We start from the raw sequence: 57,671 nt of genomic DNA on the forward strand, positions 1-57,671 counted from the left end.
CGGCTCCATCTGCCATGACCATCCCATCGCGATTGAGATCAAACGGTCTGCTGGCTTGCGAAGGGTTTTCATTATTGGTCGACATGACTCTAAGCTTACACCAGGCAGCCATAACCGACTCCCAGACTAAAGATTCTGTTCCACCGCAAAGGGCTGTAGTCAAATTACCATGGGCAATTTGTTGGTAAGCCATGCCTATGGCTTCTCCGGATGAAACACAGGCATTGGAAATGGTTGAGTTTGGTCCGCCAATGCCAAAAGCAATTGCAATATGGTTAGCTATTGAATTGGGCATCCCTCTAATCACACTAAGAGGAGGGATTTTTTTCCAACTGTCTGTAAAGAATAATTTATAACCTGCTTCCAATTCAGGTTGACCGCCAATGCTTGTGCCTATAAAGGTGCCTGCTGTGCTGAGCTCAGTTTGCTCAAGCCCTGCTTGCTCGATGGCATGATGTGCGCAAAATAATGCGTACTGAGCAGCGCGAGGATAACGTTTGCTTTTGTTGAATTCGGGGAGATGATCAAGAGATAAGTCCGTAATCTCTCCTGCTATTTGGGTCGAATAAGGTGATGGATCATAGGATTGGATGCGTTTAATTCCGCATTGACCTTGAGATGCAGCAAGCCAAAATTTATCAATGCCCGATCCTATGGATGACGTTATTTCCATACCAGTAATAACAACCCTTTTTTTCATTAATTATCCTTATTTTTGATAAAACAAGCCTTCCTCTATCGCCATCCGCAATACTAATAGTGAGATTTTAATTATGTCAAGCCATATTTATAATATGTGATTTGTAACTAAAGAGTAAACGGTTTATTTTGCAAGTTGATTCACATTAATTGACCAGTAGTCACAAGCATTTTGAATATGGAATCCAAGCTGAATATACAGATTTAATGCTTTTTTATTATGGGTTTCAACATCAAGATCCACTCGAGATTTGCCTTCGCTTAAAATCATATTGATACAATGAGCAATCAGGGCAGAACCAAATCCTTTCCCTTGTTCTTTAGGCAATATGGCAATATCAGACAGGGTAGCCCTTTTGGTTTGCCAGCGAATATGGGCTTTTCCTATAGGATGATTATTTAGCATAGCTATTACAATTTCATATTCTCTTTCGTTAAGTATTTGTTGGAATCGGTTAACCAAGTCTTGATTTTTGTCAGGAAAACATACTTCATCAAGGCCACATAATATGGGAATGTCCTCTAAAGTCGCCATACGGAAGGATAATGAACGCTTGTAATCAAGTATGGGATTTAAATCATCACGCTCCATGAAATATTCACTGTGCAGATAGGTAAATCCTTTTTGAACTAGCCAGTTATCGTTGAGGCGTGAGGGGCATGAAAAAATCAAGTTAAAGTAGTTTTGAGACTTAATTAAGGTTAATGCTTCCTTTATTAATTGTTTGGCAATTCCTTGTCTGCGATATTGGGGACTAACCAGAACAGCGACTTCAACGGCATCATCATAAAAGAAATAAACGCTCAAAAACCCAATCAAGGCACCGTTTTGATAATAAAGGAAGCTTGTAGGAAGAGAGCGGTGTTGCTTCAATATATGGATATATAGATTAGGGATGCTGCCATCGTTTTTTTTACACTCCGCTCTTAATGCTTTTAAGTCTTTTAATTGAAGTTCATCTAATTGGTTAACTTGAGTAATCATAATTGTATAGTAAAAAATTAAAAATTATTATTTATTAGATTAGCGTGTTTTCTCATGATTTGCTTATTCTTTTTTGATAAGCGATAAAACTATGGATCATGATCATGCGTTATTCTTGTATTTTTTATTATCCCAAATCTCTTGAACTCGGGCATCCCGGCCACAGCGATACCGATAATACTTATAACGTATAGGATTTTTTTTGTAATAATTTTGATGATATTCTTCTGCTGGATAAAAAGATGTCGATGGGACAATTTCTGTATAAACTATGGGGAATTTTTGTTCTAACTCTTTTTTATATTCCATGGCAATTTTCTTTTGTTGATTATTCAGATAAAAAATTGCACTGCGATATTGACTGCCATGATCGCAAAATTGCGCATTTTTGACGGTAGGATCAATGTGCATAAAGAAATACTCAACCAGTTTTTTATAACTTAATTTATTGGAATCAAACTCCACCATTACCGATTCGGCGTAATGAGTATTACCGGCAGAAACTTGTTCATAAGTTGGATCTTTAAGAGTGTCTCCATCAAATCCTGATGTGGTCGATAGGACTCCAGGAAGATGGTCAAAGTCTGCTTCCATGCACCAAAAACATCCACCTGCAAAAATAGCTTTTTCGGTCTTTGCCAGGCAAAATGTTGTATTAACGAGTAAGAGAAAATACAAAAAAATACGTAACATTGTAAGCCTTTTTTATGAATTGTTATAAATTATACAAGATTTTGTATTGGAGTCAGCATTAAAATCAGAGAAAGTTTTAAACCAGGTTTCAAATGATTTATTATTTTTCTAAGCTGGGGTTTGTACGCTCTTTTTGAATTCAAAAAGCCTTATCAAGGCAGTTAAACAGACTAAAAAACAAAAGATAGCGGCAAGAAAATTAAAATAGCTGGAAAATAATGTCATAAAAATAAAGAATAGAAATGCTTCAGCGCGTTCCATTATCCCGGGACTGTAATAAAAACTTTTTTGAGTAGTATTATTTGAAAAAATTCCCACAACCAGAAAGCTTGTAATACAGAGCAAAATACTGCCTAACATTAAAATGGTTAAAGTGGCACGGTGTTGTGGATCAAAAAGATACAAAGCAAGAACAGCAGAAAATTCAACAATTCTATCCATGACGATATCCATTGCTGAGCCAAAATCAGAAGCTCTGTTTTGAAAGCGGGCCAGCGAACCATCAAGAGTATCCAAATATCCCGAAAGCAAGAGAAAGCTAATCGCAATATAAGGTTTGTCTAATAAGACAAAAGGAATAAACAGCACACCCAATATCCCCGAAAACCAGGTAATGGACAATGGCGTTATCCTGTCACGTAAAGCAGGTAGTATGGGATCCACCAGGACAAGCTGATAATAATGTCGTAAAGATTGTTCAAGCATAATATTTCATCGCTATTAGGCTAACTATGGGCTTATGGCAGTTATTTGGCTATTTAACGTGAGTTATGGATAAGTCTTATATAAGAAGTAGTCGATATCCGGTGTCCGTTTGGGCTGAGGAGATGCCTAAGCATCGTCTCGAAGCCTTGGTACGAAACATTAAACGAACGATTCAAGATGACGTCCTATCCTATATATAACTCACCTTATTTAAATACTACTAAATTCAATAAATTAAAGAAACTTATGTTTGCAGTTTTTGAGAGTAGACCTGTTTTTTATCGAAAAAATGATTTTTGGTTTATCCAGAATTTAAAAAATACACTCGCTCAGCTAATCAAAAAGAAAACCATAAAAACAAGGCATAAAATAATAATTAAAGGATTTGGTTTTTGACGGGTAAATAATTTAAGAAGGGTATAAAGTATAATTCCCAAACCAATTCCATCGGCAATCGAAGCGGTGAATGGCACCATCATGATGATGACCATGCAGGGTGCTGTTTCTGTGATATCCTGCAATTTCATACTAGTAATATGTTTTATCATGCAACAGGCGACATAGAGTAAAGCCGGGCCTACTGCAAAGCTTGGAATCATTTTGGCAAGTGGAAAAAGGAACAGCATCAGAATAAATCCTGTTGCAATCACCAGCGCAGTGAGTCCGGTTCTTCCACCAGCTTCAATTCCGGTTGCTGATTCAATATAAGGTGAAGTACTGGCAGAACCCATTAGACCTGCGAGGGAAGATGCGGCTGCATCGGCAGTTAAACTGCGAGTCAGGCGTGTATAATAATTTTTTTCGTGTTTAAAAATGGTTGGACTAAGTAAGCCAATTAATGATCCTGTCGCATCAAATACTGTGATTAGAAAAAAGGTAAAAATGGTTTTTAAAGCCACGATACTGGAAAGACCAGCGAAATCCAATTGCAAAAAGGTAGGTTCGAGCGATGGTGGCACAGCAATCAAGCCTTGCCAACTGGTCAAACCCAGCATCAAGCTTAAGACACTGATACTCAGTATCCCGATGATGATGGCACCGGGAATCTTATGATAATCCAGAGTAAGAATAAGAAGAAACCCCAGGAAAAAGAGTCCTGTTTGTGGTCTAATGATCTGTCCTAACTGCATTAAATTATGCTGGTCACCAATAATAATTTGATTATTTTCTAAAGCAATTAAGGCAATTAGCAAACTGATGCCTATAACAATGGCTATTTGTAGATTATGAGGGATTGCTTCAATCAAGAGGCGTCTTAATTTGGTGAGGGTAAGAAACAGAAAGAGCAAGCCGGAAATGAATACCATGGCCAGGGCGTGTTGCCAGTCAATTCCCATTCCTTGGACTACGCTGTAAGAAAAGTAAATATTTAAAGCCACACTTGGCGCTATACCTATCGGTGTATTGGCTATGAAACCTGTTAATGCGCATGCGAAAGCGGTTATCAAACAAGTGGCTGTAAATACAGCGCCTTGATCCATTCCTGCGTCGTGCAGGACTTTTGGATTGACAAAAACGATATAAACCATGGTAAGGAAGGTCGTTGCCCCAGCAAGTATTTCTGTGCGCAAAGTGGTGTTTTTGAGAAAATAGGATTTTAGAGTGGTCATAAATTCAGGGAAAAACCCTAAAAATGGAAATTCATAACCGCAATTATAATTTCTACTGTAATTAATACAATAATAATTATTTCCAAGTGATGGCTGTGGCGATTTTCCAAATAACCATTGAACATATCGAAAATTTCATTAAGCGTATCAAGACGATGGTTAATGGCATTGACGCGTCTTTGTATATGTAAATAACGCTCAAGCATGGAAAAATGCTCTTCTAAAGTGGGGTGCTGCCAAAAATATTTTGGGTGGTATAAGAAATTACTAATTAAATTCAATTCACTTTTGGCACCTAAAATTTCACCAATAACTTGTTGAATTTGTTTTCTGCTTATAGGCATTTCTCCTTTATGAGATAAGGCCTGAATCAGTGGATTATATTTTTCAATCAAGGCGTCAATAATGGTTTCGAAATACTGTAATTTTACCGATTGAGAAAAACCATAAGATAAACTCAGCTTTAGCTCATCACTGTCTTCTTCAATGGTTAAGCAATCCACATCATAAAAACCATGCGGTTCTATGGCTGTTTTATCACCAATTTGGTAATGAAATTCATCATGTACCAATAGTGCTACAGGTTTGTCTACAAGCAGTTTAATAATATCCAGGTAGTCGTGGATTTGGTACCTTTTTACCCCCCAGGATACAACTGTTCCATTTTTAAAAATAAACACGGTGTGATCTTTGTTTCTATGAGAATTTAACCTTATTACATCTCGGGTTTTTACAGCGCTAAATTCCTTAGAGACGTTTTTTAGATGAAGATCAAGACGAGTCAAATCTATGGTTTTGGCCACACAGAAACTTAAGCATTCCATGATTTTAATAACCTAATAATGAAAAAAGCGTTTGCAAAGTAAATAATTTTAGCAAACGCTGACTATTAGCTTACAGTATACATGAAATTCGAGGTTTATTACACACTATCAGCCGTTTCACGACCTGAGTAGGCTTTTTTCCTATCCGTTGCCCCACTTAGCCATTGAGGACAAACTTCCAGAATTTCTGAGATTTTATCCAGTTGCTCTTTATCGGGAAGAATGTGACCAAATATCATTGCATTAGCCAAATGGCGTGTGACGCCAAATACTTTTGACACGGCTTTCGTTTTTTCTGTTAAATCTTCGGGGAAACCCAGAGTTGCCAATTCGCGATTAAAACGTTGCGAAAATACTTTACTGTTCATTTTTCACTCCATGAAAATTATATAGTTAATTCAACATGAATTTACTGAAATGTTGACCCAACATTTGCACTTATCAATCCTTGATATAGTTAAGAGTGTTATAACTTATTTTTTTTTAATAGCAAAGGGATTTTTGCTATTAAAATCAATTATTTTTCATTGAGATAATAGATCTTCTCCATAATCTTCCCTTTCTGTTTTATTGCTGCATTGCAAATAGTTCTGTGGCGCTTATTTTACTATAGGGATTTGATTGTTAAATGACTCGTCAATCAGCTGACGTACCTTAGTTGGCATGAGGTATCAGATCGCACTTTGTCGATCCCGTCGAGAAGTTGGGTTTAGCTAAAAATCAGTCTTCTTAGATTCTTGAGACTGGTGAAATACTCATCGAGAAGGTAATTTTAAGGAGTCTTTTTTATCTGAGTGGTATCGCAATTTTTTGTCCATGGTGATTTTTCAGGCTGGAATCCAGTAGCAATTACACTCAGTATATGACAATATCCACAAAAAACGCTTTTACAGTACACTTCCCACTAAGTATGTCATTAGTATATGCCACGGAAGAGTGTAGGCGTTTACAATATAACAAATGGATTGGGGTTAATTTATGATTCAGTTAAGCGATTTGCTAAAACCAACTTGGGTTGCCGAGAAGTCTTTAAAGAATGCTTGGTCTGTATTAAATGACGAGGAAAAGGAATCCATCAAAAGTCGAATTGATAAGCTATTTTACAACGAAATCCCTTTTCAACTTGAGCATGACAAGCTTATCTATATTCATTTATTTTCCTTGTTTGCTCAATTAGAAACAATTGGCTTAAGAGGGCTTATAAAATCACTAGAGAAACTCCGTGGAACGGATTTGTATCAACAAATGCGTCAACAAATTACCGACGAGATTTTCCATGCCACTGTTTTTGCAAAAATTGCGTTTCAACTGTCTGCTCCTTACGCATTACCACTTGGTCATCAAAAGAGTATCAATCATTTTATTTCTTCTCTTGAAGGCGAAGAGGATTTGGCAACTTCTATTACCTTGGTCAATTTGGTTGGAGAAGGATGGGTAGAAGAATTATGTATCGCAATGAAAGAGAAAAACATCGCAGTAACTATTTTTGAAACAGTTCTTGAAGATGAAAGCCGGCATATGAATGAGTACGATTTATACCGTCAGATTGGGTTGCCAAATAAAGATTATTTAAGGAAAAAATTAGCAATTTTTGAAGATGAGTTGATAAATACCGTATTTGCTCATGAGCAATATGTAACTACCCTTGGCATTCTATTAGGTAAGGAAGGGGCGCTGAAACTGCTCAACAATATCAATAATAAACACCATTGGATGCTTAAAAAAATTGGCGTAACACCCTCAGCCCATTGGCAGTTGTTTATGGATACCATGCCTTTATTGATGAAGAATTTATCGCATGATTTTGAAAAAGACAAAGCAATTGAATCGACCAATATTCGTAAATTACTTTCAGCGATATGGAATGACCCCGAATTACCTACTGAATCTGCAATTTTTAATATAAATGTTACTCCTGTTTGTTTTTTTGAAAAGAAATTTAAACCGGAAACAATAACTTGCCTCATGTTACAAGCATTGAGTAAAGCTTGCTTTGATAACCCGCAGACGAGAAATTATATTTTCAATCATAAACTGTACCACTCGCACAATAGTTACGTAGCACTTGCGGTAAAGATTCCAGGTAGTGATCAATTAGGTGCGATTGAGTTTAAAAACTGCCATGAGATGACTATGACTGAATTAGCGCAACACATTCAGCATGACATTCGCATCATGAAGTACTGTTATGAAAAAACACAATCATTACAAAAAGAGCATCCCTATTTAATCGAGGTAGTCAATCGCCTGCTAACTCCACGGCACGAGCGAGTGTACCGTGATTTCTTATTTGCCAGACCCGCTATTTCTTTGAGTAATATTGGTCATTGGGGATATCAAGCAGCGGTTTCACCCTTATTTCCAAATGAAACGTTTAAAATAACCTTGACAGAAATTGAAAGAAAACAAGTCTGGAATAAAACAAATAACAAATTTGAGGTGCAAGATGTTTTGCCCGTAGGCATGAGTGTTGATCACCGAGTTTTTGATGGCAATATCCCGTTCCCGCGTTATATGCAGGAGGCTTTTGATCAAATGTTTCAAGACATGGAGCAATCCAGGATAAAGCCACTGTCAAAACCCTTTTCAAATTTAGATAACTTTATCAAGTACAGTAATACATTATTGGAAAACGATCTGGAGTTTGGGTTTATGTATTTATTTTCTTTGATGCACGTATGGAAAAATTATATTTCCTATGATGAGTTGTCAAAAACAGTGGAAGAAAATTACCAGAGAATCAAAGAGGCATTAGCGAAAAGCGAACATCAACTTGGCTGATGGTTATGCGATTGTTTTCTTTTTATTACCAACATCTAGAAAATGTAAGCAGAAGTTTTAGTTTTTGTATAAGCCAGTTAACTTCTCCAGCAAAAGAATGGGTTGCGTTGAGTTATTTGCTTTTGCGTGTTGCAGACAGTATTGAAGATGCCAAATGGCAAGATCTTCAAACACAAAGTGATTCATTTGCTGCTTTTAAATCATTTTTAGTGCAAACACCGGCAAACGATCAATTCACAAAATGGCTTTCCAGCTTTCCTTCCCAGCTTCCATTAGGGGAGAAACAACTTCTATGTGCCGTCCCTCTTTTGTTGGAAGAAAAAAATAATTTACCTGAATCCATCAAGCAATCTGTGATAAAAACAATTTTGCAAGTAGTGGATGGAATGCATTATTTCCTTAATCATTATAATATGGAAGGCAAAATCGTATTTCCTTCATTAGTTACCACTAATCAATATTGTTTTTTTGTTGCGGGATTAGTTGGCAAATTATTGTCACACATATTCACTGATTTACTATCTAATTTTAAGTGGACAGCTGGTCTGTTAAATCAAGCCTTTCATTTTGGTTTCTTTTTACAAAAAATCAATCTCTTGAAAGATAAAATGGATGATGAAGCAAATGGGCGTTATTATATTTCTTCAGAAAATAGTTTGCGTGAGAGTTTAGTCATTCATGCGCACCATTCACTAGTCTATATAAAGAGCATCCCAATTATTGAAGGACGCCCGTATCGCTTATTTTGTGCCTGGTCTTTATTTATTGGTTTGGCTTCATTGAAATGGCTTGATAAATATGGTCACCGACAAAAAATTAAACCTCGAGAAACGTATTATCTGGTTAACCAAATTAATCTCTTAATAGATGATAACCGCGCTTTAGAAAAATTATTTAACAGTTATCTTCCTGAACAGTACAAGGCAGATTCGCGATCTATTTCTGAATCAACAAAACAAATACCAGCTTGGTTTAAGAAAATTTATGATAATGAGATGGATTCTCTGGCTTTGTTTGAGCTGGATGTCCAAGTATGATGATTAAAGAGAATTCTCCTCTACTGACCAATAGTTTTAAATACTAGGATGCAAAAGCAGTGAAGGCTCCTTGTCCTCTTTTCTTTTATACTTAAATAGCCCATTAGTCGCTAATTGTTTACCAATTTCTCGGGGGGGATCCATCTCATCAACGGTAGTATCTGTGGGCTTTAATTTGCCACTGGCTCGGCTTCGCAAGTAGTCAGCCAATTCAGTTTGGTCACTGGAAACGGCTTTACTAACAGCAATTCTAAGTGCTTTTCGACTGGGTGTCATTTCCAGAGATTCACAGAGATAGCTAACAATTTCGTGTTGTTTGGATTTGACTGCTGAAATCAAAGCTTGATCAATCTTGCTCTGATTAAGACCATACATTTCATGACGGCATAGATAGTCTAAAATCGGTAATTTCCCGGTAGTAATAGCAAGTTGAAAGGATTGCTCAATAGCATGCTTTCCCGGGGTAGTCTGGCGGTTTGAATGAATAGCCATAAAAATGGCTGTTTGTCCGTTTTTAGCTGCCATAACTAATGTCTGATCAATTAAGCGGGGAGTCGGTTTATTGCTCCCTGTCATCGAGCAGAAATAATTAACTAAGGATAATTTGCCTGCTTGGACAGCAATTTTCATTCCTGAGTTGATCATTGGCGGTCTCAGCGTTGTGGTGCCTGGCTCACAGAGACAGGATACAATGTCCAAATGTCCTTGCGATGCTGCTTGTTCTAAAGCGTCTTCAATAGCTCGCTTGGTTAATAACTCGGAAGGCAGGCTACAAATAGATTGAACGACGTTTGTATGCCCCAGTTTACTGGCTTTCAGTAATGCTCGTTCAATAACTATTGCGCGCACGGGTATTTTTTCCACATTACCAAGAATTTCTACTGCCTCATGCTGCATAGCCAGCGCAGTTTGTTGAAAGGCCTTTTCAAGAGTGGTTTGGGATGGAGAATAATGCTTTGAATTAGCGAGATACTTAACAATATCCCAATGCTGTAATTGAATTGCCAATTTAAATAGTCGATCAAGCGTTGGTTGTTTGGGTGGTTCCACCGGAAGCTTACAAAAATACATGACGACCTGTAAGTTATCATTGGTTATCGCTTTTTTAAGAGTGGTACTAATTAATTCTGTGGATGGCTTATAATCGTATAATTTTAGGAGTTTTTTTACATTTTCTACTCGTCCATGTTCCGCCAGATAGGCCACAAGATCGTCCATTTCGTCTTGACTTAGCTCAACTTCAGGAAGACTCAAAAGATGATCCAATGTTTCCCATTGATAGTTTTTGGCTGCAACTCGTAATGCTTTGTTAAGCACAGAAGGCTTCATCTTGTCTTCAAGCAAATTGATTAAGCCTAAATTGCCCTTTTTTACGGCTTTAATGAAAATGGTTTGATTTCCATATTCTTTTTCAGGCCAATCAAGTCTATTGAAAGGCATTGTTTCCAGCTTAGGAATGATTTGTTTTCTGATGCGCTCATTATCTATCGTTGCAAGAATTTCGATAAGTGCTCGCTCGTAAAGACTGATTTCTTCTGATGAGGTAACGGGAGGCAAATCCAACGCATCGATAAAGGCATCTAAATCAAACAAGTCTCCCTGATTGATAAAGACAAGCTCGGCAATTCTTGCTTGAAGGGCATATTTATGCCCAAGGCTAAACTTCATTTGTGGATGGATTTGATTGAGCACTGCAAATTTTCTTAAGGCTCCAAGCCAAGCATCTTCTATGGTGTAGTAGTTATGTTTGCCAAAGAGTGGTTCTGATGTTTGTTCGGCAATGCAAAAATTAAGCTGCTTTTGGATATTTTCACAATGTTCCTCTAAAAGGAGCTCACAATCTGGATATTTTTTTAACTGTGTTAAAAGATCTTCGTCCTCAAGCAGTTGAGGATGATTCGCAAGATTATCAATAATTGCTTCAAATACTGCTTTGGTTGCCGGATTCCTTTTCTTCAATAATACCCTAAACAAAGCCATTAACTGATAAATGATTTCCGGATCATGAGTATCTGGTCGAACGAGATGATCGATATACTCAATAACATTTTTTTCTGTAATATCATGAAGTAACCTTGGTTTATGTTGTAATAAATGGAAAACAGAGCTTTGATTAAGTGTGAGAAGTTCATGGGCAGTGGAATCCGCAATTAGGTCTGCAAGGGTATTTAAGATTTTCGGTGAATACTCTCTGGCAATAATATTGATAATATCGGGCAAGAATTTGAGTGTTTCTGGCTGGTTCAACGTATGCTTTAGCATATCTAGCCAAACCACGTCACTATGGTTCGTTGCAGTAGCAACTCCTGCCGTTAAAAAAGCTGGGCCAAAAGTTCGGTATAATGCGATAAAATTGTCTCTGCTTAAGGTAAATTGTAAATGAGGGATTTCTGGTGTAATGGCAGGGAGATTTTCACCCCGAAAAATGCCGTCAAGAGAGTATTGCTGAAACATTATCTCTCCACAGCTTATTTTTTGGGCTGCCATAACGAGTTCCTTGGTTTCAGGGAAACGACTGAGTAGGGAATATAAGCGAGAAACTTCATTATCCTTGGAGTGCAAAGTGAATAAATGATATTTAAGAAAATCCTGCAGCAGATTAGTAAGAAGAATTTTTTCAATGCTTACTTTGCGTTCTAACATCCAGAGTATAAAAGCAGCGATTTTTTCTGTTTCACCAATCCAATTTCGGCATAGCGCAATGATTCCTAAAGGATTTTCCTGGTAGGCTAGTTGTTCATTAAAATAATCTAATTGAGATATTACTGATTTGCTGTCGGCTTCTATTTTTTGCTGGAGAAGTTCAAACGCTACCTTTTCCTGAATTTCTGTGCAATGTCTGAATAATTTTTTATTTTTATCATAAAAAGAAAGAGCACTTTCTTTGTTGTCTCGTAATAATATTCGGAATAACTCATTGATTTTAGACATGAGACGAAGTTGTTCTTCATGAGACTGGGATAACAGGTTTCTTAATGCAATTAAAAATACAGTGTTTTTTCCATCCTTAACAAACTCTTGTTTATACAACTGGAGATAATCCATAAAAAGACAATGCTGCTCTAATTCTTTAATCGCCTCTGTACTGAATGAACCACTATATTTTAAAAAACGGACATTACCCAGAAGCACACGATTAGTTTGTTGTGCTTCTAATTCCTCTTGTTCAATAAGCTTATGATCAATGGTTTGATCAATGAGATGAAGGGCTACGCTATCATTGTGTATCCAGTTAAACAGTTCATGTATGATCATAATTTGAAATAAGAGAATAAATTTAACATTCCATGAATTATAAATAAACAAGAGGAAACATCAAGCTATTATTTGATCGATAAGATCAATTTAAAATCTTTGTGATTTTAAATAAAATTTAGTGGCATATTCGTGACATGAACAGGACTTACGAAAAACCCAAAGGTCGAGGCAAAAAATGTTTTTAATGAGGGAGTTTTGATAAACTAAATGACTGAATTAAAAACATTTTTAACAAAAAGATTGGGATTTATCGTAAGTCCTGATGAAAATCCTTTTTGTCTTATATGATATAAACAATTTCCAAAGTACTCTCTTTTGTAAAATAGGTTGAATACTTAATAAATGCCAATGGGAATGAAAATTATTTATTAATAATGTCTATCACATGATTGGCATATTCTATTCCCTTAAGATAAGATTGGGTGAGTGTTTCGCTCTTTATAGGAAGGCGCTCTAATTGATTAAAGTTTGCTTGTTCATAATCTATGGCAAATTTCAGGATTTTGCCTAAATCCCCGTTGTAGTTCAGCAGCGCTTCATTGAGTGTTTCACTTAATTGAATTTTCGCTAATAGTGAAGGCATAGGCTCATTTAAAATACCGTCTAAAGTAGAAAGTATGCCTATAGTATAAGCTTGATGAGAATTAGGATAACCCATTGATTTTGATAAGAATTCACACATTTTCGCACGAATTAAAGTTCGTTCTAACAAATCAGATGCCACATCATCGAGGCTTGCCAAGAGTAACAGATTTAGCCAATTGCGAATTTGAATTAATCCCAATTGAGAAATGGCATCCATTAGTGATTCTATTTTTTTGCTCATGTACAAAGAAGCAGAATTTGCCAAACGCAAGATACGGTAGCTTAGTTTAGGAATTTGTAAGATAATTTCTTCAATGCGTTGGATTGGCACGTCTTCATTGTTTATTTCTGTTAATAATCTTAAAAGCTGCATTTTATTTTCAGTAATGATTTGTCCTTTTAAGGAATCCGGTTTGTTTAGAAAAAAACCTTGAAAAAAATCAAATCCAAGATTGATGCAATGAGTGAATTGTTGTTTGTCCTCAATTTTTTCTGCCAGTAACTTACCTCTAAAAGATTTCAGCGGTAATAATTGTTCTGCTATTTGCTGTTGGTCAAGATGAAGTACATCGATTTTAATAATGTCGGCTATGTCAACCAGAGGAGCTAATTCACTCCTGAAGACAAAGTCATCCAGGGCAATTTGATATCCCTGCTTCTTTAATTCTATTAAATTGAGAAGCAATGGTTGGTCGATCGCAACCGTTTCAAGAACTTCAATGACTATTCTATTTTTAGGAAGCAACATTGGGATTTTTTGTACAAGATGGCTATGAGTGAAATTAATAAAAGCTTGTTTATTACCTATTATGGTATTTACATCAAGATTGGCAAATAACTGAACTAGAACAGACGAGGTAGCTGCCTCACCTGACGACTGGTTTAGGTTATCTACGTGTGAATTTTCTGCCTCACTATTACGATATAAGAGTTCATAGGCAACGATTGCACTATTCTTATCATAGATTCCCTGACGCGCTAGTAACGTTCTGACTGGTGGTTCATCCAATTCTACAACCATTTATTTAATCCATTGGAATTACATTATAACATTATTTTATAAAGTTAATAATGTGATGTTTGAGAACCTTGGAATGGAGTGGTTTGTGAATTCTTATAAAAGGGTATCAGATTTCTGGTGAGAGAAGATTAGTCATCATAAAACGCAGCAACTGTCATCAAAAGAAAGCGGCTGCGCTGAAATTGGAAAAAATCTGTTGTATAGGCTACTCGCGAGTTGCAAAATAATTTAAATCCAGTTCCCGAGCTGCTTTCACATCATCCAGTCTTTTGACTGGTAAAGTGTGTGGTGCAGCTTTGAGTATATCAGGTTGTTTGCTAGCTTCTTCACGGATCGTTTTCATCACAGCAACAAAAGCATCTAATTCCTCTTTACTTTCTGTTTCCGGTGGTTCAATCAACAAGCACTCTGGTACCAGTAAAGGAAAATAAGTAGTGGGTGCATGAACTCCATAGTCCAATAACCTTTTTGCAAAATCCATGGCAGTCACATCATAATTTTTCTTTTCGGAATTTAAAGTAAGAATAAATTCATGCGATGCACGTCTGCCAGGGTAGGCTGCTGTATAGCCCACTTTAGTCAATTCTTTAAGTAAATAGTTGGCATTAAGTGTTGCGAACTCTGATACGCGCAACAGGCCTTCTTTACCAAGGACAAGCATATAAAAATAAGCGCGTAATAAAATGCCGGCATTACCCATAAAACACGATAATCTTCCTATGCTTTGCGGATAGTCCTGGCGAGTTGCCCAGTGATATCCGGAGTCGGTTTTTTTCACAACAGGTAAGGGCATGTAAGGAATAAGACGTTTGCCAACAGCAACAGGACCAGCGCCAGGGCCGCCACCCCCGTGAGGTGTAGCAAATGTTTTATGTAAATTAAGATGCATGACATCAAAACCCATATCACCAGGTCTTACTTTACCTAAAATAGCATTGAGATTAGCTCCATCGTAGTATAATAATCCTCCTGCCTGGTGTACAAGGCTGGCTATTTCTTTTATCTGGCGCATAAATAATCCCAAAGTGGATGGGTTAGTTAGCATAATTCCAGCAGTTCTGGGTCCTACTTTTCTTTTTAATTCGTCAAGATCAATGTCGCCATCGGCAGCAGTAGCAATTTCTACTACTTTGAAGCCACACATTACCGCAGAGGCAGGGTTTGTTCCATGTGCCGCATCTGGGATGAGAATTTCATCTCGGGCAGTGTCACCACGAGACTGGTGGTAGGCTTTAATCATTGCGACTCCAGCAAATTCTCCTTGCGAGCCTGCCATTGGAGTTAATGAAACACCGGGCATCCCCGTGATTTCAGAAATATAATTTTGTAATTTATAAAGAGTTTCCAGAAATCCTTGGCTTTCATAGTCCATGGCTAACGGATGGCGATTTATAAAACCGGGAAGCGAAGCTGCTTTATGAACACCTCGGGGATTGTATTTCATGGTACATGAGCCCAAAGGATAAAAATTGGTGTCTATGGAAAAATTCTTTTGGGAAAGGCGGGTAAAATGTCTTACCACTTGCAATTCGGAACAGGCCGGCAATCTTGGGGGCGACTTTCGTTGAAATTCTTCTGGTATGGAATAGTTTTTGCTAACTGCTCTGGGTATCTGGGCTTTTGCCTGGCGGCCAGTTTTAGATAATTCAAAAATCAACATAATTTGCCTTCCGTTTTTTGAATAAGTTCCTTGAGTTCATCTCTGTGTTTTACTGGAGTAAACTCGATAAATTGATACTCAGCAATTTCCGCTAAATAATAAGGGTCTTGTTTAAAAACTGATTCTAAATGGGCCCTATCATTTGTTGCTGCTATAATAATTCCACCGGTTCGAGGTTTCATGGGGCCAGAAGCGACCAGTAACCCTTGTTTATAGTGGTAATCAAGAAACTCCCTGTGTGCCTGCAGATATTTATTTACTTCATTGATGGGAACTAAATAGGTTAATTGCACAATAAACATCAGGTACCTCGCTTGGACATTATGGTTTTTAATGTTTTAGTATATTTCGCGATATCCTCTGCAGTGCGTACTTCTGTCGCACAAACCAATAGCGTATTGGCTAACTGAGGGTAGTGTTGTTCCGGTGCGTAACCTCCAGCAATTCCAGCGTCGGCCAGTTGTTGCAATACGGACTGAACCGGTTGGTTTAGTTTGATCAAGGCTTCATGGAAAAACGGGGCTTTGAACATCAGTTCTACGCCCTCGATTTGTGTTAAGGCAGTAATCAATTCATGAGTGTTTTGATGGCATTGAGTCGCTACCTGGCTTAATCCTTCCGGCCCTAAAAGACTCATATAGATAGTTGCTGCTGTTACAAGTAAACCTTGGTTGGTGCATATGTTTGAAGTGGCTTTAGCACGGCGAATATGCTGTTCCCTTGCCTGGAGAGTTAAGCTAAAACCGGTTTTTCCATCTTTGTCTACCGTGCGGCCAATTATTCTTCCAGGCATTTGTCTGACATGGGCCATACGAGTACTCAGAAAACCAAAATAAGGGCCTCCTGATGCCATAGGAGAGCCTAAAGGTTGCCCTTCACCGCATACAATGTCTACACCATGCTCTCCCCATGAGCCGGGTGGCTTTAATAAAGCCAATGAAGTTGGGTTAACACAAGCTACACTGATTGTTTTGTTATGATGTGCCCAGGAAGTCATTTTATCTACTTGTTCGAGGCAACCAAAGAAATTCGGTTGGGCTATGACCAAAGCTGTAATATCCTCTCCAGTGTATTGATTGAGAGAGCCAAGATCAGTGATTCCCTGTTGTTCATCAAAAGGGAGGGTGATGACTTCGATATGCTGATTACGTACTATCGTTTCAATGGTTTCTCGATAAAAAGGATGAACTGTGCCTGTAATAAGTACCCGGTTAGTTTTGCTGTGTTTATTAAGTCGGACTGCCATTAGCACGGCTTCAGCTAACGCAGTTGCTCCGTCATACATTGATGCATTGGATACTTCCATGCCCGTCAATTCACAGAACATGGTTTGATATTCATACAATAATTGCAAAGTTCCCTGGCTGGCCTCCGCTTGATAGGGTGTGTAAGCAGTTAAAAATTCACCACGAGATGCAATATCCCACACTGCTGCTGGAATATGATGCTCATAACATCCAGCACCAATAAAACAGATTCCGTTACGATTCTTTTGGGCTTGATTCTGGGCTTCTTTCAACATTTCCATTTCGTTCATGCCAGCAGGGATATTCTGAAATCCTGCATATTGTAAAGAAGCTGGTATTTCATCAAATAAATCCTGAATGTCTTGAGCACCAATTGTCGCCAGCATCTCTTTGGTATCATTGGGCGTGTGCGGAATATAAGGCATAATTAATTTTCCTCAGCTATCTCATTTTGATATTGCTCATCACTCAACAGGCTTTTGATTTCATCAGGATGGCTCGGCTTTAGCTTTACAAGCCAACCTTCATGATAGGGATCATGGTTTACCAGGGCAGGGTTTTTACTAACAGCTTCGTTAACTGCCGTTACAACGCCACTAATGGGAGCATAAAAATCAGAAGCTGCTTTTACTGATTCCACCACGCCTAACTCTTGACCTGCATTCACTTCATCACCTATTTCTGGCAGTTCTACAAATACCATATCCCCTAATAATTCTTGTGCATGATCTGTAATTCCTATTGTGACCTCTCCCTCATCCTCTCTTAGCCATTCATGGGTTGTTGTGAATTTCAAATCATTCATTTTTTATATCCTTACTATTAATATTACTAAAATTTAAACAGGTTTTCCTTGTTTGATAAAGCGAGGCTTCCCTACTTTTGCCGGGATTAACTTTCCTCGTATGTCAACAAGTACTTGTTCCCCGGTTTCCACGGAGACTCGTGCCAAAGCTATTGATTGTTGAAGAGTAGGAGAATAACTGCCGCTTGTGATAATTCCATCAGGACAGCCTTCGATAATAACCTTTTGGCCATGACGCATAATGCCTTTGTCCAGCAAGGTTAAACCGACCATCTTACGTTTAATTCCTTGTTGCTTTTGAGAAACCAAAGCGCCCATTCCAATAAATCCTCTATCTTCTGGTTCCCACTTTACTGTCCAGGCTAAACCAGATTCCAGTGGGGTTGTTGTTTCATCCATATCCTGGCCGTACAAAAGCATTCCTGCCTCTAATCTGAGGGTATCCCTGGCTCCTAATCCACATGGCGTTACTCCAGCATTTAAAAGATCATTCCAGAGTTGAGCAATGAATTCATTAGGGACAATGATTTCAAGGCCATCTTCTCCCGTATAGCCGGTGCGAGCAAAAAACCAGTGGTCCACATCAACACACTCGAAAGAGGTAAGAGTTGAAACGGCATCTGCATGGGCGGGTGCAAGAATGCTCAATGTTTTCGCTATGGCATTTGGTCCTTGTACAGCAAGCATTGATAATTCACGCCTTTCTTGTAAGCCAACAGCAAATCCTTCGCTTTTTGCCCGAATCCAGGCTACATCGTTTTGCCTGGTTGCCGAATTAAGTACCACCCGATAATTATCTGAAGCGCGTTGATAGACAATGAGGTCATCTATAATTCCGCCGTGTTCATTACACATGCAGCTGTATAGAGCTTTGCCATTATGAGTAATTTGATCGACATCGTTGGTTAGCAGTTTCCGCAGAAATTGACGACCACCGGCGCCTAAAATATCAACGATAGTCATATGCGAGACATCAAACATGCCAGCATCGTTTCTGACCGTATGATGTTCGTTTAACTGAGATCCATAATGGAGAGGCATATCCCAACCATGGAAATCCACCATTTTGGCACCACAAGCTAAGTGCGTAGCGTGAAGAGGAGTTTTAGCAGTCATTGCATTTCCTTTTTTTATCACTTATTGGATGTGATTATACCTGTTGGGATTAATTTTGCGAGGTTTCCAATTTGATTTTTTTGCATGATCCTCTCCCTGGAAATAGCATATAATATAAATTTATGGGAAAGAATATGGTTTGGCCGATAATTTGGAGATGGATCCTTGATTTAGGATGGCTGTGTTTTCTTTTAATTCTTTTTTGGTATTTTTGGAAAAAAAGAAGAGATTTGGTTGAAGCAAGATCCTGGTTAAAAGCGAAAGGGCATATCACGCGTTGTGAGTGGACAAGAGTAGGGCATAGCATTTGGCCTAAAATAGAATATATCTATGAAGTTTATGAGAAGGATTTGATAGGGGAGTATTTGTTTTTAGATACAACATTTAATACACCTAACAGTAAATATTCCCGAAGTATTGCCTATAAAGTGGCAATAGCTTACAGAGATAACTCAGAAATTGATGTATACTATAATCCCAACCGTCCCGAGCAATCTGCTTTAGATGTTACCATACCTAAAAAACTGACTTTTATTTTAATTCTAATTAGCTCATTAATTTTGTTGCATATCGGTATTATTGTTTGGCGCTTCCTTGTTTAGTATCCACAGGCGCCTCTTCATTTTTACATTGGCATGGTGGGCTAGTGGGGGTGGATTGCAGGCTGGTTACGCTGAAACCTCTTACACCTTGTCCGGGAGATGCAACGGTAAACCCTAATATAACTTTTAAATTTTGTTTTTGCTCGTATTGGGGGTTTTTATATACGACCAGTATGGGCATGATAGCTTGCCAATGTGTCGGATCCAGAGTGATGAGCTTTGGTGGTTCTGTGGCAACGGCATTGACGAAATAGGCATTTTTTTGTACTACTTCAGGAAGTTTTGATTGATTAAGCGCTTTACTATAGGCTATCCAGCCATCAGCTGAAAAATATTTGGCTATTTCTTTTTGTTGTTGCATGTAGTTCTTATAATCAAAAGTGTAAGTGGCAATAATCGCTTCATTAGCCCAAACGGCTAATTGTGCTCTATCTGGCCCTGCATAAGTTAATTTTGAGGCAATACTTATAAGTAAACTCAATGCAATAGTGATTTTTTTGTTCATAATAAATTCTCATCGATTATCTCAATACTGCCAGTTTAGTCATTTTTTCATTACAAAAAAATCCCCGGCTAATATCCCGGGGAAAATTATATATCTGGATTTGGTGAAATCCAGATACTACCCCGCATAAAGAGGGGGAAAGCGGGGTAGAGCACTCGGGGGGGAATGCTCATTATATTAGACACATGAATCGCAAAAAAGTTCAAAATTTAATCAAAATTATTTGTAAATGCGAGTGGATGTGTTGGTTTGTCTGGTATCGATGAGGTGGTATTTATGGTATTTTATATCCATAGGACTTACGAAAAATCCCAATCTCTTTGTTAAAAAAAGTTTTTAATTCGGTCATTTAGTCTATCTAAACTCTCTCATTAAAAACTTTTTTTGCCTTGATCTTGTGGTTTTTCGTAAGTCCTGATTCAGGAATGGGACAAATATATTTAGAGATTTAAGGATTAGATTAAAGGAAACTTATAACGTCAATTTTAAGAGAGGGCATAGTGGGCAATAGTCGGTTTTATTTTGCTAATCCTGATAAATTTAGTCGATTTATTAATCGATGGGATTTGCTATTGCTTATATTGACTTTTTCTGTGTTATTTTTCCTGGGTTGGGCCGGTTCACAGATGGCTACCCCATACCAATTAGGGGATCAAATTCCTATTTCTTTGGAACCTTCCAACCTTCCCTTTTATGCTTTACGCACTGTTTTGCGTATGTTTATCGCATTGATTTTTTCAATTCTGTTTACTTTTATTGTAGGTGCTTTAGCTGCCAAAAATCGCAGGGCTGAGCAAATTGTTATTCCAGCGATTGATATTTTGCAATCTATTCCTGTTCTGAGTTTTTTATCTATTACCGTCACCGGGTTTATACATTTATTTCCCAATAGCTTGCTAGGGCCAGAATGCGCTTCAATATTTGCTATTTTTAGCGCCCAGGTGTGGAATATGACTTTTGGATTTTATCAATCTTTAAAAACAGTTCCTCATGACTTGATTGAGGTCTCTGCCATGTTCAGGTTATCAGCCTGGCAGCGTTTTTGGAAGGTAGAAGTTCCTTTTTCCATGTCTGGACTGTTATGGAATATGATGGTTTCAATGTCGGCAAGCTGGTTTTTTGTGGTTTTGTCAGAAGCTATTTCGGTGGCGCACCAAAATATCAGATTACCCGGTGTAGGTTCTTATATCGCATTGGCAATAGCCCAGAGGGATTTGCATGCTGTGGGATATGCCATTCTGACAATGGTTATTGTTATTTTTTTGTATGATCAAATACTTTTCAGACCACTTATCGCCTGGTCTGAAAAATTTAAAATGGAACAATCTCCCGATGAGTCAGAATATCAATCCTGGTTAATTGACTTGATACGCAGTAGTCGTCTGATGAAGAGAGTGGCGGAGTGGCTTGCAGTCTTTACCAATAGTTTTGTAAATGTTCGTTGGCTGAGGATTGGTGAGGTTAAGGCTGTTAAGGAAATTGATTTTAAAAAGCAGAAGCGGTTGGATAGATTGTGGGCAGCGCTAGTTCTGATCAGTGTTATTACTGGCGGGTGGTTTTTACTGAAATTTATTCTCACTGCATTGAAGGTGAGTGATATATTCCATGTCTTTTTATTGGGCGCGGCAACAGGAGCTCGGGTCATTATATTAATTTTGTTAAGCTCCATGTTATGGATTCCCGTTGGTGTATGGATAGGATTAAGACCCCGTCTGGCTCAAAAAATACAACCTATTATTCAATTTGTAGCGGCGTTTCCAGCAAACTTGTTTTATCCTTTATTTGTAATTGCTATTGTCAAATTTAATTTGAGTGTGGAAATCTGGGTAACTCCACTCATGATCCTGGGCACGCAATGGTATATTTTATTTAATGTGATCGCAGGTGCATCAAGCATACCCCGTGATCTTTATTTGGCAGCTGATAATTTCGGGTTAAAGGGGTGGATATGGTGGAAAAGATTAGCTTTGCCAGGTATCTTTCCTTTCTATATTACCGGAGCTATTACAGCAGCAGGCGGCGCATGGAATGCCAGTATTGTGGCTGAATACGTGAGCTGGGGCAATATTACTCTTAGAGCCACAGGACTGGGCGAGTATATTCAAGCCAGCACAACAGCGGGAGACTTCCCACAAATTGCTTTAGGAACAGCAATGATGTGTGTCTATGTATTGGCTTTCAATCATCTTATTTGGCGTCCGCTTTATCGATTAGCCGAAGAACGATTTAATTTTAATTGAGACTCCTATGGCGGAAACAATTATTAACATAGAAAATTTGAGCAAATCTTTTAAGAAAGCCCCTTCCCAGCACCTTCTTGTCCTCGAAGATGTTAATTTCAAACTACAGGAAGGCGAAATAGTTGCTTTGTTAGGTAAATCTGGTTCAGGAAAATCGACTTTGCTCCGGATTATTGCAGGTCTTATCGCTCCTTCCAGTGGAACGGTAACTTATCGCGGTAAACCTGTAACCAGACCAGTAGAAGGCATTGCGATGGTATTTCAGTCGTTTGCTTTAATGCCATGGCTTACGGTACTGGAAAATGTGGAGCTTGGTTTGGAAGCACAAGGTATCAGCCGCGAGGAAAGAAGGCACAGGGCTATTGAAGCGATAGATATTATAGGCCTGGATGGTTTTGAATCGGCTTTTCCGAAGGAGTTATCTGGTGGGATGCGGCAACGGGTTGGCTTTGCCCGTGCCTTGGTTATTAATCCGGATGTGTTATTGATGGATGAACCCTTTTCCGCGCTTGACGTGCTTACTGCGGAAAACCTCAAATCAGATTTATTGGAATTATGGAAAGAAAAGAAAACGAATACCAATGGTATTTTATTAGTAACGCACAATATAGAAGAAGCAGCCACCCTGGCTGACAGGATAGTGATTTTTGGTAATGATCCCGGCTATATTCGTGCTGAGTTACCAGTGACTCTTCCACAACCCCGTGACCCGGAAAGCCCTGAATACCTTGCTTTGGTTGACAAGATTTATACTTTAATGACTACCGGACCCAAAGAAAAAGCCAAACGGGCACAAAGGGAGCGTCAAATAGGTTTAGGCTATCGCTTACCTGATGTAGAGCCCTCTGAATTATCCGGTCTGATAGAAACCATGAAGTCTTTTGAGGAGCGTATTGATTTACCGGAGCTGGCAGACGAGTTGATGATGAATATTGATGATCTGTTCCCAATTCTTGAAACCCTGGAGATACTTGGTTTTGCCAAGGTATCTGCGGGAGATATTCAGTTAAGTGAATTAGGAAAACAATTTTCAGAAGCTGATTTGCAAGAGCGTAAGCAATTGTTCGCGCAAAGATTATTGGAAAAAGTTCCTCTGGCTCGTTATATAAGACGTGTACTGGATGAGAAAGCGGGGCATCGTGTCTCCGAAGAGCGTTTTTTGAGTAAGCTGGAAGATTATTTAAGCGAGAAAGAAGCCGATCGTGTTTTGAAAACAATGATTGACTGGGGACGATACGCCGAGATTTTTGCTTATGATTTCAATACTGGTATTTTGAGTCTGGAAAACCCGGGCAAGGGAGCTTAGCAAGGAAGCCAGGTCAAAATGACCTGGGCGGTGGGAAATGATCTGGACGTTGAATATGGGTAAGAGATCAGTTCCCCGATAGTTAGCGAATATTTAAACATGAGGGCAGTGACCTGACGAATATCTTTTATAGCTCGTGTTAATTAAGCTGATTTTCTTACCAGGTAATTCAAAATTTCAAATAAACGCTCTTCGCTTCCTGCCATTTGTAAGTCAGTTTTATATTTGTTATTTACGACAAAGGCTGGTACTGCGTTAATTTGATAATGCGCCATCAATGACATGCCACTGTTAACGCGCATATCGATTGTTGGTGAGTTTTCGAAAGCGCTCTTGGCAATTTCTCTGTCTACTCCATGAGCAACAAAAAAATCAACCATCGATTGTTTCGTCGCTAAGGGATTTTTATCTTCTTGAATTGCTTTGAATAATATGGGATTCATTTTATCGGACATAGCCAGAGTTTTTGCTGTGTAATAAGCTTTGGCATACAAATCCCAGTTTGGTTTAAAAACAACTGGAATTCGCTCAAGGTGTGCACTTTTTCCCATTCTGGTTGCCCAATCATTTAATGGGGCATCAATTTTATAACACCATGGACAACCATAGCTAAAAAATTCGGTAATCAGGGGTGTTTTATCTTTATTGGTAGACAATTGCGCGCTTGCAACAGTTTGATAATCTCTGCCTTCGATAAATTGAGTTGCCAAAGCAGTCATTGGCATAAGAAATAATAGAACAATTAATTTTTTAAACATAGTCAATTCCTCAATATAACCCTTGAATATAATAAGCAACGGCTTCCATATCTTCTGGGCTCATTTTACTACTGATATCTCGCATAATTTGATTTAAGTCATTCGTTCGCTTCCCGTCTTTAAATGCTTGCAGTTGCATTACAGTATAAGCTGCATGCTGACCAGAAAGCAGGGGAAAGCCTGCTTGAGCATTTCCACTTCCTTTAGGGCCATGGCAGGCTATACAGGCTGCGATGTGCTTATTTAAATCACCACCTCTGTAAAGTTGTTCACCTCTTTTTAAATATTTTTTAGGGGTTGAACCTTCAGGAATGGGCATTTTAGCATAATAGGCTGCCAAGTCATTCATATCCTGCTCAGTCAGGTTAGCGATTATTGCAGTCATAGTGGGGGCAGAGCGTGATTTACCTTCTTTTATATCTTTCAATTGTTTCACAAAATATTTTTCATGTTGGCCGGCAAGATTCGGCCATTCAGGATTCGTACTGATACCTTGCGGGCCATGACAGGCGATACAGACTGTTGACTTACTTTGTCCAGCCTCTTGCGGGTTTTCCTGGGCAAAAATCACTGATGAAGAGCACAGGATTAATACGAGTGCTAATTTTTTCATGAATTTCTCATAATAATTTAGTCAATTAATGGTACACTGCCTGGGTCAAAATCCCAAAACTAAAATGATATCTTATGCCAATCAATTTATATTCTAAAGCAGTATTTTTAAAAAGTGCAGCGCGTGTCAATCAATTACCCGAAGATTCCGGATATGAGGTAGCGTTTGCTGGCCGCTCCAACGCTGGAAAATCCAGTGCCTTAAATTGCCTGACTAATAATAAAAGTTTGGCAAGAACCAGCAAAACACCAGGCCGCACTCAACTCATCAACCTCTTTTCTCTCGATGAGCAAAGACGCCTTGTTGATTTACCGGGTTATGGTTATGCCAAGGTGGCAATGGAAGTAAAATTGGAATGGCAAAAGAATTTAGCCCACTATCTTGAAGCGAGACAATGTTTGAAAGGATTAATTTTGTTGATGGATGTACGCCATCCATTGAAAGATTTGGATCAAATATTGGTGAATTGGGCTTTGCACAGAGAGCTCCCAGTTCATATTTTACTGACAAAATCCGATAAGTTAAGTCGTAGTGAAGTCAAAAATGCTGTGCTTAAAGTTCGGCAGTATTACGAACTGGCAGAGCATTTGGTTTCCGTGCAAGCGTTTTCTTCTGTGAAAAAGGATGGCGTTGAGGAGTTGATTTCTTTGCTTGATTGTTGGTTTGAGTGGAATTAGCTTATAGAATATTGGTTTTTGACTGATTTCAGACCATTTCTTTTAATGATTATCTAATATTTTGCTGTTATAATGTCCTCTTTATGTCCGTTATGATTTTACGAGGACCACAATGACACCTTTATTCCCAACTCAAGGCCCTATTACCATCCGACAAGGTATTGGCGGTAGTTGCTATCTTTTGTCATCCTTGGATTGTATTTTAAATCTTGGAGAGGAAGGAGAGCAATTAATTAAATCACTGTTTACCCAAACGGAAGATGATAAGGTTATCGTTAGAATCAAACGTCATGAGGCATTAAAAGATAATTTACAAAAGAATAAAATGACTGGGAAATACACCCATTACGTAGATGAACTCAACAATAAAGATGTGTTTGAGATTAGCCAGGAAAGGCTAAAGGAAATTGATAATCAATACGGTGGGGTAAAAAGTAATTCCCTGGCAATAAAAATTTTGGAACGATTGGTTTCTTATTATTATGCGGGAGATTGGAGCAATACTGATCCTCTGGCAAGCGTTGTTGCTCATGATATACCAGACAGAATTGCCGGTTTTACTTCCACGGCTTTTGTGGGCAAATTCTTTGGCATCCAAGCGGAAGACATTCCATACTCAAAGCTTGATGATATCATCAAATTGAAATTAATAAATCCTGATGAGCCTGTTTATATTAGTATGTCTTATGGAAAAGTTGATGGCTTTGGGAAGTTTCATGGTCGTCATGCTTTAAGAATAGACAAAATTATTCCTAAAGGTTCTGGAAGTTATGATTTTGTTTTAATCAATCCGCACGATAATTCTAAAACAGAAACTTATAGCTTAGATGATCTCAATAAACGAAACTGCCGATTTTGCCTTTTTAATACCAATATCCATAGAGCCAGTTTGACAAAAAGATTATTGACGCTTCCCAACGATGAGGGCAGGTATGTTTTTGCCAATTCTGGGCTGCAGAAAAGGTTGATATCTTTGGAGGAAATGAATCTTCTAACTAACAATAAAATTATTTCTTCTTGCATTAGTTTGCATAAACAAATCCCTTATCTTGAAAAACTTTTCCTTAAACTGTCAGTGGATGAAAAGAAAACATTAACTACTTGCATAGCTAATGCAGATAGTTCTAAAAAAGAATTCCTAAAATTACTCATAACCCGTCTTCCTGCAATGGACTTGCTTGAACTGGTTCTTCATGAAGAAACATCTCAAGAATTATTAGGTGAGGTTTTGACAGAATTAGCCTTGTTAAACCCAGTCGAAGAAAACAAATTAAGTCCCAAAGCCGGCATAAATTTTAATAGCGAGGCTTTTCTCCATTTAATAGTGAAGTCTGCAATACAGCAAAAAATCAATCAGTTAGCTTACATACCTGAAAAAGCGAAACAAGAAATTGAATCCGGGTTAATTAACTTTTACTTTGGTGGAGCATCTTCTAGTTTAACAAGAGCATCAGGGTTACGAGCATTGTTTATAGCCAATGTTTTCTCCAAAAAATCAATAGAGGCATTATTTCCGCCAAAAGCTCTTTTTGCAAAAGCGATTGCTAACTATCTCACACTAAAGACTTTACCGGATTTATTGATTGAGTACTTAAAAAGCAAAGACACATCGTCAATTGATGAGGAGTTTTTTGATGTCGTTCTTGCCAGCGCAACCTTTAAAGATCCGGATGAATTCTTTGAAAATTTGTTCAGATTAAGCCAAATTAATCCTGAAGTGGCAAAAGCTTTATTTGTCTTCGCATCTCAAAAAATTAATGTTCTATTTAGCATATCTTTAGAAGAATACGCAAAAAAAATTGCTTTAAAAGATTCAGGTGAATTTAAATCATGGTTTGAGTCTTTATCTAATCCACAGCCAGTGATAAAAATTCCTGAAATTGATAATGTATTAAGGCAAAAACGAGTTGAAGATGCTAAAAGAGTAATTTCAGATATCGTTCAGCGCATCGATTCTTTTCCATTTAGTTTTGAGGGTTTTAAAACCGTTGCCCACATTAATCTTAATGCAGAAGAGCTCAGAGGCCAACTTAAGCAAATAATTAATTCTGGCGAATTGCAAAATGCGTTGCAAATACTTGATTTACCTGATGAACATCCGGAAGTTCAGAAGGCTCTACAACGTAAGTTACGCATGATAGACGCCGCAGCTAATCGACGTTTGGATTTTCTCAAGAAATATGAAACGGATATAGATGAACAGGTCAGGCAAATAAAAGATTTCCCAATTGGCTTTAATGATGCGGACACCATAGTAGCTATTGAATCCCAACGTATTCTATTGAACAAAAAACTTCACGCACTGGTCAAGGCCGAAGATCTTTTGGGCGAACAATTAATCGCCAATCCAAAAATAAAAATTGTCTATTATGCTCAGGTTGAAAAGATTAATTTGCGGGCTGAATTATTGCAAAAACAGCTTCTTAATGAGGCACAAAAGGTTATCGATTCTGTTGAGAAAAGAATTAATAATTTTGCAATTCGTTTTAATGATAGAAATTCTTCTTCCGCGGTAGAATGGCAGCGTAATGATTTATTACAACAACTTGATAATCTGGTTAAACCGAATCAAGCCTTATTAAGTGCTGGAAAGGTTCTCGATTGCACGGATTTACACCCATCTATAGTTAGAGCACTGCAAGCTAAAAAGCAAACAATAAACGAAACTGCTGATCAACTGCTCGTTAAAATAAATGCTCAAGAAGTAGTAAAAAGCTATGAAAAACAAATCAGGGAATTTCCGATAAGTTTTAACAGGTGCCAATCAGTTGAAGAAGTAATTGCCAGAAAACAGGATTTAATTCAATCGGTTCAAAATTTGGTGGAAAGCCAGCCAGATTTGCTTAAGGCCCAAGAAGAGCTTCAACTTTCATCCGGTGAGAATCATAGTGACATCAGAATGGCTCTGGCAGATAAAATTCGTGAAATCAACAAACAAGCTGATGCGATGTGTAAGCGAATTAAGAACCAGATCGCAGCGACAAAAGAAACTTTGCATATTCTTGCTGAAATTAAATTTTCCGAGCACTTAAAAGCTATAGAAAGTATGGTTAAAACAATGGAGGCCAAAGCGGTTGGAGATAAAAATTATAAACGTGTGGTACCCATAGCAAGAACATTTTATAGTGATTTATTAATGGCTGAAGAGCATTTCAAAAATTCGCATCTGCCCAAGAATGTGAAATGTAGGGATTTTCATCAGGCTTGTGTCGCCGCCATCAATGCGACTTTACCTGTTTTAGAAGTGCATCGTGGCTGGAAACAAATTCTTGCTGATTTAGCGAGTGCTTTAGTCACTTTATGCACTTTGGGCGGAGCCAATTTATACGCGGGACGATGGCGATTATTTCCTGTACCCACCGAATCTGAAAAAATTGTCAAAGATTTTTCGGTGTCAATGCAACCGCTTGCTGTCAGAGCTTAACAAAATTGATTTGATATTTCTTGAAATGGTTGTCAGGCTTCACAGAATTTATTTGTTTGTTATCAGAATAAACTTTGTGAAGTTCGACAGTTCTTTTTACTACTTCAAAACATTTTTCATTAGTTCCTCAACGACCTGAGGGTTAGCAAGGGTTGTTAAATCTCCCAGCTCATCGATGTGCGACACTTCTTTACAGGCAATTTTTCTTAGTATTCGGCGCATAATTTTACCTGAACGGGTTTTCGGCAAATCGTTTACAAACTGAATGACATCTGGTTTGGCGATAGCGCTGATTTCATCCTTGACTCGCTCCATCAATTCAGTTTGGAGCTTAGCATCTGGCTTATTTCCCTGCTTCAGAATAACATAGGCAAATATTCCTTGACCTTTTAAATCATGAGGAATACCTACAACACCAGCTTCTGCCACCCTAGGATGGCTGACTAAGGCTGATTCAATTTCAGCAGTACCCAGCCGATGCCCAGAAACATTAAGTACGTCATCAATTCGGCCTGTAATCCAATAATCTCCATCTTCATCTCGTCTGGCGCCATCACCAGTGATGTAATAGCCATTGGACAAATAAGTGTTGCAGTATCTTTGGTGATCTCCCGCAATGGTTCTTGCCATAGAAGGCCATGGGTATTTGATAGCCAAAAATCCTTCTCCAGCGCCATTAATTTCATGTCCTTGCTCATTTAACAGGAGTGGTATGATCCCCGGAACGGGTTTACGAGCAGAGCCTGGTTTGATAACTTCATCGCTGGATCTGGCACTAATCATAATGGCTCCAGTTTCAGTTTGCCACCATGTATCCACTATCGGGCATTTCCCTTGTCCGACTTTTTGGTGATACCAAACCCATGCTTCCGGGTTAATTGGCTCACCCACTGAGCCCAATAAACGAAGAGAACTTCTTGAGCTTGAGTTTAGCCATTGATCGCCCGCTCTCATTAGAGAGCGGATGGCCGTGGGGGCTGTGTAGAACACATTCACTTGATGCTTATCAATGATGCGCCAATTTCTTGCTGCGTCAGGCCAAGTGGGTATTCCTTCAAACATCAATGTGGTAATGCCATTGCAGAGGGGGCCATAGACGACGTAACTATGGCCTGTAATCCAACCTACATCAGCAGTGCACCAAAATACTTCATGATCCTGACAATCAAATATCAGTTGATGCGTATAAGCGGTCTGCACTAAATACCCGCCTGTGGTATGCACCACTCCTTTTGGTTGTCCTGTGCTTCCTGAAGTATAGAGAATAAACAGAGGATCTTCGGCGTCCATTGGTTCCGGCGTGCATTGATCCGATACGGTTTGTTTTAGCTCATGCCACCAATGTTCTTTATTTTTATTTAGTGCTATGGGGGTATTTGAATTTTTAACAAGCAGTTTGGTGATGTTTAAATCCTGGCTGGCTTCATCGGCCTGTTTTTTTAAAGGGATAGTTTTCCCACCACGTTGAAACGCATCCGCGGTGATTAAACATTTGCAGGATGAGGCTATTAATCGCTGTTGCAATGCATGGGCTGAAAACCCGGCAAATACAACAGTATGAACAGCCCCGATGCGAGTACAAGCCAGCATGGCAATCGCTGCTTCAGGAATCATGGGCAAGTAAATGCCTACCGTATCACCCTTGCGAATATTTAGGCTTTTTAACACATTGCTCATTTTGCATACTTCAGAAAGCAGCTGTGCAAAAGTCAGTGTTTTATTTTGGTTTTCATCGTCACCTTCCCAAATGATGGCTGTTTGATTCGCTTTGTCAGGTAAATGCCTATCCAGGCAATTAGCGCTTACATTGAGCAAGCCGCCTTGAAACCATTTCACATCGCCTTTGTTTAATCCTCCCTGTAGGGGAATATTCCAAGGTTGTATCCAGTCAATAGTTTGTGCGGCAATTTCAGACCAAAATTCAGATAAAGATTCTTCTGTTGGTGTTAAATGAGGGGGCGTTAGACGAACGGGATGCATGCTACACCTCTTGTGTCTTGGCAATCTGTTTGATAATGGCTGAAAAATCGATATCACCAAGTCCTTGATCGACAAATTGTTGATAAATTTCAGTTGTTTTGGCTCCAAGGGGTGTTTCAATGTGTACTGATTTCGCAGTATTTTGACTCAATAACAAATCCTTCAACATCATTTTTGCTGCAAACCCTGGCTTATAGTCATTATTTGCAGGAACATTGTCCAATATTCCTGGCACAGGGACGTATTTACTCATAGCCCAACATTGGCCTGATGAATTGTTTACCACCTCAAATAATTTTTCATCAGACAGTCCTAGTTTTTTCGCCAGAATGAACGCTTCTGATATGGCGATCATCGTGGTGCCCAGTATCATGTTATTGCAAATTTTGGCTGCTTGCCCACTGCCTGCACTACCTGTATGGATGATTTTTTTTCCCATGGCAGAGAGAATGGGATGCGCTGCATTATAAGCCTCCATTTCACCACCAACCATGAAGGTTAATGTGGCTGCGGCAGCGCCCGCTACGCCGCCAGAGACGGGAGCATCGACGACCAGAAGATGATTCTCTTTCGCTATTTGATGAGTTTCTCGAGAGCTTTTTACATCAATCGTAGAGCAATCAATGTACAGTGAGCCAGCATTTAATTGACTGAAGATACCATCTACACCAAGGCATACGTGTAAAACCTGCTGTCCGGTTTGTAACATAGTAACAATGATGTCTTTGCCTTTCGCCAGCTCCTGTAAGTTGTGAGCAATCGCTCCACCTTGTTCGGCAAAATGCTCAAGTGCTGATTGTTGCAGATCATAGCCCATGACACTATGACCAGCCTTCAAAAGATTAATGGCCATTGGAAAACCCATATGACCCAATCCTGCAAATCCAATATTAGCCATATATTTCTCCGTAATAAGCCTGATTAATCATGAGTGGGCATGGCAAAGCTGCTGTCCTTTAATTCGGTTATTGGCCATTTGCTGGTAACCGTTTTGCGTCGAGTGTAGAAATGAATGCTTTCTTCTCCGTGCATGTTGGTATCTCCAAACACAGAGCGCTTCCAGCCACCGAAAGGATGGTTGGCAATGGGAACGGGTATTGGAATATTAATGCCGACCAAGCCTGCTTGAACCCGTTGACTATACTCACGTGCTGTAAAACCATCCCGAGTGAAAATTGCGGTGCCATTTCCGTATTGATGTCTATTGACCAAAGCAAGAGCTTCTTCAAAATGGTTGACTCGCACGATAACCAGTACAGGTCCAAAAATCTCATTTTGATAGACAGACATTTCTTCGGTTACTTCATCAAACAAACAGGGGCCCAGGTAAAAACCCTGTGGGTATTGAGGATGTTGAAAGGTTCTGCCATCGATAATCAAGCGGGCACCTTCATTAACCCCTTTTTCAATAGCGTTCAAAACTCTTTGCCGATGAACCTGGCTGATAAGAGGGCCCATATCAGTGCCTTCAACATCTCCCGCGTCTACGCGAATGGCTCGAATGAGGGGGGCAACTTTATTGATCAAGGCATCAGCCGTATGTTGGCCAACCGTTACAACGACAGATAAAGCCATGCAACGTTCTCCGGCCGAACCATAAGCTGCGCCGACGATGGCATTGGCTGCCTGGTCTAAATCCGCATCAGGCATAACCACACAGTGATTTTTAGCTCCGCCAAAAGTATGTGCCCGTTTCCCATAGGCTGCTGCAGTGGTATAGATGTGTTCGGCAACAGGAGTGGAGGCAACTGCAGTAAAGGCAGCTATATCCGGATGGGCCAGTAAATGCTCTACAGTCGTTTTATTACCCTGGATACAATTGGCAACGCCCGGGGGTAAGCCGGCATCACTTAACAATTCCAGTAAGCGGACAGGCGCCGAGGGATCTTGCTCCGAGGGCTTAAGAATAAAGGTGTTTCCACAAGCAATGGCAGGAATCATCATCCAAATGGGTACCATGACAGGAAAATTAAATGGAGATACTCCGGCACATACTCCCAAGGGTTGTCGAAAAGTATGACAATCAATATGGCTGGCCACTTCAGCAGAAAAGTCTCCCTTGAGCTCGTTGACGAGTCCGCAGTGCAGCTCTACCACTTCAATGCCTCTGGCCACTGAGCCTTTGGCGTCATCCAGGGTTTTTCCATGTTCACGAGTGACTATTCGTGCCAGATCCATTTGGTATTTTTCCAGCAATTCTCTAAATCGAAATAAAACTCGTGCTCTTTTTATAGCAGGGGTTTGCGACCATTCATTTCCTGCTGCTTTGGCAACAGCTACAGCTCTATCACAGGTTGCTTTTGACGCAAAATGGACTTGGCCAATAACTTCACCCAGAGCCGGATTGTAAATGGATTGAGCTTCCGTATCAGTTTCATTAATAAGTTGTCCACCAATATAGTGAGGTACATTGTATCCCATTTTTAAACTCCTTGTATTGAAAGGCAGCAGCTAGATAATAGTTACAGAAACAGGGCTGACATTAATTTTTTTGTCTTTTATTTCTAGCCAATGATTGCCGTTACTTAATGATTAATCACTCAGTGTTTTAAGTGTTACTTGATATCGTCTATCTGATTGGCTATCTTGTGAACCTAGTGTTTCAACGACTTCAAAATGAGTTGGATTACCGGCTTTTTTTAAAGCATTTTGAATGGCATCATCAATCCCGGATTCTGAAAAACCTGTAAAATCCTCTATACTTTTCATACTTATCCTTTTACTATTCCTCCAAAAAAACTAGTTTAGCATGAAGTAATGCTATTAAGGCAATTAACTTCCTGATATCTTAGGCTAAATATATAATTCAATTGTTAATTCAAAACATTGTCACTTTGAATTATTTATACAATAATGAGGAAATTAAGGCAGTAAGGGAATTAAGCTATGGGAAAAGGTATAATTTTACGTGTTTTGGAAAATACAGTATTATCTCCTGAGGTATTTGATACACTAGAGCGGCTTTTACCTGGTTACAAATTAGAGTATTTTAAAGAGCAGCCAGATTATCGTAAAAGTATCGCCCGCCGGATAGACAGCCTTCATGATGCCTTTTCATTTATTTTAAAAGCTTATCCTCTTGACCCAAAACATACTTCACTGACGGTTGAAACCTTAAATGCTTATGCCGCAGAATGCAAGGCCTCATGTGACCTGGAAAAGCTGACATTAGAAGAGTTGCATTTTGAGCTCGAACGATTTACGGCCAAACTGGTTGAAGCCATTTCAATCGCATGGAAATGGCCTAGAGGCAAAGCAGTCAAAGAAGCGATAGCCTGCCTTAATGAAGCTGAGCAATATGTGCTAATGAGTCGAGGCCGCAGTGATATTGCTACGATAATGCCCATTGAAATGGACAGTGAGACAAAGTATGTTTTGCAATACGACGAGTCCCTTTCTCCTGTTTATGAGCAATGGTTAAATGAATTAAAGCAATTAAAAGAATATAATTTTCCTAAAACACCTGCCTGGTTTAAAAATCTGCCGCCCTATCAACAAGCTTATTATTGTAATCTGAATTTAAGTTCTGTTGATCCTAAAAAAGCGCTGCAGCACTTTAATACATTTTTTGGCAATTGGGGAGATATTGCAAAAAGGTCACTGAATTTGACTACGGAATTAAATCAAATACATACCAACTCACCGCCGTATCCTTCCTGGTTCAATGAATTAAGCCTTGCTCAGCAAGCCATGATTCGAGTCTTGTCTGCTACTCCACATGAGATTAAATCCAGTTTAAAAGAGTTTAAAAAATTTATGGTTGAGCAGGCTAGGAATGATCAATACGCATCGACTTTGAGCCTAGTGCCTAAGCTTCCACAGTGGTATTGGGTTTTGTCCGAGAAACAACAATACTTTTTGGAATATGCACTCAAAAATGCAGAGAAAATAGAAGATGTCGTATCCTATTTATCAAGCCGGCACCGAACTTTGCCTGCTCCGGCCAATTATGGTGCACACAGTTTGTATTTAATCGATGGTGATGGTAAAGAAACTTTATTTTATGACAAGAGGTATCGCTCAAGCCATGTTGCCAGTCGCGATTCGTTAAAGTTTCCTGAAGATGTCCAGCAGCGTCATGTTGACTCCAACCTGGTCAAGGTGATGGAATTTGCCAAAGCACAACAGCCCTTGTTATTGCAAACATTAATTAGCCCTATCCATGCGGTAGATTATATTCCAACGGTGGTTACAGACTTTTTACCTGAATTACCTCCGGATCTGGAGTTGTATAAAATTGCCCGAGATGCGGTCACTCGGAGCAAGCGCAGGCATGAAATATTCCAACATAATCATCCTTTTAATATTGCCAAGCGTTATTATTATACTCAGGCAACGGATAAAGACAGCGAGTTTTTATTAAAGGCAGCGCAGAAATGCGTGTCTACCAAGCCCGGATTACAGGCGCTAATCGATGATTATAAGGCTGTTTTAGAGTCTCCTTTAGGATCTGCAACGTTTTGGGATTACGATGGTAGGGAATTATTCCTTAGCTCTTTGGAAGAACTAATCATTCTAACCATGAGTGGGTATAGCTATGGTTCCTGTGTCAGTGGTAAAGACAGAAAAGCAGTGGAGTTGTTGCATACTGATGCCATGATTTTGTATAAGGCTAAATATGGGAATTGGCCTAAATTTGGAATTCCCAAAGAAAAAGAAGAGCGAGTGAATTTCATCAATATTGTTGTAGATCTTTATATCTCCAGGCATCAACATGAGCTTGCAGGGCAAAATGCACCAGGTTCAGAGGGAATCAAAACGCCCGATTGGTACTGGCCCAACGATATCGCTGAGGCCATTAACAAGCGTTTAGAGAATGAGAAAGCATTAGCCTATGATGATCGATTAGCCACTGATAATGAAGTGAAGAATATTAGCAAGGATTTGCGCTCCTTTTTTCTACCAGAAAACGAATTGCATTGCTTGTTAATTGCCAAACAGTTAGGTGAAAAAATGTGTACAAAGCTTTATGACGTGCTAAGCGCTTTAATCAATGAAGAGCGCAGGTTTCAAAAGTCAAGCAGAGATTCCTGGAAATTACGTTGGTTCTCTGATAAAGATGTGAGCTCAACACCTACTGGAATACTCAATATTCGTGAAGTAATGCACGATGAAAATTCCGGCAATGATAATATTCTGCGCATTGGGAAAATATTTGCAGCCGTTTTAAATCGGCCAGAAAGTGATTCATCAAGGACTCCAGCAACCAATTCAGTGTATGATCGCATTCGGAAATTATTACAACCTCTGACATCAGAAGCTACGTTACAAACATTGGCAGATGAGGCGATTATAGAATGGTCTTCTTTATTTGAGAGTTCCAAAAGAGAAAACAGCGGATTGGTTTATATGTAATGTTTAAAAATGGAATTGGGAAACGCTCTATGTCAATGGGTGAAAAGTGAGAAAGAGACCCGTATGCCCCACGATAATACGGGTCAAGTTAGTTTTTGCAATTTAAAGCAAGTGCTCCAAACCATAAACCAGATTATTTAAATTCAATACTTTTTGACAAGCCAGTACAATTCCCGGCATAAAACAGCCGCGATCTATACTGTTGTGTGTGATAGAGAGTGTCTCGCCTATATTGCCAAAGAGGACTTCTTGCCGGGCAAGCAATCCGGGTAGTCTCAGGGAATGGATATTAATATCATGATGAGAGCCGCCTCGGGCTCCTGGGGTTAATTCTTTTAACGCAAGTTTGTTTTTGGGGTTTTTGCGTGCCGCAGCTATCATTTCTGCAGTTTTTAAAGCGGTTCCTGATGGCGCATCCAATTTTTGTTGATGATGACCTTCAATGATTTCAACCTCTGAAAAGTATTCAGACACTTTGGTGGCAAGCATCATCATTAAAATAGCGCCGAGAGAAAAGTTAGGCGCAATAATTCCGCCCACTTGTTTTATTTCACACAGTTTGGTGAGCTCATCGATTTGTGTTTCAACCAATCCCGATGTTCCAATAACAGGTCGGGCGCCGTGATTAATAATGGTTAAAGAATTTTCATAAACACAGTCTGCTCTTGTTAAATCAACAACTATTTGTGCTTTGGTGTCCAGTATACTTTGCCCAAGGTTGTCCTGTCTGCCTAGTTTGGCTACAATTTCAAACTGCCCATGGCTTTCCAATGTTTCACAGGCGAGTGTTCCCATTTTTCCATTGGCACCATTTACAATGACACGTGTTCGCATTTATAACTCCGAATTATTTATATGACTTACGAAAAACCCCAATCCTTTTGTTAAAAAGGGTTTTTAATTCGGTTATTGAGTTTATCTAAACTCCCTCATTAAAAATTTTTTTTTTGCCTGGACCTTGGCATTTTTCGTAAGTCCTGATTTAGTTATACGTTGCATAAAAACAGGATTGGGATTCTTATTGTTTGGAGTGAGACGCCGGGGTAAGTGGATTGACTGCCCGCCATGCCCAGATTGAAGCAAAAGGCCATCCAATCAGTGTCGCTTGCATAATCAAGGCGACAACAGCTCCGCCTGGATTGTCTTTAATCAATAAAACCAACCAAGGGATGAATATAGCAAGAATTGAAAGTATTATCCTCATTTTGTAATCACCATTTATACATGATTGAGCGATAAGGTTTCCTTATATTAGTAATCTGGCAAGTATCCTATGCTCTATTCTGTCTGACTTAAGTTAATTATAGACATATCATAATGTATTTTGCTAATTGGATACAAATCAAAAGGCATTCGGCTTAATGGAAATAATTAACGAAAGCTTGCAAACAACCAATAAACATTGTACATTGTGCGCTCATTCCTCGAGTAACTAATAGCATAATTTACACCATCTGACTTCAAGATATGACTATCATACATTCAAGGTCGGCATACTTTTGTGAATCAAATAATTTTGATAATTTTCATGCCAATAGACTAAACACAATAAGGGTACCAGAATGAGAAAGCAGGCGCTGCACCCACGAACCGCTGTTATCAATAAAGCGCAAAAAAATCAATCCAAGCGTGCGCGATCTGGCGCATTATTATGGCTTGCGGCTAATTTCCCTGAGGCATTCGATAATTCTTTGCGTATTCGGCCATTAAAGATTGGTATTATGTCTGATATTTTGCAGTATGCAGAAAAAGCAGCGCAAGCAGGAATCTCTAAAAGTAAATTAAGGGAGGCCGTTGTTCTTTTTACCCGTCGTCTCGATTATCTGGCTTGCTTGAAGGCTCGCGAAGTCCGTATCGATTTGCAAGGAAATCCAGTGGCGGAGGTTACTGAAGAAGAAGCTGAGCATGCTTCCATGAAAATTAAAAAACGCGTGGAAAAGAGTGTTAAAAATGCTCGCAAGCAAGTGAATGGAAAAGCAGTTAATCATTCGCATGTCAATAATCAATCGAGTACAGTTTCCAGCGTTAAGTCAATGAATTCGGTTGAATCTCATCCGGAACCCCTTTTACCAGTATATCCCCTCAGAAGCTCTGCCTATGCATCACAAAATATAGCAATCCAATCCGCCAAACCAGCATCTGTGGTAGTCAAACATAAAGCACCGAAGCAATATGATCCGGATGCTGTAGCTCGTTTAAAAGAAAAGTTAGGATTGTCTCGAAAAGCAGAAGAGAAAAAGGAAACGACAGAGTAAATGCGAATAGCGACATTATTTTCAGTAGTTCTGTTTATTTCTCCACTATGGGCTGCACCAAAATTTTTACCATCCCAACCTGCCTTTTATGGAGTATATGACATTAAGGGGGCTGAATTATGCAGTACAGCAAAGCATACCTTAGCCTACTTAAATAAAGGTAAACATTATGACCCTCAAGTGATTCACGATGGAAAAGTCATTAAGATTTCTTTAGGCAGAGTGAAAAGAACCTTGGAATTTATTTGTCAAAACCAAAAAAAATTAAATAACCCGGATTTTGTAAAACAACACTTCGATTTTATTCGATGGTATCCCGACTTAAAAAAAGCAAAACAATTATCTGCCAATAAACCATTATTACAAAATATACCCAAGGATAAGGTATTGATGACTAAATATTTTGTGCATTTGGCAGTCGCCAGTACTAAACCTACCTCAGAAAAAAACTATCCTTTGTATGCCTTGCCCGAAGATGAGTTGAATTTGACTCTTGATGAAGCAAATGCAAAACCAGAATTGATCCGTTTCAAATATGGTAAGCAAGCGATATTATCAGGTGCTCTCAAAAATCAACCGGTTAGCAAATTGGCCTACTTCAGTCGGGATGATTTAGAGGCTGCCTTGCTGCAAGGTACTGTTGTTGCGGATTTTGGTCCGACTGTTGGCAAAAAAATATTTAATGTCCATCGTAGTAACAATATTGCCTATGATCGAACTAAAACTCCTTATCAGCAGGAGCGTTTCTGGTATTTCAAGGAAGTTGATGGAATTAAAGGTTATGGAAAGGACGCTGAATACAAAATTACTGTTAACCCCAACGTGACCTTTGCGGCTGATTTGGCTGAGTTTGGTTTAGGAAAATTACTGATGGTTCAGTATCAAGACAAATCGGGGCGTAAAATGACTAAAATGGGCATCTTGGCTGATACCGGGGGTGCTTTTAATAATAATTTATATCAAATTGATTATTTGGCAGGAAGTTTTCCGGGACAGAGCGCTCTTTACAAAGCTACTCGAAATTTACCTGATTATGTTGATGCTTACTTTATGATTTTAAAACAACCTTAGGTGTTTAACGTATTTACGGAGTAAGTCCATGAGAACGGTTTTATATCGATAAAGCCTGTTGAGCCTTACATTTTGGTAAACTCGACTTCACCTTCTTTTCCTTCTCCCTTGCGTGGTGAAGGGTCATCAGTATTTTTTATGGTATGAAGTTCTTCTTTAAGGCTTATCGATTTTTCTATATTCTTTATGGATTGTTCCATTTGTTTTTGGCGATAAATATAAATCAAACTGCCCCCGGTTTTTATTGCTTCGGTGATACTTGCTGTAATGATTGTAATAAACTGCATAAATTTTCTCAGGAAATGAGTGCCTTTATCAGCAGAACTTAATTTTTCAATAAAGACAGTGTCATTAGGTAATGATTTAACTTTTAAAGCACGTTGCTCTATAGGGATATCTCTATTTTGTAATTCTCTATTAATAGTCTCAATGTACTCTTTGACATCCTGATTTTTAGGGGGAAGTTTTGCGCTGAACAGGCGAAGTCTGTCGTATGCTTCAAAAACTATCAGATGATCAGGCAAGTGTTTTCTTTCAAATTCTTTGAATCCTTGCAGCAGCTCTTTTGAACAGTCTTCAGCATATAGAAAGCGATTTTTGTTTTTTTTGTAATATTCTCGGGCAATTTGTTCATATTCCTGGGCAATGGGAGATTTCAGGGTTGTGTAAACAAGATGATTACGTAATGACACTTCGAACTGCATGTCCAATAAGACATTTCGGGTTTGATTTGGGTTCTTATCTTCAAGCAAGGCCATCTGTTGCCCGAGGAATACTAATTTATCGTTCTTAATCTCAATTTCAAATGCTAATTCATGATTGGAGGGATCTTCGGATAGTTTTTTCTTTAATGTTTGCAGATCGCTTTCGGTTTGTCTGACGAGAATATTGATATAAGTGGCATCGTCCAGAATAGATAACTTTTTACTAAAAGGCATGTCTAATTCCAAGGCAGCAGATAAGAATAATTGGTTGACTGCAGCCATGGCTGGATTAATTAATGTACCAGGTTTTAAATTCAAGTAGTCTTCTTCTTGAGATAATCTTGTAAGTAAATCCCTATACGCATTTTCCTTTATTTTAGGGAAGTCATAAGTAACCAAGGCATTGACCATACCAGCTACCTCAGCAGCCTGAGCCCCTGCCCGTTGAATTTGTTCTAATAAATCAAGAAAAACCCTGATCGTGGTAAGATTAAAACCATACTTCTCCTCTAATGCTTCTTTCAATCTGCTAATTTCAGCGTTCATAAATTCTTCATTCGCCAATTGTTCTCGAGTCAATGAACGAATAACCTTAGGTTGTTGGCCAAACGCATTTTTGTATCTGGAACTTAAATAGCTTCTTGCTTTCTCTAACTGGGGAGAGGCCAGATGTGCGTATTTTACACCCAGTTTTGCCGCTTTTTTTCCTACTGATTCAGTCCGATCGATTTGTACTTCACGAATTCCAGCTTCAAAAAATGCTTTTTCAATACGATGGTCTCTTGGTGTTTTTCTTTTTAACAATTCTTTATGGGCTCTATTAAGAATAAACTGAAGATCAGCCCAATCCTCTTTGTTGTAATTGATGGATTGAACTTTATTACTGAAACTCAATGCGGCACGAACTACTGGGCCATAATGCTGTTTTAACTCGGGTGAAAATCGTTCCACTGCCATTTTTAATTCATGAGCATGGTTTGCAATTTCTACCAACGCTTTTGTTTGCGATACAAGGTTGTCGCTCTTTTTCATTTGCTCGAATTGTTTTAAAGCGGTTTCCAGGTGATATAATCCGTTTTCGACTTCTTTAATTTGCCTTACCATGAGTGGATCTTTGTCATTTATCACATGCAAAGGCTTGCCTTGGGGTTTGATTAAATATTTTTGCACTCGAGTGGAGAAATTATCTCCAGTAAGAGCCGAAAATTGCTCTCGTATCATACCCACAGTGGATGATAATTTTAATTCTTGAATGTAAGCTAAATTACCCCGAACGGTGTTAAGAGATGAGACCGATGTTGGTTTTAATTCTCCAGGGCCTACAGCAGGTTTCTTGCCTTCGATTTCTAAAAATGTTCTGCGCAGTTGGGGCAAATTGATTTCTTTTGATACATCAGATTTTAGCTCGAAAGATTTGGCTATAACGTGATCTATGGCTTTATCAATGACCGCAATTTTTAATTCACAGGATTTTTTGTGTTCGTTTAAATTGTTTTCAACAGCAAGCTGCAATTTTATCAATTGAGAGACTGTAACCTTGATTTTATTGATCTCTTCAGGTGGGGACGTTTCAAGTTGATTTAAAGCAGCAACAAAATCATTGCTTAATTCCAAATTACTATTTGCCATTGCGGATTGAATTTTTACAAAAGCAAGACGCAATTGAACGAGCTCATTTGGCTTTATGTTGGAGAGTGGTTGACCTGCATAGTTTTTAAGTATCCCGAAAAAAGTGTTAACCGCTTTTTTTTGCTCTTCTATTTGGATCAATGCAAGGCAGTGTTCCGTTTTTTTAGCCATTAAGCGCGCCATGCGCTTGTCGCCCATATAGAATGAAAGAGGAATTTTTTGCAATTTAAAATCAGGCTTGGTTTCAATAATTTCATTGAGTTTGTCGTTAATTTGGTCTAATTCCAAGGCTATAGGTGCTGATAAAAGGCCTGGGGTTAAATAGTGACGTGTCTCAATTTCATCAAGCATCATCATCAAATTGGGATAACCTTCTTTTAACCATTTCTGGTATTGCCGAATAGTGACTTCTTGCAGGTTGTTTCCTTCGCGTTGAATTTTTTTATTTAATTCAAGAAGACCGGAGATGGCGCTGAAGCCTTTAAAAATACTCAACAAGTAAGCATTTTCTTCAAAGAACAATTCAAATACTGCACCTATGGCTTCAATTTTTTTGCTGTTGATTCTTAACTCATCAACTGATTTCTCAGCGTTTTGATCCAATGAACTTGACATATTGTTCAGTAGCCTTGGAATTTCTGAAAATAATTTAACTAGTGAAGCGGTTTGTGTTATTTCATCCGTTTTAGGTTGAACTGTATTAATTCCCTGACCTAAAATGCTTCCCAGTTTTTGCGCTACATTAAGTTCACTGAATTGACTTGTCCATCCATACTCTTTAACCAGCTTGTTTGCTTCGATGATCACAGGCGCTATTAAATCGTGATTCTCACGAATTAAATTGTGAATGTCTGAGAAATCCTCAGTAAACAACGTAAATGATTTGTACACTTGGGATAATGCCGCTATGCCTTGATGTGCTGCAGCAATCTTACCCAATGTAGTGCTGGTGTCTATGCCATGCCAGGTTTTAAGAGCACACTCTGCATGATACATACTGTTGATGATTTTTTTTATTGCCGCTGTTTGAGGCGGGTCTTGATCAAGATGAACAAATGGAACGCCATGTTCCTGTGGGTTTAGACTGTCGGCTATGGCTGGAGATAAGGTGGATTTAAACTTGCTTAATAACAATGTCCGAGCAGTACTGATTTTATCAGCATAATCCAATAATTCAGCCGTTTTTTCTTTTGGTTTTTTTTCATTTCCCTTTACACTTTCTTCAGGTGATGTTTTTGCTTTTTCCGGAGATGTTCCGAGTGGACTTCTGGGCCTGGCTTGGCCTTCTGTTTGTAATTGTTGCAAGGCGGATAAGTCATTAGCTGTATAATTGGTGTCTGAGAAAGATGACCCTAAAGTCATAATTTGTTGCAACAGTGGAGCCAGCGCTTTTTGACCCTCTGGTGAAAGTTCTTTGACACTTGATTTTAGTTTGGAAGCTGCAGAAGCGATTGCGATAAAATAATGCAATCGGATCATAATCCCATAGCTCAAATCTATTTTTTCAAAATCTTTAAGCGCTTTTTCTAATTGAAACAAATTATTTTCAACGGTTTTAATTTGTTTCACCAACCCAGGATCATTTTCATTGATTTTATATGGAAGAGTTGAAAAACAGGCTTGATATTTTTCTGGTAAATGGCGATGAATCAGAGTATCGACATTTGTTCTTGTGCTGTTTACTGTAGTCGATAATTGCATTTCCTGAATGGCCGTTAGTGTTCCACGAAGATTGACTAATTTCGAAGGTTTTACTGCAACAAATTGGGATGGAGGAGCCTCCTTCTGCGAGGGTTGATTTCTCAAGGTTGATTTTATAGCATTGACACGAACTTCAGCTTGATATTGCAGTGCGGTTTCTTCTAGCTTATCTGACCCGGTCCTTAATTTTTCACGAGCTTTCTCAGCAATCAGGATCTTAAATTGTTCGGAAGCAATTTGGCTTGACAGAAAACGATCAACAGATTCCCTGGTTCCCAGGATTTTATCAACGTTGTAATTTACTACATAACTGGCTACATAACCTAAACCATCTTTGGCTAATTCCCACCATGATTTGGGTTTAGGCGCGGTTTTTTCAGGGCCGGTAGTATTTAAAACAGAGGTTAACAGATTTTCAAGGTCCAAGCTGGCATGAGCCAGTGCTGTTTGTATTTGGGGATATAATTGTCTTAGTAATATCCGATCCGGCTCTGTGACTTGTGAAAGATTCATGCCTTTATAGGCTCCCAGGATCTTATAAAAATCAGCAGTGGCCGCTTGCTGTTTTTCGCTAGCCATGATAGCTCGCACACTGTTGACCTGAGCATTATGAATTTGTTGCTCTCTTTTCCCCTTCAATGATTCTATGGTTACAACGCGCTCAGTAATACCAAAATTAGGTTCAGATAGTATGTCATTCATTTGCTTGCCTAAATGCTCTATTTGAGAACACAAATTGGTACTTAAACTGCCTGGTTTTAAATAGTTTTGTCGCTCCAGTTGATCCGCGAAGGTGATTAATGTGGGTAAATAGTGATTAGCCCAGGAAACATATTGCTGAATAGATTTCTTGCTAAAATCAAAACCATCGTCTTGTATGTTCTTAAACCATTCTAATAAATCCTTTATGGCTTTTGAGTCTTCAAAATCACTGATACTTAATTTACCGATAAAAGGATTATTGTCCAAGTCATCAAGTAAAGAACGAACCAATTCTACGGCTCGTTCTTTCTCCTTTCCTGTCATGCTCTTTTCTTGTAGTGTGGATACGGTTTCTACCAGTTTTGATATTTTTGAAAAAGCGTCAATAAGCGGATGCGTATCCTCTGATTTGCCTATATCAGGACCTAGTAAATCCATCCCTTGAAAGATCACTTTGGAGGCTTTATCAGTCACATCCATTTCCATGAATTCTGATAACCAGCCAGACTCTTGCACTATGGTATAAGCTTGAGTAAACAGCGGTTCAAGTAAATGATAATTGTCGGCTATGACACTCCTTATTTCAGGGGTAGCCTCATCAAGTAAACCCAGGGATTTGTATATCTGGGTTAGTGCACGGATTAATTTGGGCGCTGCTTTGGCTTTACCCAATAGCGTACTGGTATCAATGCTTTCCCAGCTTTTAAATGCTTCCTCAGCATGATAAAGACAATTAATGACTTTTTTTAGAGTTGCAATTTGTGGTGGATCCTTCTCAAAATGAACAAAAGGAACGCCACTTGGTTGTGGAGTGAGTTTTTCAGCTATCAGATTATCCAATTGCGCTTTAAGGGCTTTAAGGAGCAACCCCCTGACTTCATTTATTTGCTGCGATAACGGAACATCTGATGAGTTATGATCTGGCATATTTATCACCTCTATGCTTAATAGTAGCATAGAGGTGATAATTTGATTAAAGTGCCATTAAAATAATCATTTTTATCGTTTATGAAAGAACACTGTTTTAACTAACAAGATGCCAGGCACTCAAACGACAGGTATAATTTCCATGCAGTTAGTGCCTCCGGGAGTTCCAATTTGGGTTCCACGTGTTAATAACACATAGCCTTTCTTTTCGAGGTGCCCTGATTTGACTAATTCATGCAAAATTTGTTGATTCAATCCTTCAGGATTGAATTGATGAAAATCAATGTAAATAGGAAAGACATTATTTACGAGGCTTAATCGGCCAATGGTTCTCTTGTTGGCTGATATGGCAAAAATAGGCACAGTGCTGTGCTGCCGGGATATCCATAAAGCCGTATCACCGGATTCGGTCAGTGTGATAATCGCCTGAATGGGAAAATGATTGGCCGTATGCATGGTAGCCATAGCGATTGCCTGGTCAGCGCGTTGATAATGACAAGTTTCCGGATCACTATGATAAAAAAAGCTGGCATGCTTCTCAGCGCTTAAACATATTTTATTGACCATGGAAATGACCTTGACTGGAAAAAGACCGCTTGCTGTTTCGGCCGAAAGCATTACTGCATCAGTTCCATCCAGAATCGCGTTGGCTACATCAGAAACCTCGGCACGGGTAGGCTGAGGATTGCTTATCATGGATTCCATCATTTGGGTTGCGGTAATCACCACTTTATCTAAAAGTCGCGTTTGTTCTATGATGTGTTTTTGAATAGCGGGAACTTCAGCAGCACCCACTTCAACGCCTAAATCTCCTCTGGCCACCATAATGGCGTCTGCTTCGCGAATAATATCAGTTAAGTGATCCAGGGCTTCCATGCGCTCAATTTTAGCGATAATAGGGGTTATTTGGGCCCCATAGTCTTTCATTAGCGCTCTTGCTTGCCGGATATCCTCTGCGTCTTTTACAAAAGATAAACTGATGTAGTCCACTTCTGCTTCAATTGCTGTACGTAAATCATTTCTGTCTTTTTCTGTTAAAGTTCTGGCTGCTAAGCCGCCACCTTTTCGATTCAAACCTTTCAAATCGGTGAGTACTCCACCTTCCAGTACCTTGCAATGGATTTTTGACCCGGAAATCTCGATGACTTCCAATTCAATTAAGCCATCATTAATCAGAAGATGATCGCCAATACTGAGTTCATTGGCCAAATTAGGATAAGCGACTGAAACGCCATTGATGTCGCCCAGGGTATCTGGAGCCATACAATCCAATGTAAAATTTTGCCCATCAACCAGAGTGATGGATTTGTTGTGAAAACGGCCGACTCTTATTTTAGGTCCTTGTAAATCAGCCATTACTGCAACCGGGTGCTTTAATTCGTCTGCGATTTTACGAACCAGTGCAATTAATTGCAGGGCAGAGGCATCGGCATGGGAAAAGTTAATTCGTACTACGTTGACTCCGGCAGCCAACATGGAACGCAGAATTTCAGGTTCCTTGCTGGCCGGGCCTAAAGTGGCAACAATTTTAGTTCGTCTTAACATGTTTTGCGCGCTCCTGCAAAATAGCAACAGCAGGCAAGGTTTTTCCTTCCAGACATTCGAGAAATGCCCCACCTCCTGTGGAAATATAAGAAATTTGCTGATTCAAATCATAGAGATCAACAGCAGCTAAGGTATCACCACCACCAGCAATGGAAAAAGCATCACTCTCGGCAATCGCTATAGCAATGGCTCTTGTTCCATAAGCAAACTGCGGGAATTCGAATACACCAACCGGACCATTCCAGATGATGGTGTTGGCGTCATGGATGAGGTCTACATAATCTCTTATGGTTTCTGGGCCAATATCAAGAATCATATCGTCTTCAGCCACATTAGACAGAGACTTATTAAAAGCAGGGCAGGTTTCACTAAAGGTTTTGCCTACTACAACGTCGGTGGGTAGAGGAATTTGGCAACCTTTCTCTTTGGCTAGGATAAGAATATGACGAGCCTCATCTAATAAATCAGGTTCGTACAGGGAAATGCCAATTTCAAATCCCTGAGCTTTCAGAAAAGTATTGGCAATACCTCCCCCTGGAATAAGAACATCAACCATACCCACTAATTGTTTCAATAAACTGAGCTTTGAGGAGACTTTGGCTCCTCCAACAATAGCGACGATAGGTTTTTTAGGCGCTTTAAGCACTTGGTTTAACGCTTCAAGTTCCCTGATTAGCAGAGGACCAGCAACGGCGATTGGAGCATATTGAGCTACACCATAGGTAGACGCTTGTGCTCTGTGTGCCGTGCCAAAAGCATCCATGACAAAGACATCACAAAGGTTGGCCAATTTTTTTGCCAGAGCCTCGTCATTGGATTTTTCACCAGGATTAAATCGGACATTTTCGCAAATAACTAACTCCCCGGGGTTCACATCCAGGCCATTCAGGTAATCTTTGACGAAGCGAACAGGATACTCCAGGTTTTCATTTAAATAGTCAGCAACAGGTTCTAAAGAGAATTTTTTCTCAAATTTGCCTTCTTCTGGGCGCCCAAGATGGGACAATACAATCACTGCGGCACCACTGTCCAGGGCTGATTTGATGGTAGGCAGGGCTGCTTGCAATCTTTGATCACTGGTAATCATGCCGTCTTTGATCGGGACATTTAAATCCTCACGAATCAGGACTCTTTTGCCAGACAGATCAATGTCGCTCATTTTAATCAGGTTCATTGGTTATCCTTTAGCAGTTCATCATTTGGTGTGCGGTATCAATCATGCGGTTAGAGAAACCCCATTCATTGTCATACCAGGCGACCACTTTGACCAAATTACCTATCACTTTAGTTTCCGTTGTATCGAAAATAGCCGAAGCAGGGTTATGATTGAAGTCACAAGAAACTAAAGGATCTTCATTAATTTGTAAAATTCGGCTTTTAGCCTTGCGCATGATGTGATTGATTTCTTCTACAGAGGTTTCGCGTTTCGCCTGGAAAGTTAAATCAACAACGGATACGTTTAATACCGGTACTCGCATCGCAAATCCATCCAACTTCCCTGCCAGTTCAGGTAAAACCAAACCAACGGCTGCAGCAGCACCGGTTTTGGTTGGAATGATGGACTGCGTTGCAGAGCGAGCGCGTCGTAAATCTTTATGGCTTCCGTCCAGAAGCATTTGATCTTTTGTATAGGCATGGACAGTGTTGACCAATCCTGACTCAATTCCTATGGCGTCATTTAACACTTTAACCACTGGGGCAAGGCAGTTTGTTGTACAGGATGCATTGGATACAATGACATCAGACGCTTTGATGACAGAGTGATTAACTCCATAGACCACAGTCGTATCAACGCCCTTGGCCGGAGCCGATATTAATACTTTTTTAGCACCGGCAGTAATATGGCCCATTGCCGCATCTCTGCTGGTAAAGAAACCGGTGCATTCAAAGACGATATCAACGTCCAGTTGTTTCCATGGCAATTTGGACGGATCACGTTCAGCAATCACTTGAATGCCATGCCCATCAACAATCAGCATGTTTCCTTCTATGCTGACATCTGAGCGAAAAGGACCGTGGGTTGAATCGTAACGAGTCAGATGAGCGGTCACATCGATGCCAGATAAATCGTTAATGGCAACGACTTCAAACTCATTTTGCCTGTTGTATTCAAAAATCGATCTTAAAATGCAACGGCCAATGCGGCCATAGCCATTAATCGCGACTCGTATTGTCATACTACTTCTCCGAGTTAGGGTACCCTCCATACTCAGTCAGACTGAATACAGACCTTCTTGAAACTTAAGAAGGGGTACGGGTTACACCATTGTTTGTTTGGTTAATGTATCCAGAGTATTAATAATTTTTTCTACTGTAATTCCAAGGTAATTAAAAGCATCCGTAGCAGGGGCTGATACGCCAAAACAATCCAGCCCAATGACGGCGCCGTCAAAGCCAACAAATTGGTGCCAATAGGCACTGCTGGCCGCTTCTATAGCGATGCGTGTACGAACGTCACCAGGTAATACTCTGTTTTTGTAATCATCACTCTGGGCAAGGAATCGCTCGGCACAGGGCATGGATACCACCCTGACATGGAGTCCTCTTGATTTGACCTTCTCTGCCGCAGTCAAAGCCAGTTGCACCTCTGAACCTGTGGCTATCAGGATAGCATCAGGCTTCCCTTCACAATCTGCAATAATGTATCCACCTTTCTTAATCAAATCAGCCGCATCGGTGCCATGAGCTAAAGCGGGCAGATTTTGTCTTGAGAGCAATAAAGCGGATGGGCCATCATGGTGTTCCAGCGATTGTTGCCATGCAACAGCAGTTTCCATTAAATCAGCAGGACGCCAGACTGTCATGCCAGGAGTCATTCTTAACATAGCGATGTGTTCTACAGGTTGGTGTGTAGGACCATCTTCCCCTAAACCGATAGAATCATGGGTCAATACGTATATCACTCTTTGTTTCATTAAAGCGCTTAAACGGATGGCATTTCTTGCATAATCTGCGAAAACAAGGAATGTTCCACCGTAGGGAATAAATCCTCCATGCACAGCAAGCCCATTCATGATGGCTGCCATGGCGAATTCCCTCACTCCATAATAGAGGTAGTTTCCGGAAAAATTGTGAGCCGTGATGGCTTTGCTGCCTGACCAGTCGGTATTATTGGAACCAGTCAAATCAGCCGAGCCGCCGAACATTTCCGGTAATATTGGCGCGAAAAATTCTATGCATTGCTGCGACGCTTTACGCGTTGCTATGGCTTTTTCATTATTCAGGCATTGTTTCAGGAATCCAGCCGATATTTCTTGCCAATCATCAGGTAGGTCACCATTGGCACGGCGTAAAAAGTCATCGTGTTCCGATGGATATTGTTGCTGGTATTCATGCAGAAGTTGCAGCCATTGTTGTTCTTCTTTTTCTCCCTGCTCTCTATGATCCCACTGCGTATAAAGAGAATCAGGGATTTCGAAGGGAGCATGTTTCCAATTAAAAAATTCGCGAACATTACTTATGTCTTGGGCACTCAATGGAGAACCGTGCGCTTTTTCGCTGCCTGCCACAGAGGAGCCCAGCCCTATGACGGTTTTACAGATAATTAATGAAGGTTGGGTGCTGTTCTTGCGCGCTTCTAATATGGCGTGCTCAATTTGATTTGCATCATGGCCATCGATGGGACCTATGACTTGCCAGTTGTAGGCTTTAAAGCGCGACGTGGTATCGTCCGTAAACCAGGATTCCACCTTGCCATCAATAGAAATGCCGTTGTCGTCATAAAATACAATGAGCTTTCCCAAACCAAGAGTGCCAGCTAAAGAACATGCTTCATGAGAAATGCCTTCCATCAGGCAACCATCACCGGCAAAAGTATAAGTATAATGATCAACCAGGTTAAACTGATCGTGGTTAAAGGTACTGGCCAGCACTCGCTCGGCTAAGGCCATCCCGACTGAATTGGCTAAACCCTGACCTAACGGCCCTGTTGTGGTTTCAACACCGGGAGTATGTCCAAGTTCCGGATGTCCTGGTGTTTTTGAATGCAATTGGCGGAAATTTTTAAGCTCGTTAATATCCAAATTGTATCCAGTCAAATGCAGCAAGGAATAGAGAAGCATGGAACCATGGCCATTAGATAATACAAAGCGATCTCTGTTAAACCAGTGCGGATTTTTGGGATTAAATTTTAGAAATTTTTTCCATAAAACGGTGGCAATATCAGCCATACCCAAGGGCATGCCAGGGTGGCCTGATTGAGCCTGGTTTACTGCATCGATGCTTAACATGCGTACCGCATTAGCTAATTCTGTAAAACTGTTCATGCCTACTCTTATGCATTTAACTGAGGCACTATTGTCGCTCAGAAGGCATAAATCGGCAAGAACACCAATCATTTTTAGTTGAAAATAATGCCAATATTAGAGCAAAATGTAAATTTAAGTTTAAATTTTTCCTAATTTTTGACATAATGTTAGGGTTTGATTAATTTTTGTAGTCCAGATAAAGTGACTGAAGCAAAAATTTTTGTAAAGCTACATTACAAACACAAATGATATACGGATTATTTATTTCAAAAAATCATGACACCGATTATTAGTCATTTACTAAAAATGTTTCCAGAGCTGACCACACAAGTTGAAACCGATTCTTTGAATTGGACATTTAACACGCGCCTGAAACAATTGGGTCCTGATTTTTATTCGAAAGTAGCGCGTCTTCATCCCATTCTCAATATTGAATACAGTGTATTGTGCCAGCGCTTAAGATATAACCTGTCCTCTCCTGATTACAGTTCGCCTGAGCCAATCAAGGAACTACTGATTGATGCACTCAAACTGGCTGAGCTTTTGGAATACACCTATCAACACTACCTGGTCGTTCCCCGCGAAGTGCTGCGTTTGCGTCGTCATAAAGCCATATACAGGGAATTATTAACTGAATTGTCCGGGTATTCTTTTGCGTTAGATGGTTCAGAAACAGAATCTTTTAAGACAAGTTTGTCATTGACGCAAGCCATTCGTGAGAAAACAGCCCAATCCAATTGGTATAGAATCTTTATCAGCCGAAGTAAACGAGTCATTAATCTACTGGATAATATAGACCTTGGTTCGAAGGCATTTCGTGATTTTGTCGTGCTGCTTGATAAATACACCAATCCATTTTTGGCTTATTTAGGTTGGTGTTTCTTTGCGCCCCGCTTATTGACCAATCTCTTTTTAATTTTAAAACATACCATTCCTGGACAATGGATGGGAGAAAAAGAAAAATCACTGGATTGGTATCATCGTTTCTACGCCCACCTGCAACGACGTTGGTTTGAGCTGGCCAATGATAGCGTTTGGTTTACAGTCGGGATTCTCAATTGCTTCGTGCTGGTAGGCGCTTTGGCACCTCTCTCTGTTTATTTGTCTTTGTTTGCGTTTGCCTTTGATGTCGCCAACACAAGCCTGCGCGCTTACATAGAGATTAGTCGATTGCAGCAGTTGCAAACGGAATACAGCGAACTCTTCGACCAGGAAGAAAATGAAGACAAGAAAAAGACAATCAAAGAGTATCAGGACTTGATCAGCTATCGAATTAAATTTGAGGTTCTGCGTTCCTTTTTATCGGTTGGCGGAGCAGCCGCTGTCGTGATTGCAATGGCTTTATCAGTTCCTGCTTTAGGTTTTATAAATCCGATCATCCCCTTGGTTGGAGCACTTCTTTTATTGGTATTGTGGGGTGTTTCATTATACTTGACCAACAAGTTGGATGAATACAGGCCTGTCGATAACATTGAAAAGCCAGCCCCTTCCGTTATTAGCAAATTAGGCTTTTTTGCCTCCAAAAATGAAAAAAGAGAGAGTCTGTATCTTTCTGCCAAGACAGAAAAAGACGATGAAGCGGGGGAATTAATCCCAACACCCGCCTTTAATTGATTACTGTACTTTGCTGTTTCACAGCGGATAAAGTATAGAGACTAATTCAATTGAATGTTATGCTTTCAAAAAAATTACATGATGGAAAGGTATAACATGTCGACCACAGTTGGATTACCGCAATTTAGCCATATAGAAGTTGAACATTTCAAATCCCATCTTGATGCTTTATTAAAAAACCATCTCGAGGAAATTGACAGGCTGCTTAAAGAAAATCACCACTACACTTGGGATAATTTAATTTACCCATTGGATAGTCTGGCCGATGAGCTCGAGCGTTTTTGGTCTCCGTTTGCTCATATGCATGCGGTGATGGATTCTGAGGCAATACGTGAATCTTATGAGGCGTGTCTGCCCTTGCTGTCTGCCTATGATGCAGCGATTGGGCATAATCAAGACTTGTATGAGGCGATTAAATCGATAGATCAGCATTCCCTTAATCCTGCCCAGAAAAAAATTATTGCAGACAGCATACAGGATTTCGAGTTATCAGGAGTTGCTTTATCCAAGACGAATAAAAAGCGTTTTGAAGCCATTCAATCGAGACTGGCTGAATTATCCAGCAAATTCGAAAACAATGTGTTGGACGCGACCCATGCCTACACTATTCATATCACCGAAGCAGAACGTTTGGCCGGATTACCCGAGCACGCTTTACATACGGCAAAAGAATTGGCGCATGAGAAGGGGCTGGATGGCTTTGTTTTAACACTCGAATACCCTTGTTTTCAGGCCGTCATTACGCATGCGGAAGACAGGGCTTTACGCGAAGACATGTATCGGGCTTACATCACCAGAGCCTCAGATCAAGGCCCTAATGCAGGAGCCTTTGACAATACTCCACTGATTGATGAAATTCTGTCCCTGCGCCATGAAAAAGCCGAGCTTTTAGGGTTCAATAATTTTGCCGAATTATCCCTGGCGACCAAGATGGCAGCCTCGACAAATCAAGTCATTGAATTTATCTATGATTTGATTGGCAGAACTCGTGACAAGGGTAAGGCTGAATTTAGGCAACTTGAACTGTTTGCACAGGATAAATTCAATCTAAGCCCCGTAAACCCATGGGACGTTGCTTATCTTTCTGAAAAAAGAAGGCAAGATTTGTATTCCTTATCTCAAGAGGAATTACGACCTTACTTCCCACAACCTAAAGTAATGCAAGGTTTGTTTGCGATTGTCAAAAAGCTCTTTGGTATGAGTATCGAGGAGATTGACGGTGTGGATGTTTGGCATAAGGACGTTCAATGCTACTGCATAGTCGATGAATCCAATCAAACACGCGGGTACATATACACTGACTTATTTGCCAGACCTCACAAGCGAAATGGTGCCTGGATGGATTCTATGCAAAGCCGCAGAAAACTGGAGGATGGCACGGTTCAGTTACCCATTGCGACCTTGACTTGTAATTTTGCCAAGCCTTCTGCAAACAGACCAGCCATGCTATCGCATGATGAAGTGGTGACTTTGTTTCATGAGTTTGGTCATTGCCTGCATCACATTTTGACCCAGGTGGATTATCTTGGCGGCTCAGGAATTAATGGTGTAGAATGGGATGCGGTGGAATTGCCCAGCCAATTTTTCGAAAACTGGTGCTGGGATGAGCATGCCTTGTCGTTACTGACTTCTCATGTGGATACAGGGGAAACCTTACCTTCTGCGTTGTATGAGCGCTTGATCGCCGCGAAAAATTTTCAATCCGCCATGGCCATGCTAAGACAAATGGAGTTTGCCTTGTTTGATTTCCGCATTCACCAGGAATATCAGACAGGTAAGGCGTCATTTGTCGCAGGTATTCTGGCTGATGTACGCTCTAAAACCAGTGTTGTACCCATTGTTCCTTATAATCGCTTTCAGCACAGTTTCTCGCATATTTTTGGGGGTGGCTATGCTGCTGGCTATTACAGTTACATGTGGGCAGAAGTACTGTCCAGTGATGCCTTTGCGCGATTTGAGGAGGAAGGTATTTTCAACCCCAAAACCGGGCATGACTTTTTGAAGTCCATTCTGGAGGTAGGCGGATCAAGAAAGGCAGCCGATGCTTTTATTGAATTCAGAGGAAGACCCGCGACGATTGATGCCTTACTGCGCCATAATGGGATTTTATAAAAACAGGGTGAAACCTCAATCTCTTTTTTGCCTTGACCTTGAGAATTCTGTAAGTCTTGAAAATATATTCAGTATGCTGGCGGGATTTTGCTTACACGCCGGCATTTTATGTTATAATTAAAGTGTACAGAATGGGGGGCGACCTGGCTTCGACGTGGGTTGCAAAACCGGAAGTGCATGCCGAGAAGGAGATCTCTCGTAAATAAGACTCAATTAAATATAAATGCAAACGATGAAAACTTTGCTGGTGGGGAAGCTATCGCTGCCTAATAAGCACTTTAGTTAAACCATCACTGTGTACTGGCCAATAAACCCAGTATCCCGTTCGACCGAGCCCGCTTATCGGTATCGAATCAACGGTCATAAGAGATAAGCTAGCGTCCTAATCTATCCCGGGTTATGGCGCGAAACTCAGGGAATCGCTGTGTATCATCCTGCCCGTCGGAGGAGCCACAGTTAAATTCAAAAGACAAGGCTATGCATGTAGAGCTAAAGGCAGAGGACTTGCGGACGCGGGTTCGATTCCCGCCGCCTCCACCAAATTAACTTATTGATTTATATAGAAAAAATTAGATAACCTCCATATCGTGGCACCATATCGGCACCATTTTTCGGGTCTTTCCCAAATACGGGGCATTTTATCAAGCACATAATACTCTAACTCTTAATCGGTAGTTTTCAAAGTTTCTAAACCCATAAGCTCTTCGTTGTATTAATTTCATTTTCCGATGAAATCCTTCAGTGATGTCATTTGATTTACTAAACCGCCACATACAGGCAATTTCTTCTTTCCATGAATCGAGGGTTTTTCCCAGGGCAACTAATGATTTAAATGGGCTTTGTTTCAAGTTCTGAATCATTTTTAAGAAGAGAGGAATGATTTTACGGCATCGTACTTTAGTTAGAGTTTTATTCATTAATAGCTCATGAAGCTGTTGTTGGAAGTGATAAATGGCTTCAATGGCTGGATTTTCAGCGAGGAAAGTGTCTCGCTTTATTTTCTTATGAGGTGTGAGTTTATCTGGTTTGGTTCGCAACAAAGCCAATAGACCTCGGTTATTTTTAATTGAGCTGGATAACTCACGATAAGTCATCATACATTGATGTTGTACTAATCGAATGACGTGAAACCTGTCAGCTATTATTTTAGCGTTTGGGAAATGCTTTTTGACCAGAGAGCGGTAGGTACTACTTAAATCCATACAGACCACTTGAACACGGTCTTTCCCCTTTAAAGAGTTAAGGTAGTGATTTAAATCAACCTCTCTTCGTCCTTTAACGATATCAAACACTTTATGCTTTTTAAGGTCACATAAGGTAGTTGCAAAGCCATGTTTGCGACTAAAGAAGTGCTCATCAAGACCTAACACTTTTGGACAAGGCGTATTGAGCAATTCATTTCCTTCTATTTGATAGCGTCTATGATACCAACGTTCAATGGTTGCTTTCCCTTGTTTAAATTGAAGAGATAACTCTTTCTGGGAAATACCACTCGTATGGTGATGAAATAGTTGAACTTGTAAACGCTCTGTAGACCGTTGATATTTAGCAATTCCGGGAAATTGTTGATTACCATAACGACCGCATTCATTGCAAAACAGTTTGTATGCTTTGAATCGAAGAATAGTCCGCCTGTGACCTATCAATTCATGATGAACCTTGCGTTCATAACTCGATTTCTTTCGAACCCTCTTACTTGAACAATGAGAACAACGTGGTATACGGTTATAGCTTAAATCCAATAACAAGGGTTGATAACCACTTACTTTTTTTATAGAAAAACCAGGTAAATTTAGGATAACATCATATTTCGGCACTTTAATCTCCTTTTTGTTCGCGAAATCAAGAGGTTAGTTTATACTAACTTGATTAAAGTGCCCCTTTTGTTGGGGTAGAGCCTATCCCAAAATGTACCCAAAAATCGTTGGAAAGTACCCAATTTGTGCCCAAAAATTCTGGACAATAAATAGACAAAAACCATCCCCCCAGCTTCAGCATTAAGGAATAAATAAATGATGCAAAAAACAATGACAATACTAACAGAACTAAAACTAGTAGGAATAACCACCAGAACCAATAACACCCAAATATTTGAAACAGATCCTTCGACTAATAAAATAGCAGCTACAGTTCAGAAGTATTTTCATAATGGATTGGTCGAGAAGATCAATGACAGAAAAAATCCTGGAACAACCTTCTGCGTTTATACCAATTACGAAAGCGATGTGAAGGGTGATTACACGTATTTTATTGGTGAGGAGGTGACTTCTTTTGAAGATGTAAGTAAAGAATTTGAGACACTTACAATACCTGTTCAAAATTACGCAAAATTCACGAATCAGTCAGGGCCAATGCCCACTGTGTGCATCGATATGTGGCAAAATATATGGAAAATGAATGCGTTTGATTTAGGTGGCGAAAGAGCTTATATTGCGGACTTTGAAGTTTATGATGAACGCAGTAGTGATCATAACAATGTGACACTCGATATTTATATTGGCATTAGAAAATGAACATTGAGCACTCATGCACGCCCGGAACCGCAGACATCGATTTTATAACCAAGAAAATTAATCAAGAAATACCAAATTTTGGATCTGCACATTCCTTTGCTTTTTTGTACGAGATGAGAAAGGTCAAATCATAGAGGGTTGCACTGGTAGTATTATCTTTGGCAG

General features: G+C 39.6%; 43 protein-coding genes and 1 other RNA gene (2 of these 44 running past the window's edge). 15 read left to right on the forward strand and 29 right to left on the reverse strand.

Annotation, left to right across the window (positions count from 1 at the left end):
* The 7 genes from OQJ02_RS00520 to OQJ02_RS00550 form a co-directional block, all read right to left on the reverse strand.
* A protein-coding gene (locus OQJ02_RS00520; protein ID WP_265717402.1) for a beta-ketoacyl-[acyl-carrier-protein] synthase family protein crosses the window boundary here: on the reverse strand, positions 1 to 700 show its 5' portion. The gene continues 530 nt to the left of window position 1, outside the view; 700 of the gene's 1,230 nt are visible here — the first part of the coding sequence; its start codon is at positions 698 to 700; its stop codon lies off the left edge, out of view.
* Between the two features lie 123 nt (positions 701 to 823).
* Positions 824 to 1,684, reverse strand: a complete 861-nt coding sequence (vipF, locus tag OQJ02_RS00525; protein ID WP_265717403.1) for a Dot/Icm T4SS effector N-acetyltransferase VipF — start codon at positions 1,682 to 1,684, stop codon at positions 824 to 826.
* 102 nt (positions 1,685 to 1,786) lie between these two features.
* On the reverse strand, positions 1,787 to 2,377 hold the full coding sequence (gene msrA / locus OQJ02_RS00530) for a peptide-methionine (S)-S-oxide reductase MsrA (protein WP_265717404.1): 591 nt from the start codon (positions 2,375 to 2,377) through the stop codon (positions 1,787 to 1,789).
* A 108-nt stretch (positions 2,378 to 2,485) separates the two neighbouring features.
* On the reverse strand, positions 2,486 to 3,082 hold the full coding sequence (locus tag OQJ02_RS00535) for a CDP-alcohol phosphatidyltransferase family protein (RefSeq protein WP_265717405.1): 597 nt from the start codon (positions 3,080 to 3,082) through the stop codon (positions 2,486 to 2,488).
* Between the two features lie 329 nt (positions 3,083 to 3,411).
* Positions 3,412 to 4,692: an NCS2 family permease gene (locus tag OQJ02_RS00540; protein WP_265717406.1), complete on the reverse strand. Its 1,281-nt coding sequence runs from the start codon at positions 4,690 to 4,692 to the stop codon at positions 3,412 to 3,414.
* Positions 4,693 to 4,709: 17 nt separating this feature from the next.
* Positions 4,710 to 5,516, reverse strand: a complete 807-nt coding sequence (locus OQJ02_RS00545; RefSeq protein WP_027223215.1) for an RMD1 family protein — start codon at positions 5,514 to 5,516, stop codon at positions 4,710 to 4,712.
* A gap of 98 nt (positions 5,517 to 5,614) precedes the next feature.
* Complete coding sequence (locus OQJ02_RS00550; protein WP_265717407.1) at positions 5,615 to 5,884, reverse strand: hypothetical protein; 270 nt, start codon at positions 5,882 to 5,884, stop codon at positions 5,615 to 5,617.
* A gap of 610 nt (positions 5,885 to 6,494) precedes the next feature.
* Between OQJ02_RS00550 and OQJ02_RS00555 the strand changes: the two genes are divergently transcribed.
* On the forward strand, positions 6,495 to 8,297 hold the full coding sequence (locus OQJ02_RS00555) for a 2-oxo acid dehydrogenase subunit E2 (protein ID WP_265717408.1): 1,803 nt from the start codon (positions 6,495 to 6,497) through the stop codon (positions 8,295 to 8,297).
* Positions 8,297 to 9,334: a squalene/phytoene synthase family protein gene (locus OQJ02_RS00560; protein ID WP_322783361.1), complete on the forward strand. Its 1,038-nt coding sequence runs from the start codon at positions 8,297 to 8,299 to the stop codon at positions 9,332 to 9,334. The genes OQJ02_RS00555 and OQJ02_RS00560 overlap by 1 nt, the downstream gene beginning before the upstream one ends.
* Positions 9,335 to 9,370: 36 nt before the next feature.
* Here OQJ02_RS00560 and OQJ02_RS00565 read toward each other — a convergent pair whose 3' ends face one another.
* The 7 genes from OQJ02_RS00565 to gcvT all read right to left on the reverse strand — a co-directional run bounded on the left by OQJ02_RS00565 (position 9,371) and on the right by gcvT (position 19,026).
* Complete coding sequence (locus OQJ02_RS00565; RefSeq protein ID WP_265717410.1) at positions 9,371 to 12,589, reverse strand: hypothetical protein; 3,219 nt, start codon at positions 12,587 to 12,589, stop codon at positions 9,371 to 9,373.
* A gap of 364 nt (positions 12,590 to 12,953) precedes the next feature.
* Positions 12,954 to 14,198 carry an EAL and HDOD domain-containing protein gene (locus OQJ02_RS00570; protein WP_265717411.1) on the reverse strand — a complete coding sequence of 415 codons (1,245 nt, stop codon included), beginning with the start codon at positions 14,196 to 14,198 and terminating at the stop codon, positions 12,954 to 12,956.
* Between the two features lie 205 nt (positions 14,199 to 14,403).
* Positions 14,404 to 15,858 (reverse strand): aminomethyl-transferring glycine dehydrogenase subunit GcvPB, encoded by a 1,455-nt coding sequence (gene gcvPB / locus OQJ02_RS00575; RefSeq protein WP_265717412.1) that lies wholly within the window; start codon positions 15,856 to 15,858, stop codon positions 14,404 to 14,406.
* Positions 15,852 to 16,160 carry a YciI family protein gene (locus OQJ02_RS00580; RefSeq protein ID WP_061484137.1) on the reverse strand — a complete coding sequence of 103 codons (309 nt, stop codon included), beginning with the start codon at positions 16,158 to 16,160 and terminating at the stop codon, positions 15,852 to 15,854. The genes gcvPB and OQJ02_RS00580 overlap by 7 nt, the downstream gene beginning before the upstream one ends.
* A complete protein-coding gene (gene gcvPA, locus OQJ02_RS00585) occupies positions 16,160 to 17,530 on the reverse strand; it encodes an aminomethyl-transferring glycine dehydrogenase subunit GcvPA (protein WP_265717413.1) in 1,371 nt (456 codons plus the stop codon). Before gcvPA ends, OQJ02_RS00580 begins: the two co-directional genes overlap by 1 nt.
* 2 nt (positions 17,531 to 17,532) lie before the next feature.
* Positions 17,533 to 17,910, reverse strand: coding sequence for a glycine cleavage system protein GcvH (gene gcvH, locus OQJ02_RS00590; protein ID WP_265717414.1), 378 nt, complete (start codon positions 17,908 to 17,910; stop codon positions 17,533 to 17,535).
* A 33-nt stretch (positions 17,911 to 17,943) separates the two neighbouring features.
* A complete protein-coding gene (gene gcvT / locus OQJ02_RS00595; protein WP_265717415.1) occupies positions 17,944 to 19,026 on the reverse strand; it encodes a glycine cleavage system aminomethyltransferase GcvT in 1,083 nt (360 codons plus the stop codon).
* A 134-nt stretch (positions 19,027 to 19,160) separates the two neighbouring features.
* On the opposite strand from gcvT, the gene OQJ02_RS00600 reads away from it, so the two are divergent.
* Positions 19,161 to 19,628 (forward strand): DUF3592 domain-containing protein, encoded by a 468-nt coding sequence (locus tag OQJ02_RS00600; protein WP_265717416.1) that lies wholly within the window; start codon positions 19,161 to 19,163, stop codon positions 19,626 to 19,628.
* Here the strand turns inward: OQJ02_RS00600 and OQJ02_RS00605 are convergent.
* On the reverse strand, positions 19,603 to 20,133 hold the full coding sequence (locus OQJ02_RS00605; protein ID WP_265717417.1) for a DotI/IcmL family type IV secretion protein: 531 nt from the start codon (positions 20,131 to 20,133) through the stop codon (positions 19,603 to 19,605). The two genes, OQJ02_RS00600 and OQJ02_RS00605, sit on opposite strands and share 26 nt — an antisense overlap.
* A gap of 500 nt (positions 20,134 to 20,633) precedes the next feature.
* Between OQJ02_RS00605 and OQJ02_RS00610 the strand changes: the two genes are divergently transcribed.
* Together OQJ02_RS00610 and OQJ02_RS00615 are read left to right on the forward strand one after the other, a co-directional pair.
* Positions 20,634 to 22,373, forward strand: coding sequence for an ABC transporter permease (locus OQJ02_RS00610; protein WP_265717418.1), 1,740 nt, complete (start codon positions 20,634 to 20,636; stop codon positions 22,371 to 22,373).
* Between the two features lie 7 nt (positions 22,374 to 22,380).
* Positions 22,381 to 23,679 carry an AAA-associated domain-containing protein gene (locus tag OQJ02_RS00615; RefSeq protein ID WP_265717419.1) on the forward strand — a complete coding sequence of 433 codons (1,299 nt, stop codon included), beginning with the start codon at positions 22,381 to 22,383 and terminating at the stop codon, positions 23,677 to 23,679.
* Positions 23,680 to 23,822: 143 nt separating this feature from the next.
* Here OQJ02_RS00615 and OQJ02_RS00620 read toward each other — a convergent pair whose 3' ends face one another.
* Entirely contained in the window at positions 23,823 to 24,437 is a 615-nt protein-coding gene (locus OQJ02_RS00620; protein WP_265717420.1) for a thiol:disulfide interchange protein DsbA/DsbL, read from the reverse strand.
* Between the two features lie 10 nt (positions 24,438 to 24,447).
* Positions 24,448 to 25,050 (reverse strand): c-type cytochrome, encoded by a 603-nt coding sequence (locus OQJ02_RS00625; protein WP_265717421.1) that lies wholly within the window; start codon positions 25,048 to 25,050, stop codon positions 24,448 to 24,450.
* Between the two features lie 74 nt (positions 25,051 to 25,124).
* On the opposite strand from OQJ02_RS00625, the gene yihA reads away from it, so the two are divergent.
* Together yihA and OQJ02_RS00635 are read left to right on the forward strand one after the other, a co-directional pair.
* Positions 25,125 to 25,727, forward strand: coding sequence for a ribosome biogenesis GTP-binding protein YihA/YsxC (gene yihA, locus OQJ02_RS00630; RefSeq protein ID WP_265717422.1), 603 nt, complete (start codon positions 25,125 to 25,127; stop codon positions 25,725 to 25,727).
* Between the two features lie 112 nt (positions 25,728 to 25,839).
* Positions 25,840 to 29,151, forward strand: coding sequence for a Dot/Icm secretion system substrate (locus OQJ02_RS00635; protein ID WP_265717423.1), 3,312 nt, complete (start codon positions 25,840 to 25,842; stop codon positions 29,149 to 29,151).
* Positions 29,152 to 29,250: 99 nt separating this feature from the next.
* Here the strand turns inward: OQJ02_RS00635 and acs are convergent, their stop codons facing one another.
* The 4 genes from acs to OQJ02_RS00655 all read right to left on the reverse strand — a co-directional run bounded on the left by acs (position 29,251) and on the right by OQJ02_RS00655 (position 33,840).
* On the reverse strand, positions 29,251 to 31,131 hold the full coding sequence (acs, locus tag OQJ02_RS00640; protein WP_265717424.1) for an acetate--CoA ligase: 1,881 nt from the start codon (positions 31,129 to 31,131) through the stop codon (positions 29,251 to 29,253).
* 1 nt (position 31,132) lies between these two features.
* Positions 31,133 to 32,029 carry a 3-hydroxyisobutyrate dehydrogenase gene (mmsB, locus tag OQJ02_RS00645; protein WP_265717425.1) on the reverse strand — a complete coding sequence of 299 codons (897 nt, stop codon included), beginning with the start codon at positions 32,027 to 32,029 and terminating at the stop codon, positions 31,133 to 31,135.
* Between the two features lie 23 nt (positions 32,030 to 32,052).
* Positions 32,053 to 33,552 (reverse strand): CoA-acylating methylmalonate-semialdehyde dehydrogenase, encoded by a 1,500-nt coding sequence (locus tag OQJ02_RS00650; protein ID WP_265717426.1) that lies wholly within the window; start codon positions 33,550 to 33,552, stop codon positions 32,053 to 32,055.
* Between the two features lie 111 nt (positions 33,553 to 33,663).
* Positions 33,664 to 33,840 carry a dodecin domain-containing protein gene (locus OQJ02_RS00655; protein WP_014840774.1) on the reverse strand — a complete coding sequence of 59 codons (177 nt, stop codon included), beginning with the start codon at positions 33,838 to 33,840 and terminating at the stop codon, positions 33,664 to 33,666.
* Between the two features lie 177 nt (positions 33,841 to 34,017).
* Here OQJ02_RS00655 and OQJ02_RS00660 point away from each other — a divergent pair, with 177 nt between their 5' ends.
* The gene (locus OQJ02_RS00660) at positions 34,018 to 36,486 is read left to right on the forward strand and encodes an oxidoreductase (protein ID WP_265717427.1); all 2,469 of its coding nucleotides are present in this window, start codon (positions 34,018 to 34,020) and stop codon (positions 36,484 to 36,486) included.
* A 102-nt stretch (positions 36,487 to 36,588) separates the two neighbouring features.
* On the opposite strand, the gene dapB is transcribed toward OQJ02_RS00660, so the two are convergent.
* Positions 36,589 to 37,320, reverse strand: coding sequence for a 4-hydroxy-tetrahydrodipicolinate reductase (dapB, locus tag OQJ02_RS00665; protein WP_265717428.1), 732 nt, complete (start codon positions 37,318 to 37,320; stop codon positions 36,589 to 36,591).
* A gap of 184 nt (positions 37,321 to 37,504) precedes the next feature.
* The gene (locus OQJ02_RS00670) at positions 37,505 to 37,690 is read right to left on the reverse strand and encodes a hypothetical protein (RefSeq protein WP_027228092.1); all 186 of its coding nucleotides are present in this window, start codon (positions 37,688 to 37,690) and stop codon (positions 37,505 to 37,507) included.
* Positions 37,691 to 38,048: 358 nt separating this feature from the next.
* Here OQJ02_RS00670 and OQJ02_RS00675 point away from each other — a divergent pair, with 358 nt between their 5' ends.
* Positions 38,049 to 38,741: a ProQ/FinO family protein gene (locus OQJ02_RS00675; RefSeq protein ID WP_265717429.1), complete on the forward strand. Its 693-nt coding sequence runs from the start codon at positions 38,049 to 38,051 to the stop codon at positions 38,739 to 38,741.
* A complete protein-coding gene (locus OQJ02_RS00680) occupies positions 38,742 to 39,812 on the forward strand; it encodes a hypothetical protein (RefSeq protein WP_265717430.1) in 1,071 nt (356 codons plus the stop codon). It begins immediately after the preceding gene.
* 65 nt (positions 39,813 to 39,877) lie between these two features.
* On the opposite strand, the gene OQJ02_RS00685 is transcribed toward OQJ02_RS00680, so the two are convergent.
* The 5 genes from OQJ02_RS00685 to tkt form a co-directional block, all read right to left on the reverse strand.
* Positions 39,878 to 45,505 carry an SdhB gene (locus OQJ02_RS00685; RefSeq protein WP_265717431.1) on the reverse strand — a complete coding sequence of 1,876 codons (5,628 nt, stop codon included), beginning with the start codon at positions 45,503 to 45,505 and terminating at the stop codon, positions 39,878 to 39,880.
* A gap of 90 nt (positions 45,506 to 45,595) precedes the next feature.
* Positions 45,596 to 47,020, reverse strand: coding sequence for a pyruvate kinase (gene pyk / locus OQJ02_RS00690; RefSeq protein ID WP_265717432.1), 1,425 nt, complete (start codon positions 47,018 to 47,020; stop codon positions 45,596 to 45,598).
* Positions 47,004 to 48,194, reverse strand: a complete 1,191-nt coding sequence (locus OQJ02_RS00695) for a phosphoglycerate kinase (RefSeq protein WP_265717433.1) — start codon at positions 48,192 to 48,194, stop codon at positions 47,004 to 47,006. Before OQJ02_RS00695 ends, pyk begins: the two co-directional genes overlap by 17 nt.
* Before the next feature lie 10 nt (positions 48,195 to 48,204).
* Entirely contained in the window at positions 48,205 to 49,197 is a 993-nt protein-coding gene (gap, locus tag OQJ02_RS00700; protein WP_265717434.1) for a type I glyceraldehyde-3-phosphate dehydrogenase, read from the reverse strand.
* An 81-nt stretch (positions 49,198 to 49,278) separates the two neighbouring features.
* Complete coding sequence (gene tkt, locus OQJ02_RS00705; protein ID WP_265717435.1) at positions 49,279 to 51,285, reverse strand: transketolase; 2,007 nt, start codon at positions 51,283 to 51,285, stop codon at positions 49,279 to 49,281.
* 258 nt (positions 51,286 to 51,543) lie between these two features.
* On the opposite strand from tkt, the gene OQJ02_RS00710 reads away from it, so the two are divergent.
* The 3 genes from OQJ02_RS00710 (at position 51,544) to ssrA (ending at position 55,533) form a co-directional block, all read left to right on the forward strand.
* Complete coding sequence (locus tag OQJ02_RS00710) at positions 51,544 to 52,881, forward strand: hypothetical protein (RefSeq protein ID WP_265717436.1); 1,338 nt, start codon at positions 51,544 to 51,546, stop codon at positions 52,879 to 52,881.
* 96 nt (positions 52,882 to 52,977) lie between these two features.
* Positions 52,978 to 54,993 (forward strand): M3 family metallopeptidase, encoded by a 2,016-nt coding sequence (locus OQJ02_RS00715; protein WP_265717437.1) that lies wholly within the window; start codon positions 52,978 to 52,980, stop codon positions 54,991 to 54,993.
* A 134-nt stretch (positions 54,994 to 55,127) separates the two neighbouring features.
* Positions 55,128 to 55,533, forward strand: a transfer-messenger RNA (tmRNA) gene (ssrA, locus tag OQJ02_RS00720).
* 101 nt (positions 55,534 to 55,634) lie between these two features.
* On the opposite strand, the gene OQJ02_RS00725 is transcribed toward ssrA, so the two are convergent.
* Entirely contained in the window at positions 55,635 to 56,810 is a 1,176-nt protein-coding gene (locus tag OQJ02_RS00725; protein WP_265717438.1) for an ISL3 family transposase, read from the reverse strand.
* Positions 56,811 to 57,005: 195 nt separating this feature from the next.
* Here OQJ02_RS00725 and OQJ02_RS00730 point away from each other — a divergent pair, with 195 nt between their 5' ends.
* Both OQJ02_RS00730 and OQJ02_RS15435 read left to right on the forward strand, forming a co-directional pair.
* Positions 57,006 to 57,506, forward strand: a complete 501-nt coding sequence (locus OQJ02_RS00730; RefSeq protein ID WP_265717439.1) for a GyrI-like domain-containing protein — start codon at positions 57,006 to 57,008, stop codon at positions 57,504 to 57,506.
* Between the two features lie 154 nt (positions 57,507 to 57,660).
* Positions 57,661 to 57,671 carry the 5' end (the start) of a GNAT family N-acetyltransferase gene (locus OQJ02_RS15435; RefSeq protein ID WP_416209894.1) on the forward strand. The gene runs 238 nt beyond the window's last position, so 11 of the gene's 249 nt are visible here — the first part of the coding sequence; the start codon lies at positions 57,661 to 57,663; its stop codon lies off the right edge, out of view.

It is taken from the genome of Legionella sp. PATHC032, assembly GCF_026191185.1.
In the GTDB taxonomy this organism is placed as follows: Bacteria; Pseudomonadota; Gammaproteobacteria; order Legionellales; family Legionellaceae; genus Legionella.

Bases quoted from the DNA above. Each gene is read 5' to 3' on its own strand.
- dapB (WP_265717428.1), bottom strand. From the start codon at position 37,320: ATGCGAACACGTGTCATTGTAAATGGTGCCAATGGAAAAATGGGAACA.
- OQJ02_RS00545 (WP_027223215.1), bottom strand. From the start codon at position 5,516: ATGGAATGCTTAAGTTTCTGTGTGGCCAAAACCATAGATTTGACTCGT.
- OQJ02_RS00675 (WP_265717429.1), top strand. From the start codon at position 38,049: ATGAGAAAGCAGGCGCTGCACCCACGAACCGCTGTTATCAATAAAGCG.
- OQJ02_RS00695 (WP_265717433.1), bottom strand. From the start codon at position 48,194: ATGAACCTGATTAAAATGAGCGACATTGATCTGTCTGGCAAAAGAGTC.
- OQJ02_RS00635 (WP_265717423.1), top strand. From the start codon at position 25,840: ATGACACCTTTATTCCCAACTCAAGGCCCTATTACCATCCGACAAGGT.
- OQJ02_RS00565 (WP_265717410.1), bottom strand. From the start codon at position 12,589: ATGATCATACATGAACTGTTTAACTGGATACACAATGATAGCGTAGCC.
- OQJ02_RS00600 (WP_265717416.1), top strand. From the start codon at position 19,161: ATGGTTTGGCCGATAATTTGGAGATGGATCCTTGATTTAGGATGGCTG.
- OQJ02_RS00625 (WP_265717421.1), bottom strand. From the start codon at position 25,050: ATGAAAAAATTAGCACTCGTATTAATCCTGTGCTCTTCATCAGTGATT.
- OQJ02_RS00650 (WP_265717426.1), bottom strand. From the start codon at position 33,552: ATGGGATACAATGTACCTCACTATATTGGTGGACAACTTATTAATGAA.
- tkt (WP_265717435.1), bottom strand. From the start codon at position 51,285: ATGAACAGTTTTACAGAATTAGCTAATGCGGTACGCATGTTAAGCATC.
- yihA (WP_265717422.1), top strand. From the start codon at position 25,125: ATGCCAATCAATTTATATTCTAAAGCAGTATTTTTAAAAAGTGCAGCG.
- OQJ02_RS00570 (WP_265717411.1), bottom strand. From the start codon at position 14,198: ATGGTTGTAGAATTGGATGAACCACCAGTCAGAACGTTACTAGCGCGT.
- gcvH (WP_265717414.1), bottom strand. From the start codon at position 17,910: ATGAATGATTTGAAATTCACAACAACCCATGAATGGCTAAGAGAGGAT.
- gcvPA (WP_265717413.1), bottom strand. From the start codon at position 17,530: ATGCCTTATATTCCGCACACGCCCAATGATACCAAAGAGATGCTGGCG.
- OQJ02_RS00580 (WP_061484137.1), bottom strand. From the start codon at position 16,160: ATGTTTATTGTGCAATTAACCTATTTAGTTCCCATCAATGAAGTAAAT.
- acs (WP_265717424.1), bottom strand. From the start codon at position 31,131: ATGCATCCCGTTCGTCTAACGCCCCCTCATTTAACACCAACAGAAGAA.
- gcvPB (WP_265717412.1), bottom strand. From the start codon at position 15,858: ATGTTGATTTTTGAATTATCTAAAACTGGCCGCCAGGCAAAAGCCCAG.
- OQJ02_RS00560 (WP_322783361.1), top strand. From the start codon at position 8,297: ATGGTTATGCGATTGTTTTCTTTTTATTACCAACATCTAGAAAATGTA.
- mmsB (WP_265717425.1), bottom strand. From the start codon at position 32,029: ATGGCTAATATTGGATTTGCAGGATTGGGTCATATGGGTTTTCCAATG.
- OQJ02_RS00620 (WP_265717420.1), bottom strand. From the start codon at position 24,437: ATGTTTAAAAAATTAATTGTTCTATTATTTCTTATGCCAATGACTGCT.
- OQJ02_RS00660 (WP_265717427.1), top strand. From the start codon at position 34,018: ATGGGAAAAGGTATAATTTTACGTGTTTTGGAAAATACAGTATTATCT.
- msrA (WP_265717404.1), bottom strand. From the start codon at position 2,377: ATGTTACGTATTTTTTTGTATTTTCTCTTACTCGTTAATACAACATTT.
- OQJ02_RS00710 (WP_265717436.1), top strand. From the start codon at position 51,544: ATGACACCGATTATTAGTCATTTACTAAAAATGTTTCCAGAGCTGACC.
- OQJ02_RS00670 (WP_027228092.1), bottom strand. From the start codon at position 37,690: ATGAGGATAATACTTTCAATTCTTGCTATATTCATCCCTTGGTTGGTT.
- OQJ02_RS00550 (WP_265717407.1), bottom strand. From the start codon at position 5,884: ATGAACAGTAAAGTATTTTCGCAACGTTTTAATCGCGAATTGGCAACT.
- vipF (WP_265717403.1), bottom strand. From the start codon at position 1,684: ATGATTACTCAAGTTAACCAATTAGATGAACTTCAATTAAAAGACTTA.
- OQJ02_RS00535 (WP_265717405.1), bottom strand. From the start codon at position 3,082: ATGCTTGAACAATCTTTACGACATTATTATCAGCTTGTCCTGGTGGAT.
- gcvT (WP_265717415.1), bottom strand. From the start codon at position 19,026: ATGACTGCTAAAACTCCTCTTCACGCTACGCACTTAGCTTGTGGTGCC.
- OQJ02_RS00685 (WP_265717431.1), bottom strand. From the start codon at position 45,505: ATGCTACTATTAAGCATAGAGGTGATAAATATGCCAGATCATAACTCA.
- OQJ02_RS00715 (WP_265717437.1), top strand. From the start codon at position 52,978: ATGTCGACCACAGTTGGATTACCGCAATTTAGCCATATAGAAGTTGAA.
- OQJ02_RS00655 (WP_014840774.1), bottom strand. From the start codon at position 33,840: ATGAAAAGTATAGAGGATTTTACAGGTTTTTCAGAATCCGGGATTGAT.
- pyk (WP_265717432.1), bottom strand. From the start codon at position 47,020: ATGTTAAGACGAACTAAAATTGTTGCCACTTTAGGCCCGGCCAGCAAG.
- gap (WP_265717434.1), bottom strand. From the start codon at position 49,197: ATGACAATACGAGTCGCGATTAATGGCTATGGCCGCATTGGCCGTTGC.
- OQJ02_RS00540 (WP_265717406.1), bottom strand. From the start codon at position 4,692: ATGACCACTCTAAAATCCTATTTTCTCAAAAACACCACTTTGCGCACA.
- OQJ02_RS00615 (WP_265717419.1), top strand. From the start codon at position 22,381: ATGGCGGAAACAATTATTAACATAGAAAATTTGAGCAAATCTTTTAAG.
- OQJ02_RS00730 (WP_265717439.1), top strand. From the start codon at position 57,006: ATGATGCAAAAAACAATGACAATACTAACAGAACTAAAACTAGTAGGA.
- OQJ02_RS00680 (WP_265717430.1), top strand. From the start codon at position 38,742: ATGCGAATAGCGACATTATTTTCAGTAGTTCTGTTTATTTCTCCACTA.
- OQJ02_RS00555 (WP_265717408.1), top strand. From the start codon at position 6,495: ATGATTCAGTTAAGCGATTTGCTAAAACCAACTTGGGTTGCCGAGAAG.
- OQJ02_RS00605 (WP_265717417.1), bottom strand. From the start codon at position 20,133: ATGAACAAAAAAATCACTATTGCATTGAGTTTACTTATAAGTATTGCC.